Raw genomic sequence first — 56,298 nt, 5'->3', positions numbered from 1 at the left:
ACCTCCGGATCGGCGGCGGACCGGGCGGCGGCGCGATCGTCAGCATCCGCCGTTTTCGCCGCATCCTCGATTGTCGGCGATCGGGGATCGTCTTCGCGCGCGCCCTCACCTTCCGCATCGGTCCAGCCAATGGGCTGCGCCGGGGTGCCGGAATAGGGTTCCGCGCTGGTTCCGTCCGGCTCCCACTGATCGCGGGTCTGCCCGATCACCGCCTCCAACGCCTCGATCTTGGCGCTCAGGCTCTCGGCGCGGGTCGAATGAAAAGTCAGGGGCGCCTCGATCTCGGCCGCAGCGTCCGGGGCAACGTCATCGTCGAAATAATCAGCAAATTCGCCATGCTCCGGCGCGGCGCCTGCCCCCGTCTCGGGGCTGGGCGGTTCAGGAGCGGACGGCTCGGACGCGAAAAACACAGCCTCGTCCGTGGCCGCCCTGCCCCGGGGCATCGCCAGCAGGGTCGCGCCGGGGTCGGCCCAGGGGGCCGGCGCCTCGGTCTCGGGCGTCCCGGACAGCTCATCCGCGGCCGTGGTCCCGGCCGCATCCGTCTCCGGCGCAGCCTCTGGCGCGTCCTCGGCAGGGGCCGCGGCGGCCCGGTCGGGCGCATTGACCCGAAGCGCCGGCGTCAGGACCAGACGCTCGACTTTATCGGCGGCCGATTCGCCGGTCTCTGCGGGGGCTGAAACGGGCGCGTCCGGCTGCGCGTCGGACCTGTTGTCCTCGCTGACCAGACGACGGATCGAGGATAACACATCCTCGATCTGTGCATGCGTGACGGGTTCAGACATTGTTGTTATCCACTCTCACCTCGGGCAGGAGTGTAGCCTCTGCCCGGGATTCTCACAACCGAAAGCGGAGAATTCTCAACGCTTGCCCAGCGCCTTGAGCACCCTGTCCAGATCCTTGCTGCGTTTGCTGAGCCGGGACGGCGCGGTCTTCACAAGGTTGTAGTAGAGCGTGGGATCATAGATCTGCACCGCCAGCCCCAGCCGCTCGGCGGTCAGAAGCCCCTGCGCCTGCAACAGTTGGTACGAGGCGACCGCCTCTTCCGAACGGGCCGAAATCTGGTTGGTCTGCGCATCCAGCAGATCCTGTTCGGCCGACAGAACGTCCAGCGTCGTGCGCGCGCCCAGGGTCGCCTCTTCGCGGACCCCCTCGAAGGCCACGCGCGCCGCGCGCACCTGCTCGGCCGAGGAGATCAGGTTGGCGCGCGCCACCTCGAGCCGGATAAAGGCATTCGCCACGCCCTGAACCACATCCTGCTGCGCGGTCAGCAAACTGGATTTGGCCGCGTCCCGGCCAGCCAGCGCCCGGCGGTACTGCGACGACAGCGCGCCCCCCTGATAGATCGGCTGCGTCACCGTGAGCGACACCGTGGCGTTCTTGGAGCGGTCGAGGCTGTCCATATCGTCGGTCAGACCGAAACTCCCCGACAGCGAGGCCGACGGCCCCATGGTCTTGGCCTGGCTCTGCGCCACCAGTTCGGCGGCCTTCACCTGATGCTGCGCCGCCAGGATGGCGGGATGGTTGCGCACGGCGATGTCCGTTGCCGCCCCGAGCGAGGCGGCAGCCTTGGGCAGGCGGGGCTGCCCGGCCAGCGGCCCGGGCTTGCGGCCCACCGCGGCGGCGTACTCGGCCTGCGCGCTGACCAGCGAGCCGCGCGCGGCGGACAGGCCCGACCGCGCCGCGGCAAGCTGCGCCTCGGCCAGCGCCACGTCGGTGCGGGTCACCTCGCCGACGTCGAACCGGTCCTGCGCGGCGCGCAGTTCCTCGCCCAGCAGGCGCACGTTGTTCTGGCGCAGCGCAACGTTTTCGGTTTGCAGCACCACGTTGAGATAGGCCGAGGCGGCGCGGAACAGGATCTGCTGCTCGATGCTCAGAAGCTGCTGGCGGGTGGCCAGCACGGTTTCCTGCGCCCCCTGCTTGCTCAGCGCGCGCGCGCCGCCATCATAAAGAAGCTGGCTGATCGACAGGCCGGTGAAGAGGTCGGATGACGGGTTGCTGAAGGCCACGCCATTGGACGTCCCATTGAGCAGCGTCCGGGATACCTGCGTGGTCCAGGAAATTACCGGGCGCAGCTGCGCCACTGCCGTGGCCACATCCTCGTCGGCGGCCCGCAGCACCGCGCGGTTCTGTTCCAGTAGCCCGCTGGTGTTGTAGGCGCCGATCAGGGCGTCGACGATGTTTTCCGCCTGGGCGGATCTGGGGCCCAGCGCCGCCAGCGCGAGCCCCCCCACCAGTGCCGCCGTCCTGAGAATGCCTGTCATCGCTGCCTTGCCCATAACCCTGTCTCCGATGCACCCCTGCCGGGTGCTATGTCTGTTCCAGAGCCCGGGGCCGCCCGGCAGCCCCGCGCTGCCATGTCAGAGCGTGAACGCCCGTTCCCTTCCGAACCCCGGCAGCACCGGCGCCGCGGCGTTGAATTCGAACCGCCAGGTCAGCGTGCCGCCGGACTTGTAGCCGATGCGCACCTCGCCCAGCGCGCCCTGCATAAAGAGACAGGCCATGCGCCCGCCGTCCTTGAGCTGGGCGATCAGCGGCGCGGGCACCTCTTCGATACCGCCTTCGACGATGATCACGTCATAGGGGCCGTGCTCGTCCGCGCCCTCGGCCAGGGGGCCCTGATGCACCACCGCATTGTCGGCGCCGGCCTCGGACAGCAGCGCCTGCGCCTCACCGGCCATCGCCTCGTCCTCCTCGACGGCGATCACCGCCTGAGCGAGCCGTGCGATCACCGCGGCCGAATAGCCATAGCCGCAGCCCACATCCATCACCAATTCGTCCGGGCCGAGGTCGAGCGTGTCGAGCATCTTCGCGAGCGTCCGCGGCTCCAGCAGAACGCGGCCGCCGCCCAGATCCAGATCCTCGCCCGCATAGGCGATATCGCGCCGCGCATCGGGCACGAAAATCTCGCGCGGAACGGTCAGCATCGCATCGATGATCGGATATTTGGTAACATCGGCCGGTCTGATCTGAGTGTCGACCATCATCCGGCGGCGGGCGGCAAAGTCTGTCATTGCTAAACTCTATTGTTCAGTCCCTAGATTGGCTTTTGCCACATCGCCGCGGCCCCGGCAACGGGCGGCGGCGCGATTTCCCGCCGCATCCCCCGCAGCGCCCCCCGCGCCCGATCAAAACGAGGGCGACCAGCCCGCGCCAGACCGATCTCCGGCGGCCGCATCCGCGCTCCGGCGGGCGGACAGGCGCCCGCCCTCTCCCAAAAGCGACTTTCGCCTTGTCACGGCGCAGCACCTCGCATATGCGTATATGCGCATTAGCGGAGGCCCCCATGATCCTGAACATCCTGAATGCCCTGGCCGAACCGACGCGCCTCGGCGCGATGCGGATTCTCGCCGACCATGGCGAGCACTGCGTCTGCGAGCTGATGGACCGGTGCGGCGCCACGCAATCGCGGATGTCGCGGCACATGGGGGTGCTCAAGGCGGCCGGACTGGTGATCGACCGGCGCGATGCGCAATGGGTGCGCTACCGGATCAACCCCGACCTTCCACCAGATGTCGCGGCCGCGGTCGCGGCGATCCTGGCCTGCCGTAAAAACGAAGACAGGAAAGCAGCATGACAACCGATGTATCGACGCCGCACCCCGTCCGGCCGGAATGGCCGTGGCATTTCGGAGTGGCCGGGTTCGTGGTGGCCTGGTGGCTGATTTACCGCCAACTCGCCCCGGCCTCCGAATGGCTGGTGGCGCTGCTGCCGGTCGACCGGGACACTCACACGGGCGAAGCGCTGGCGTTTTTCTTCTACGACGTGCCGAAGGTGATGATGCTGTTGACGCTGATCGTCTTTGCGATGGGCGTGGTGCGCAGCTTTTTCAGCCCGGAGAAGACCCGCGCGCTGTTGTCGGGCAAACGTGAGGGCATCGGCAATGTCATGTCGGCGGGCCTCGGCATCCTGACCCCGTTCTGCTCCTGCTCGGCGGTGCCGCTGTTCATCGGCTTTGTCTCGGCGGGCGTTCCGCTGGGGGTGACCTTTTCCTTCCTGATCGCCGCGCCGATGGTGAACGAGGTGGCGCTGGTGCTGCTGTTCGGGCTGGTCGGCTGGCAGGTGGCGGTGACCTATCTGGCCTTCGGGCTCGGCATCGCGATCCTGGCCGGTTTCGTGATCGGCAAACTGCGCCTCGAAGGCTGGCTTCAGGATTGGGTGCGCGACATCCATTCCGGCGCCAATGCGCCGGTGATGCCCGAGGGCGAGCGCCTGACGATGACCGACCGCTATGGGCTGGGTATCGAGGCGGTGCGCGAGATCTTTGCCAAGGTCTGGATCTGGATCATCGCCGGCATCGGCATGGGCGCGCTGATCCATGGCTATGTGCCCGAGGATCTGATGGCGCGGATCATGGGTGCCGATGCCTGGTGGTCGGTGCCCGCCGCCGTGCTCATGGGCATCCCGATGTACACCAATGCCGCCGGCGTCATCCCCATCGTCGAGGCGCTGCTGGGCAAGGGCGCCGCGCTGGGCACGGTGCTGGCCTTCATGATGAGCGTGATCGCGCTGTCGCTGCCGGAGATGATCATCCTGCGCCAGGTGCTGACCCTGCGGCTGATCGCGGTCTTCATCGGCACCGTCGCCTCCGGCATCCTCGCCGTCGGCTTTCTGTTCAACCTGATCTTCTGAGGAGACCCCATGAAACCCGTCAAAGTCTATGGTCCCGGCTGCAAACGCTGCGAAACCACCGCGCAGATGATCCGGGAGGCGGCGGATCGCCTCGGCGTCCAGGTCACGGTCGAAAAGGTCACCGACCCGCGCGAGATCGCAATGGCCGGCGTCATGTCGACGCCCGGTATCGCGGTCGACGGCAAGCTGGTCCACACCGGCGGCCTGCCGGATGCCGCAAAGCTCGAGGGGTGGCTGACCGCATGAGACATCTTCTGTTCTCCGCCGTCATCGGCGCGGCCGCCTGGCTGCCGTCCTTCGCGCTGGCCGGAACGCTCGAGGTTCAGCCTGTCACCGAGGGCATCTGGGCCATCGTCGGCGAAAAGGTCCAGCGCAGCCCGGAAAACCTGGCCAACAACGCCACCTTCGGCCTTGTCGTCACCCCCGAGGGCGCGGTTCTGGTCGATCCGGGCGGATCGTGGAACGGGGCCCGGGCGCTGGATACGGTGATCCGCGGGATCACCGATCAGCCGGTGAAATACGTGATCGACACCGGCGGACAGGATCACCGCTGGCTTGGCAACGGCTATTGGCGGGCGCAGGGGGCGCAGATCATCGCCTCGGCCGACGCGGTCGCGGACCACCAGGCCCGCGGATCGATGCAGATGACCATGCTGGCGCAGCTGCTGGGGGCCGCGTTCGAGGGAACCGAACCGGCCTATGCCGACATCACCTTCGACGAGACCTATACGCTCGAGCTTGGTGGAACGCGGCTGGACATCGCCCATCCCGGCCCGGCCCACACGCCCGGCGACAGCTATGTCTGGATCGCCGGAAAAGGCACCGTCTTCACCGGCGATATCGTCTATGTCGAGCGGATCCTGGGGGTGGGCGAACAAAGCTCGATCACCGACTGGCCCGCCGCCTTCGAGGCCATCGCGGCGCTGGCGCCCGAGCATGTCGTCCCCGGCCACGGCCATGCCACCACCCTCGCCCGGGCGCGGGCCGATACCTTTGACTATCTGATGAACCTGCGCACCCGGATCGGCGCGCTGATCGACGAGGGCGGCGACATCCTGGAGGCACCCAAGGTCGACCAGTCGGGGTTTGCCTATCTGGAGCAGTTCGACAGCCTGGCGGGGCGCAACGCCCAGACCGCGTTTCAGCAGATGGAGTGGGAGTAGCGCCGGGCAGCCCCCGCCCCGGCGATCCGCTGACCGCGCCGCGCATCCACGCGCCGGCCTGCGCTGGCGGGGAAACTCGGAATGTGCGGCCCCGGTGCCGCAGCCCCCTTGCAGAGACTCGCGGATCTGGCTAAGAGGCCCTACCCACTACGGAACGGCGAGTTGGCGGAGTGGTGACGCAGCGGATTGCAAATCCGTGTACACCGGTTCGATTCCGGTACTCGCCTCCACTATATAGCTTAAGTTATTGTTTTTACTGACAATTTTAAGCGGAACCGCACTTAGTCCGCCCTTAAATCCCCCCACGACAATCTGTGTTTTTTCCTCAAAGAAGGGTCAGAAAACATCCCCCCGAGTTCAGAATCGCCAAACAGCTACCTGCGGCGGCTGAGGGGTTGTGGCCGTGGAAGTTTTGCCACACCCTCTTCAAAGAAGAGGCAGTGAAGCAATGCAACCCCACTACCACGTCCAGAAATTTATCGGCGATGACGTTCTGCACAGGATTGGACTGTACGCACAGACATGTGCGCATATCGAGCATGCATTGTGGCTTTACTACTTTCATGTCGATCCAGCGCACCCAAACGACAAGCCCAAAGCCAAGAAGATAATGGATCTTCGGCTGGACACCGGAGCACTGATCAAAGCACTAAAAAAGCACTCAAAAAAGGCCCATCCTGACGACAAGGCTCTGCTGGATGAGCTTATTTTGGAGGTCGAAGAAGGGCTTCCGATAAGGAACCGACTGATCCACGGCGCTTTGGGCTTCAACCATGAGACTGAAGAGTATTTCATGTTCAGCCACTGGAGGGCAGATCGTGGCAAGGCCCACGAATATGAGAGGTATGACGGCCCATTGTCAGTGTCTTTCTTGGATGACGCGCTAAGCACGGCTGACAACATCCTCATTCGAGCTAGAGAACTGCACATCAAAGCCATCAAGCGCCAAGGAATGACACTGCGTCTCAACGAGTAACCAGGGAACACGATCCCTTGCCGCCATTTATGACGGACCACAAAAAAGGGCCGGAAGCACTGCCCCGACCCTTATAGCCTCTTGGTTCCGGCGCTTCCTCGGCTCAGCGCTGAGCCACAACGGCCCGGCTGCGGTGTGCAAGTATTTCAGCCTCGGCCTTGCCCAGCGCCTCCTTGAACGGCACCCCACCAAGAGCATTTGACCGGACGCAATCCAGCAGTATCTCCTTCTCGGCTTTGTCCAGTTGGCCAAACGCATCCACCAGCGGGGCCAAGTCATCGGGAACGCGATACGCTTCACGGTAGGCTTCAAGCGCCGTGGCCGGGTCGCCTGTCACCAGCCAATTCAGGCAACACCCTTCCCGCCTGATCCAGCCCGCCAGGTCGTCAGTCATCAAGACTTCATCCGGCTCGTCATCGTCATAGCGAAGTTGCGGCGGCTCACAACCGAACAGGTCGCAAAAATGTGCGATCCGCTCCTCGAATGTTGCTCCCGAGGTCATGCCGCACCTCCTTTCGCGTTCCGTTCGATGCGGTCCAGGTCGGTGCAGAGTTGATCCAGCTTTTGCTCGATCATGTCACCCAAGGGATAGACCCCGTTCATCGCTTCGCCGCCCTCATTGAGCAGGTGGTTGAGCCCCTGCATCAACCCGTGAAGCTGCACCACGTCGAATCCGGCGTCCTTGATGGTGTCGGCCATTGTGTCATTCCTCCTTTGTGGTAGTGATACCTTTAGCATCAATAAAGGGGCTGGCATGTCAATACCAAAAGTATCAGTTGAGCAGGTTAAAGCCGCGCGGGCGTTGCTTCGATGGTCACAAGGTGATCTTGCGAACCGCTCGGGCGTTTCCCTTCCCACCATCAAACGGCTTGAAGCTGCTACCGGAGAAATCGGCGGTCGCGTTGATACTGCCAATTCAATCCGCGCCGCCCTCGAATCCGCCGGGGTGCAGTTCATCGAAGAGAACGGGGGCGGGCCGGGGGTCAGGCTCAGGAACAGGCTTGATCCCTCCGTCAATTGAAAACGGACTGCACCCAAGAAATCTCTCGGCGCGCAGCCCTTGGCAAACAAGTCAAGCCTGCTCAATGCTCGCTGACTACCACGGGCTGCGTTTAGTCCTCATGTGTCTGTCTCGGGGATTTCTTGGGTCGCCGTGAGTTCCTTGATCTTCCCCGCCTCAACCCGTTGGCTTAGGAATTTGACGACTGATGAGGATTTTTCCTCAAAGGCGACGTGATGCCCGTCGTTGAATGTCATCAAATAGCTGGCAGTCTTGCGCCGCCTACCGCCAATCGCCGCGCCAGCAAGAAACCCGACACCCCCTGTCAAAACGCCGCCGATTATCGCTCCAGCAACAGCGCGGCCTCCGGACCGATACTGTTCTTCATCAATCTCGCGGATCGATGCGATGTCATCACCGGAGTACTTTTGAACCTTCCAACCTTTCGGAAGCCGGACCTGCAATCGCCCTTTCCAATCTACAAGTAACTGACAGCCCGCAACATCTTCAATGGAACAGTCTATTAGACGCGCCATATTACCCCCCCCCGGCATGCAATCATTTAAAAGCAGCTTAGGTGATCTAACTGGGGTGAGTGAAGGAAAAACCAATTCTCTTCTGGAATTGGCACCCAAACGATTGTCAATCTTTCCAAGCGTTCACGCGCCCAGCCTTTCGAAACGTGTCACTTGATCGAGGGCATGTTTCCGCGCCTCTTTGACGGCATTCACACAAAACGCTGCCGAGAACTCTTGAACGATCCCCAAAACCTTCGCGCGGGGACAAGCGAAAGCCGTTGCCGAGGAAATGAGGGTCGCGCGCCCATACCGCCGTACAAGATCGCGATCCGCCAGCATCAGTTCCAGCGGGCGGAAAGTTTCAACGTCAAGCTCTAGCGGCCCCTCCGGTTCGACAAGGTAGATCGCCCCAGGTTTCCCGCCGGTTTGAATGGCGTAGATCCCCGCCTCATCAATCGAGGTGGTGAGATAGACAAGGCTCGCGCGGGTCGGGAAATGCTCTTTCAGGTTCTTCGGGTCGTGGCCGGTTTCGGATGCTGGCAGCAAATAGTTGCCCATTACGCGCCCGGCCAAGCCGCCATGAAAGAACGGGGTGTCAGGATCGAGTTGCGCGACGATCTCGGCGCTGCGTTTACGTTCCCCGGCAGTCAGCGGCCACCGGAGGTTTTCGCCGCAGACCATGTTGTAAAATAGGGGGCGATCCGCCAGCGGCACCCGCTTAGCCCGCTTCTGGATCGCCTTGCGCGTCCCCCGGTTCATACCGTCAACCCAACCGGTTGAGTAGAACGGCAGCACCAACATCTTGCCGATGCCGCCGGTCTGTCCCATGTCCAAGCCGCCCTAGCATTACGCCGCGCCCTTGTCCTGCGCGCCGATCTCTCCACCCCAAACCAGCTTGTTGAAAAGGTGGATGTTAATCGAGAGCGTCCGCGTGGCATCGTTGCGCGCCACCTCCAGACCGGCCACAACGAATTGATGCACAGCGCGCAATTCCTTGATCTTGCCCGCGTGCTCGGGGAAATCATGCCCGAATGCTGCTTCCCGCAGATTGTCAGCGGCTTCCGCATCAAGTCCGTGGAAAGCCTCGGGCAGTTCAAGAATCGCCGTTGCCAGCATCGCGGGCGGGTTGTGCATCATCACTCGACGGCGGCTGTCGCTCATCTCGAACCATGCCCGGCGCAAATCGCTTCGCAATATTGCCGCCGCCGCGTCGGTCGGGTCGATCTTGTAAACGCCTTGGGCGCGCAACACCTTGATCTGTTCTTCAATCCCGCGCCGTCCGTCATGGTCGGCCTGTCGGTAGGCGGGGGCAAATTCGCGCATGACAAATGCCTCCATGTGCTCGCGCAAGCCCGCGTCGGTAAGCCTGCCAGCGGCCTTTTGACTCCGGGCCTCTTTGCGCAAGGCATTTCCGGCAGTCGCAAGGCGCACCAAATACCCATGCGCCCTGTGTACGATCTGTTGTTCGCTTTCCTTCCAACCCCACCGGGCTGCAAGGAGGCTTCCAAGCGGATCGTCAAGGCTGATCGCTTGTGTCTGCATTTTCTTGGTGTCCATTTCATGTACCTCTTTGTGAGTGTTCATCGGTGTTCGTAAGTGCCGATCAGTATTTTCGGAGCACGGCGTTGCGCCGCCAGAGTTGCCACCAGCCCGGCAGCGGCGTTGCCCCTGTCATCGTGAAGGCCGGGGGGGTGGTCGATTATGTCGCGCCCGCCGCGTGTCGTGCGGCGTTCCAAGCTGACAAGTTGGCGCTCTAGTTTCTCGCAAGGCGGCAATTCCACGCGGCCCGCCTGCAAAGCCGATGCCATGCTCAGGTAAAGCTCAGACCGGACGCCGGGCGCATCCAGGTAAGCTATTCCATTCCGCCGGAATTCGGTTCGGCTCCATTCCGCTGCGTATCGGTCGCCGCGCACAGTGCCGATGCGGTACTCTTTCAGCAGGTCACAGAATTCGCCCGTGATTGCTGCCGGGTTTCCGCGCCGCCCCACAACCTGATCCACCACGATAAGCCCGGCATCCTCAGCATGGCCGATTGCCAAGGTGAATTCGTCGGCACCGCCGCCGGATGGATCAACGAATGCGAAGTATCGAAGCCCTGAGCGGGGCGGCAAGGATAGCGGTTCGGTCCGCATGGCCTCTGTGACCACCTCGACACTCAGGAATTGTTCAATGTCAGCCCGGAATTGCGCCAGCCATTCCGCCGATGCCCGCGCCGCGTCGTCCTTCATTGCGTCGTCAATGACGTGCTGCGGAATGGTCGGGTTCATTGCCGGGCTAGGTGCCTGCGCCACCAAAACGCGGGTGCTGTCGTCCTGCCCGAAATGTCGCCGGTAGCTATTCCAAAGTTCGCCCCGCTTCGAGTAAGGCGAGGAAATCGCCACCAGCTTGCCGCCAAGCGTTACCAGCGCCGGGCGCAGCGCCGCGATAACCTCGGCATCGGGCCGGGCACCATCCGAATGCCAGAACGCGATTTCATCGCAAACCACTGCGGCCAAGGTATAGCCTCGCACGGCTCGGTGCGATGCGGTGTGAACCTCGATTGCCGATCTGTTCACCAGTTCCAGCCCGGCGGCTGTCTCTCGGGCCACAAGCGGTTTCAACATCGGATGTTCAAACAGCCCCCGGACATAGCGCAAGAGCGTTCTCGCCTGCGCCCGATCCGCCGCCAGCAACATCACGGTTGCCACCTCGCCCGGTGCCAGCTTGGCCCGGTGATCTTTGAACGCCGCTTCAAACGTTGCCACCAGCGCCGCAGCATGGCTTTTTCCGCCGCGCCGCCCTATGGCAAGCCAAAGCTCATCAAACGCCCCCACAGGGGCTTTCTCGCGGCCCGTGAGCGTCTGGAACGTCTCTAGTTGGTCATCGTCCAGCGGTAGTCCATAGAACGCCCCTAGCAGCGCCCGCCACGCCGCGAAGCTGTCGCCGCCAAAGGTCGGGCCAAACAGCTGGGGGTCGGTCATGGTCTCGACAATGCTAACCATTCGCCGCGCCTTTCTTGGCAAGGTACTGGTCAAGGGTCTCGGTCACGTCGCGGGCCACGCGGTTAAGCCCTAGGTCGGCCAGTAGGCGGCGCATAGCGTTCGCAATGGTGGCGTATTCCGCCGCGTCGAATTGCTCGCCCCTTGCAAGCTCGGCTTCGCGCTCTTCGCACCAGATTGCCAGTGTTGCCGCGCGGGCGAGTAGGGCGGTTTGCGCCTCGGTCAGATCGCCGCCTAGGTCGGCTTCAACCCCGGTGACGATCTCACGAAACCGGCGGGCCATGAGGCTGCGACCATCAACACCGGCCAGCACAACGGCCCCGGTGCCCCGGCGCGTCCTGAATTCCGGCTTTGGTGGCGCTTTTGCCATGCTTTGTAGTGCCTTTCTGCTGCTATAAGGGCGGATTGATGGGCGGATAAACAAATTATACATAATTAAGTTACTGATACCATTGCTTCATTTCTTTTCATTGGCGTTCATTATCGCTGCCAATACGGGGATGAGAGAAAAAATGTGATTTTCCGCCTGAATTCTTGCGAGCCATTCGCAACTGAGCTTCGCCCCCATCTTTTTACGGCCCAGGGTGACGGGGGTGACGGTTCGTCCCTTATCCACCGTATGGAGGATTTCGGAGAAATATCCCCTTAACGGTGGATAAGAGCGAAGGTGTCACCTCCGTCACCCTAAGCCAGTTTCAACCCCACAAAGCCCCGCCCATATTTCCGCCTAGCGTCCTGCCAGCCGCGCGATTTCATCTCTTTCCGTAGTGTGTGGGCGGTCCAGGTGTGCAGCCCCTGCCGCTCGCACCATTGCGTGAACCTCATATGCAGGTCGGTGGTGGTTGTGAAACCTGCCGCGTCGGCTTCGGTTTCATCCGAGAGAAACTGCCCCAGCGTGTCCTCATCATCCATGTATTCGTCGGATGCCGCCGCCACGGTGGCGGGCACGTCCAGCCCGCGTTTCTGCCATTCCAGCGCGCCGTCGATAGCCCATCGCAGGATTGCCGGGCCTTCGGCCTTGAGTTTGTCGGGCAACGTCTTGTCGCGCCTCTCAGGGGGGATAGTGACAAGGAACGGCACTAGCACCACGCGGGCGCGGATCGCCTCGTCAATTCCCCGGAATGACGGCTGATTGTTCCCGGCGATCATGAGCGTTAGCATGGGGTCGAAGTCGAAGAAATCGCCGCGCATGAAACGGGCGGTCATCCGGTCGCCGCCGGTCAGGTCTTTGATAACGGACTCATCCCATGTCTTGCCTTTCGGCAATTCCGATCCGGCCACCAGCCGCGCGCCTTGAAGCCCAGCAAGCCCGGTGGCGTGTTTGTCGCCCTGAGTGTTCAGGAACGTTTCGGCAGCGGCCCGTCGCGCGTAGTCGCCCCAAAGCCCGGTCAGGGTATTCAGGAAAACGGATTTGCCGTTGCGGCCCGTGCCGTAAAGGAACAGGAGCTTATGCTCGGTCGTCAGGCCGGTCAGCGCATAGCCCGCCGCGCGCTGCATGAAAGACGTGATTTCTTCGTCACCGTCGAAAATCTCGTGCAGGAATGCCAGCCATCGTTCCGGGCGGGTGCCGGGCGCAGCAGGGGGGCAGGCGGTCAGCTTTGTCACCATATCCTCGCGCCGGGCTTCGCGCAGGATGCCGGTGCGCAGGTCAACCACGCCGCCGGGGGTGCCGAGTATCAGGCGGTTGTCGTCGAAGTCGTCCGCGCGGGCCACGCTTGCGGGATTGGATCGCGCCAGCGCCTCGATTGCGGCGACGGTGTTCTTGCTGCGCAGGTTTCTGGCCTGATCTTTCGCCCAGGTGCGCAGTTTGTCGCCCTTGTTCTCGCCCTCGGTCGCGTCCAGATGCGCCGCCTTGCGTTCGGCCCAATCCGTCAATTCCTCGGCGCGGGTGCGCAGAAATACACGGGCGCGGGTCAGGTGGTCCAACTTGTCGTCAACTTCCCATCGCGCGCCGGTCCAGAACAGCCATTTGCCCCAGCTTGCGACGTGCCGCGCGTCCGCATCGAAACTGCGCGATCCAAGGTCACTGGCAAGCGCATCTTGGCTCAGGTCGATCTCGTCGGGCTTGTTCGGTCGCGCTGCTCCGTCTGCGGTACTCGCCTGTTGCATCGCACCTCTTTGCCATGTGTCGTTTGTCATTCCGTTCTGGCCCGAAAACTTGTGTCGCCGGGCGATCTCGGACAGGTCGGCCCCGCCCTGCCGCGCCAAGGCTGCAATCGTGCCCAAGCCGATACCGCCGCCGGGTGTGAAGCTCTGCCATTTCGCGGCCACCTCGCCGGGGCGATACTTGGCCCCGTGACGGCTCCATTGATCGGCCAACGCCAGCCCATCAGCGCCGCCGCCGGTGTGGTCGTGCAGTGCCATCAGCACATCGCACCACTGCCCATATCCGCCCGCGTCGGGATCGATGTGGTCCAGCAGTTCGGCCACCTCGGAAAGATCGGCGGGGATAGACGGGTGCATAGGCGGCGCGGCCCGTTCGGATAGCTTCGGTTTTTGCGACTCGCGCAGCTTGTCCAGCAGCCATTCCGGCGCGTCCGCGATCTCGAACAGTCCCGGCGGATTCTTCCAGGCATATGCCCCGCCGCCCGGCTTGATGGTAGGGGGCGACAGCACCATCCCGCCCTCGCCTCTCACATCAATACCGGACGCCAGCTTGCTTTGACTGTTTCGAATTTCCAGATCGGCGGGCCATTTGAAATAGACGTGCCAACCGCCGCTCGGGGTGGTCGCCTCAATGGTGTGCGGCAAGTCGCCGTGATCTTCAATCCAGCGCCGCAGGGTGCCCACGCCCTCCGCGTCATGGCCCTCCGGCGTGTCCGCGTCGATCACGAAAAAGCCGCTCTGCGGGCCGGTAGCGATGCCCAGCAGCGCCTCGGGCCAGCGGCTCCAATAGTCGCGGATCGCGTCGGGGTCGGTGGTCGCGCCCCAGCGCGCGCCGCCATTGGCTTTGCCTTTGACGTAGCCCCTTTTACCACCATCAACGATCCGCGCCGGGAATACGTGCCAGCCGCGCGCAGCGCCTTCCAGCGCGGCACTAACAATCGCGGGAAAACGCTCATTCACACTCATGCAGCACCCCCTTTCAGGGGCACCACGTCCGCGCGGTGCAAGGCTAGCGCCGATGCCTCGGCCATGCCTTCGGCAAAGTCGATTGCCCGTTGTCGTGTCGGAAATGCACGGGCCAGATAGCCCGAGTCTCGGTGCCGGTCCCAGACCATGACCGCGAATGCGTGTTGCGCGTCCCAGCCGGAAATAATCTCGATTTCATTCACTGCTCGTTCCCCAGGGTTTGCCCCCAGCGGCAAGCGGTGCTATAATACCCCACGAAGCCGTCCAACTTCGATTGATAGTCTAGCCCCCGCCTTTGCCTCTGGCGGGGGTTTCTTATGCTACGGCCTGTTCCGCCTGCGCGGCTTCCCACGTTTCCAGGTCCGACAAGCGCCAGTAGTTCAAGCGGTTGATTTGAATGGGTTGCGGGAATCCAAGGTTCGGATCACGAACCCAGCGCCAGATTGTGACGGCGCTTTTCTGATACCGCGCCTGCACTTGCGGCCCGGTCAAGAATTCGGTGCGCTGTTTGATCGCTGTTTGCATTGTGCATCCTTTGGCTGTGCCAGCCGTTGCGATGTTTTCCTTGCATCGCCCCGCTGGCGTTAACGGGATGCCATCTAATAAAACTAGATTTCGTGTTACTTCAAAAGAAAGCGTGCCAGAGTAGGGATACCCTATTTTGGACAGCCAATGACAGCCTTTGCCTTCGCAACCTGTTCTTCTCGCTCTCTAACCAACTTGATATAATTATATAAGGTAGACCTTTTGACACCCAGACTTTTGAATACATCATGCTCCGCAGCCTTTGGAGGCCAACCCTCAGATATTCTCTTATCGTAATGGCTAACCGCCTCTACCACCTTCGGGTGCCCTGCGCCTATCTTCTTCGCCCTGACCTTCGGGTTTCTCAATTCACCCAAAACCAGTTCCGCAAGCATTAGTCGAGTACCCCGACAAATTGGCCTTTCGCTAATTAGATATTCAGCAAGTTCCACACCTGCGGAAAGGTAATCTTCGCCTTTCGGGGACATTGCTTTTCCAACTTGACGGATTGCATAAGAAATGTCTGTGTCAATAACGTTCATTTCTTCACCAATCAGATCGTGAACGGTATCCAAAAGCCTTTCGCCACGCTTTATCCGATCTTTCTCAGTCATGTCCCCGCCCTTTCCAACTGCACCACCTTCTCGACTTCACGCCCATGCAGAAAGCCGCACCATGCGGCCATCATCGCGCGCCGCTTCTCGACCATATCGCTGCGGTCATATGCCTGTTGAACCTTGTTCCCGACCTTGTGGAACAACGCGACCTCGGCCATGTCACCGTCAAACCCGGTGCGCTCGGCAACCCATGTCCTGAACGTGCTGCGCAGCCCGTGCGGCACCGCCTGTTCCCCGGTCGCGGCATCAACAAAGCCTTTTCCACCGGCCTTTGTGTCGGCTTGGTGAAGGGTGCGCATCAATTTGCCAAGCGTAGCATCCGACAACGCTCCGCCGCGCGGCGCCCAGAATACTAGGTTGCTATCCTTCAAGGTCGGCAGTTCCTTCAACAGCGCGACCATTTCATCTGTTAGTGGAATACGCTTTGCCTTGTCGTTCGGCGCGATCTTGGACGATTTCCGGCCCGGCTGGATCGTCCAAACCTTGTTTTCCAAGTCGATCTCATCCCAAGTCGCAAATCGGATTGCCCCGGAACGGGTGGCGGTCATGGCTTGGAATTCCAGCGCCCGCGCGCCCATGCCTTCCCGCGCTTGCAATGCCTTCCACCATCGCGCCACATCATCCAGTTGAAGCGCCGGATAGTTCTTCGACGCCGAAACCTTGGACGGCGCAGGCAACACCAATTTCAGATTGCCCGCCCAGCGCGCCGGGTTGTCGCCCTTCCGATACCCCTGAACGGTCGCCCAGCTTAGAACGGCCTCGATCCGCTGGCGCAGCTTCGATGCGGTTTCGGTTCGGCTATCCCAAATCGGTTGAAGAACGCGGAGCACGTCTTGCAGGTCAATATCCTGCACGGCCATCTTGCCGATCTCGGGCACGGCATACTTAACCACCGTGGCCTTCCACTGCTGACGGTATTTCTCGCTCCGAAATTCTTTCACCTTTTCCTCAGCATATCGCTCCAGCGCGTCGGCAAAGGTCAGCCCGCGCCGCGCAGAGGCTATAAGCTCCGCCTGTGCGGCCTTGCGCTCGGCTATGGGGTCAATGCCCGCCTCTAGCTTGGCCTTGATCTCTCGCGCCTTGTCACGCGCCGCACCGGGCAAAATATCTGGATACGCCCCCAGCCCGATCTCCCGTTTCTTGCGCCCGCGCTCGATCACGTTTCCCTCGGCATCGCGCCTTTCGGCCCAATCCCCATAACGGGTACGCAGAACCCATGACTTGGCCCCGCTCGGCTGTATCTGAATATGCAGACCAGAGACCCCGCCCACCGCGACCTTCACGGCTCTCTTGCCGCCAGGGTGCTTCAAACCCTTGATCTGCGTCGGGGTCAGTTCCTTAGCGCGTGGCGGCATTTTTCGGCCCTCCGGGAATCGTACCAGTTCGATCTTTCAACGGCTGGGCGGATTGATGGACGGGTTGTTGGGGGCTTCGCTCGAATCCGCCGTCATCTTCCGAAAAACCGGGAACCCTGACCGCGTGAAACGCGTCGCCCCGCCCTTCAATCTGCCCTTAGACATGTTCTGCAATGTAATACGGCGAAAGCCGGTGAACAACTATCAGATTGAATTTATTTGGATTTATGGGAATTTTGAAAATCCGTGAAATACCGTAAAAGGCGGAAACGGGTTCGGTACTCGCCTCCAAACAGATCCGGGACTCTTCTGGGCATTTGCGCATCCGTGGCGACCCGGGCCTTTGATCCAGGCCGTTCACCTGCACACTTTGATCCCGCCCCCGGTGCGCGGTGTAAAAGCCGCCAAAACCGAACGATAAGGGATCGGTCGCCGAGACGCCCGCCGCAGACCGGTCAGCCGCGAACCGGTCAGCCGCGCTGTCGCGCGCGCGACAGCAAGGGCCCATACCCGACCGCGAATCCCAGAAAGGCCGCCGTCCAAAGGCCCCCGGACAGCTGGTACAGGATCATCTCGGGCCAGATCCCCGCCGCAAACCGGGTCAGCACGGACAGGATCAGGCCGGCATAGATGGCCACCGTGACCGGTCCGGCCCGCAGCGCCTGTCCGGTGTGCCCCAGGGTGGCCCGCGTCATCACCGCCAGCGTCATCAGGCCCAGCGCGCCGGCCATCCACAGATGCTGGACGCCGGCCGGCGCGATCAGATCCGGCCAAATCACCGCCAGACCGGTCGCCAGCGCGCCCAGCGGCACAAAGGCATAGGCCAGGTGCAGCACCCAGACCAGCGGCTCGGTGGCGGTCCGCACGCCCTTCCAGCGCCCCAGCCGGATCAGATGCAACGCCCCGACCAGCAGCAGGCCCAGCCCGGTCAGGCGCGCCTGCGGCCACAGAACCCACAGCGCCAGGCCGATCCCCCCGGCCAGCAGCGAGAGTTTGTCAAAGCGCTGCATCGGCGCCGCCGGACGCTCCGCCCGCCCCGCGCGCACCAGCCAGTTGCGGGTGAACGAGGGCACGATGCGCCCGCCGATCACCGCGATCATCATCAGCGCCGAGGCCAGCCCAAGGCGCAGCCCCACCCCCTGCGCCGCAAGATCGCCCGCCGCCTCCTCGATGTGAAACAGCAGATTGGCCAGCGCGTAGACCGCCAGCAGCCCCAGCACGATCAGGTTGCGCCAGTTCCGCCCGGCGACGATCTCGCGCAGCAGAACAGCGCCCAGCACCAGCGGAAAGGCAAGGTCCGCCGCGACCGAGGCCCAGACCGGCAACAGGGCCGAGGTCAGAACCGCAACCCGCCCCAGCCCCCAGAGCGCGACCAGCCCGGCCAGATGCCAGCCGACCACCGGCAGCCGCCCGGTCCAGTTCGGCACCGCCGTCAGCAGAAATCCCGCGACCACGGCGCCCAGATAGCCAAACAGAAAGGCATGCGCATGCCAGGACACCGGGTCGAACCGGCTGGGCAGCGTCAGCGCGCCGGACAGCATCGCGATCCACAGCGGCATCGCCAGCCCCGCCCAGAGCGCCCCGAACAGGAAAAACGGGCGAAACCCGAAGGTAAAGAGCGCCGGTCCCCGCCAGCGGCGCATCTGTTCGGCTGTGGTCTGGCCCATGGTGTGTCCCTCTCTGTCTGCGGTGGGGGGCGGCGCGCGCGCTCAGGCCGCCAGGTTGCCGCCGCGTGCCGCCTTCTGCGCCCAGTCGGTCAACGCCTCGCCCGTGGCCGGCAGGCGCGCCGCCAGCCCGTCGGAAAACGCCAGAAACGCCGGCAGGTTCATCGCGTTCACCCCCACGATCACCGGCTGGCCCTCGGCCAGGCAATTGCCGATCAGCGCCCTGAAGCCGCCGCCTTCCGCCTCGCGCTTGCCGAACTTGTTGACGATCACCAGCGCAGGGGGCGGCACCAGGGTGCGTTCCACCGCGGCAACGGCGGCCTCCAGCGCCGCCGAATCCAGCCGGCAGCCGCGCGCCTCGCGGCCCAGAGATTGCGAGATGCGGAACGTCGGCCCGTCGGGCAGCACCAGCACGTCCATGTCGCAATGGTGCGGATCGGCGCTCTCGATATTGGTCTGCACCAATCCCGCGATCGCAATGCCCTGCGCCAGGCAGGTCTGCGAGAATTGGCTCAAAAGGCGATCGGTTTCGCCCGGTTCGCCGGTCATGACATAGGCCAGTTTCATGTTCTTTTCCTTTCGTGCGGGGATCAGAGCGGCAGGAATTCCAGCATGTCGCCGGCCGCCACCCCGTCCGTTTCCGTGGGGATGAGGACCAGCCCGTCCGCCGCCGCCAGCGGCCCCAGGTTGGCCGAGTTGACATGCGGCGCGCAGGCGACGATCTCGAGACCCTGACCGTCATATCCGATGATCGACGCCGGCCTGTATTCACAGCGCCCCGGCCGGTGCGTCAGCGGCGCCGAGGTGCGCACATGGCGCCGCAGAGCGGGGACACCGGCGCCGGCCAGGCGGTCGATCATCGGCCGGCCCAGCACCTGCCAGGTGACAAAGGCGGACACCGGATTGCCGGGCAGGCTGAGAACCGCGGTCGCCCCCAGGCGCGAGATGGTGACCGGTTTTCCCGGCTTGATCGCCACGCCCGAGACCGCCATTTCCGCGCCAAGCGCCCGCAGGGCCGGTTTCATGTGGTCGCGGTCGCCGACCGACACGCCGCCGGAGGTGACGATCAGATCGACCTCGCCAACCAGCGCGCCGAGCGCGGCGCAAAGATCGTCGCGGCGGTCCGGAACCTGCCGCACGGTGGTCAGCTCGGCCCCCGCCTCTTGGCACAGCGCGGTCAGCATCGGCGTGTTCACATCCCAGATCGCCCCGCCGCGCAGCGCCTGCCCGGCGGGCGTGATCTCATCCCCGGTCAGCAACAGCCCGATCCGCGCCCGTCGCCGAACGGTGATCTGCCCTGCCCCGGCTCCGGCGCAGATGGCGATATGTTTCGCCTCAAGCCGCGTACCGGGCGCCAGCACCGCATCGCCCCGTCGCTGATCGCCGCCCGCGCGACGGATGTTGTCGCCCGCCCGCACAGCTCCGGTCACGCGCGCGCGCACCATGCCGCCGCCCACCGGCTCGACCACCTCCTGCATCACCACGGCGTCGGCCCCCTCGGGGACCGGCGCGCCGGTATAGATCCGCATCATCGCGCCGGCCGGCAGCGCCGCGGGCGCGTCGCCGGCGGCGCAGGTGCCCCTGACCGGCAGAACGCCACCCGCCGGCAGGTCGGCCGCGCGCAGTGCGTATCCATCCATCGCCGCATTGTCGAACCGCGGCATGTCGGCCCCGGCCAGCACGGCAGCGGCGAGGTGACGTCCCCGCGCCCGGTGCAGCGGCAGCCCCTCGGTTTCGGCAACCGGCGCGACCAGCGCCACCGCCGCCGCCACCGCCTCGCGGACCGGCATCAGGGCCGCCGGAGATGGCGCGCCGTCACAGCCGCAGGCCGCATTCTCGATCCGTTGGAAAACCGTCATTTCACGTCCCTCGTCTCATTGCGACCGCACATCCGATTCCGGCGGCCTGTCATCGCTCCGCCTGCGCATCGGCCCGGCGGCGCTCGATCATCCGCACCCGCAGCGATTTCAGATCGCTCCGGGTCAGCCGGACCCGCGCCAGCGGCAGCACGATGGCGTTCTCCACGATCAGATGGCGCCGTTCATGCGCGGCGAATGCGGCGACGGCGGCGCCCTCCTGCGCCGTGAGCGCCGCATCCCCGGTCGCGGCGATGCGCTCCAGCGCGGCGATCACCGGGGCCCGGGCCTGCCTGCTGGAGACGTGATCCGCGGTCAGCCGGTCCAGCGTATCGCCGATGTCGTCGTCGCCCCCGGAGCGGCGGCGCAGCAGCGGGAACAGGTCGCCCTCCTCGTCCCGGACATGGCGCGGCAGAACGATCTTCAGATGCACCAGGGCCTCGGAGACCCGGGTTGGATCGCGCTGCGGCTCCGCGGCGACGAGGGCATCGAGCCACCCGCAAATCTCGCGCAGGCGCAGATGCTCCTCGGCGATATGGTCCAGCGGGTCGGGCAGAACCGCATCGCCGAGCGTGGCGGCGCGTTCCCCCCTCTGGCCGCCGCCGTCCGGATATGCCCTCTGCCCCGCCATCGCCGTCAGGCCACCGCGTCCAGATCCAGCCCGACAATCTCGGCGCGCTCCAGAAGCCCGGCGAGATAGGCATTTGCGGCGGCGGCCCAATGCGCCTTTTCGCTGGCCTCGGCCAGACGCGGGCGCACGGCGTCAAAGGGCAGGATCTCGCCCGCAGCCCGCGCATCCACGCGCAGGATGTGATAGCCATAGCGGGTTTCGGCCAGCTGCCGGTGGATGTCTCCCACCGGCGCGGCCTCCATCGCCGCCTCGAACTCCGCCACCGTGTCGCCGCTGCTGAGTTGTCCCAGCTGGCCACCCGCGTCGCGCGACGAACAGGCGCTTTCCTCCCGCGCCAGCGCCGCGAACCGGCCAGGCGCTGCCAGCAGTTTTTCCAGCACCGCCACGCCACGCTGCTGCGCCGCCGCCCGCATCTTTGCATCGTCCGGCGAGGCCGCGAAGAGGATATGCGCGGGCTGATAGAGCGACGGCGCGCGATAGGCCTCCGGGTTCCGATCGTAGACGCGGCGCAGCTCCTCCTCGGACAGCGGCGCAGGATGTACGTTTTGCGCCAGTAACTCCCTGATTTGCGCCTCCTCCTGCGTTTCCAGTCTGCCGGGTGCCAGTTCCGTCTGCGGCGGGGTCAGGCCCAGCCGGCCGGCCTCGTCCAGCAGCACCCGGCGGATCGCCAGCGCCCGCGCCGCCCGGCGCCAGGCCAGGCCCGGCTTGCCCGCAGGGGCGGGGTGGTTTTGGGCCTCTGCCGCGATCTCCGCGGCAGAAAGCACCGTTCCGTTGACGGTGATTTCGGGGAACAGGGGTCTGGTCATCGGATCACTCCGCCGGGGTCTTGCGGCGCGAGCGCACGATCTGATACCCGGGCCGCCACAGATAGCGCAGCGGCACCGACAGCATGTGCACCAGCCGGGTGAACGGGAACAGAAGGAAGATCGTCAGCCCCAGGAACAGGTGCAGCTTGAACACCAGCGCCACATCCTCGATATAGCTGGCCGCCTGTCCGTCAAAGGTGAAGATCCCCTGCGCCCAGGCCATGAACCGCGTCATCTCGTGCCCGTCGAGATGCTGCAGCGAGACAAAGATCGTCCCAACCCCGAGCACGAGTTGCGCCAGCAGCAGCGCCAGGATGCCGATGTCGGCAAAGCTCGAGGTGCGGCGGATACGCGGATCGGTCCAGCGGCGGTGGAACAGAATGCCGCCGCCCACCAGCGCCATCACCCCGGCAACGCCGCCGGCGATCACCGCCAGCAACTGCTTGGCGCCATGGCTGATGCCCAGGGCATCAAACACCCAGATCGGCGTCAGCAGCCCGATCAGGTGGCCGAAGAAGATCACCAGAACGCCCACATGGAACAGCACCGAGCCGATGATCAGCTGGCGCCGCCGCAGTAGCTGGCTGGAACTGGATTTCCAGGTGAAGGGCTCGGACTCATAGCGCGCGATCGAACCGAAGATCAGCACCGTAAGCGCGATATAGGGGTAAATTCCGAACAGAAAGTGATGCATCTGAGCCTCCATCACTCAGCCGGCTGGGCGGCACGGCCCGGCGCGGGGTTAACGGGTGTGTCCATCTGGGCCAGCATGTCGCGCACCTGCGGACAGCCGCCGTTGGGATCGGGGCCAAAGGTGACCTCGGTCTCTTCCCAGACGGCATCGAGTGCGTCGAGGTCCTCTGGATCGTCCTCGGGCCGCTCCAGCAACTCGGCCACGGCCCCGGCATCGGCCTTTGCCCCTGCGATCTGCAAAAGAGCGGCGAACACGGCACCATAAAGGCTTTCCCGCCGGTCGAGCCGGGTCTGCAAAGCCGCAAAGATATGGGCCGCGTCCGCCAAGGTTTCCTGGATGTCTGAAAAGGGACGCATCGCCAGGAATTCGAGCAGAACGGGAAGGTGATCGGGCAGTTCCGAGGTGACCGGGTCGAACCCGGCATCGCGGTACATCTCGACCAGGCTGACCATGGCGCCGCCGCGGTCGCGGCTTTCGCCATGGACATGTTCGAAGAGGTTGAGCGACAGGCTGCGCGAGCGGTCGAACAGCCCCACATAGGTTTCCTGCAGATCATAGATGTCGCCCGATTGCAGGGCCTCGACCAGCGGGCGCAGGTCGCGCCGGGCGGCCGCCGTCATCCGGCTGTCGGCGGCCAGAACGCCGCCGATCTCGGGCATCGCGCGCTGCAACTCCTCGCTGGGATAGCTCAGCAGCAGCGACATCGCTTTCAGGGAACGGTCCATCATCACATTGCCTCCGGCATTTTAAGGGCCTTGCGCTTGCCCCCGAAGAGCGAGCCTTCGGAGATACCGGTGGAACAGGCGTTGCCATCGGTAAAGCCGCAGCCGCCGCGCAGGTCATAGGCATCCTCCACCTGTTCGCGGTGGGTGGTGGGGATCACGAAACGGTCCTCGTAATCGGCCAGCGCCATGATCTTGTACATGTCCTCGATCACCCGGCCGCTGAGGCCGACGCGCTCCGCGATCGCCTCGTCGATGACGCCGTCCACGGTCTTGGCCCGCATGTAGCTGCGCATCGCCGACATCCGCTCCAGCGCCTGGACGATGGGTTCCTCGTCGCCGGCGGTCAGCATGTTGGCCAGGTAGCGCACCGGGATGCGCAGGCTGCGCACGTCGGGCATCTGGCCGTCATGGCCGATCTTGCCGGCCTCGGCGGCGTTCTGGATCGGCGACAGCGGCGGGATGTACCAAACCATCGGCAGGGTGCGGTATTCGGGATGCAGCGGGAAGGCGAGCTTCCACTCCATCGCCATTTTCCAGATCGGGCTTTGCCGCGCCGCCTTGATCCAGTCCTCCGGTACGCCGTCGGCCCGGGCGGCCTCGATCACCGCCGGGTCATGCGGGTCGAGGAACACGTCGAGCTGGGCGTCGTAGAGATCCTTATCCGCAGGCGTGTTGGCCGCGCTGTCGATCTTGTCCGCGTCATAGAGGATCACGCCGAGATAGCGGATGCGCCCCACACAGGTTTCCGAACAGACGGTCGGATTGCCGCTTTCGATGCGGGGATAGCACAGGGTGCATTTCTCCGACTTGCCGCTTTCCCAGTTGTAATAGACCTTCTTGTAGGGGCAGCCCGAGACGCACATGCGCCAGCCGCGGCATTTCTCCTGATCAATCAGGACGATGCCATCCTCTTCGCGCTTGTAGATCGCGCCAGAGGGGCAGGAGGCGGCGCAGGCGGGGTTGAGGCAATGCTCGCACAGCCGCGGCAGGTACATCATGAAGGTGTTTTCATACTCTCCATAAATGTCCTTCTGCACGCCCTCGAAGTTGTAGTCCTTGCTGCGTTTCGAGAATTCGCCGCCCAGGATCTCCTCCCAGTTCGGGCCATGCTCGATCTTCTCCATCCGCTCGCCCGAGATTTTCGAACGCGGCCGCGCGGTGGGAAACGCCTCCATCTCGGGGGCCGATTTCAGGTGGTCATAGTCGAAATCGAACGGCTCATAGTAATCGTCGATCTCGGGCAGGTCGGGGTTGCCGAAGATATTGGCCAGGATACGCCACTTGGCCCCCTGTTTCGGCTGCAACTTGCCCGAGCGGGTCCGTTCCCAGCCGCCGTTCCAGCGTTTCTGGTTCTCCCAGTCCTTGGGATAGCCCACGCCGGGCTTGGTCTCGACGTTGTTGAACCAGGCGTATTCAACGCCATCGCGGCTGGTCCAGACGTTCTTGCAGGTCACCGAACAGGTGTGGCACCCGATGCATTTGTCGAGGTTCAGCACCATGCCGATTTGCGCGCGGACTTTCATTGTGCGGCCTCCTTCCCGGTTGCCTCTTGGTCAAGCCAGTCGACCTTTTTCATTTTCCTGACGATGACGAACTCGTCGCGGTTCGCGCCAACGGTGCCGTAGTAATTGAAGCCGTAGGACTGCTGCGCGTAGCCACCAATCATGTGGGTGGGTTTAAGCACCGTACGGGTGACCGAGTTGTGGATGCCGCCGCGCAGACCGGTCTTTTCCGAGCCCGGCGTGTTCACGATCTTTTCCTGCGCGTGGTACATGAATACCGTGCCCTCGCGCATCCGCTGCGAGACCACGGCGCGCGCGGTCAGCGCCCCGTTGACGTTATAGGCCTCGATCCAGTCGTTATCCTCGATCCCGGCCTTTTTGGCGTCGACCTCGGAAATCCAGACCACCGGACCGCCCCGGTTCAACGTCAGCATCAGCAGGTTGTCGGAATAGGTGGAGTGGATGCCCCATTTCTGGTGCGGTGTGATGAAGTTCAGCACCAGGCTGTCACCGGCGTCCTGCACGTCCCGGGTGATCGTCTTGAGGTCCACCGGCGGGCGGTAGGAGACGAACCCCTCGCCAAAGGCACGCATCCACAGGTGATCCTGGTAAAGCTGCTGACGCCCTGTCAGCGTCCGCCACGGGATCAGTTCGTGCACGTTGGTGTAGCCGGCGTTATAGCAGACCTCCTCGCTTTCGATCCCGGACCATGTGGGCGAAGAGATGATCTTGCGCGGCTGGGCGGCGATGTCGCGGAAGCGGATCTTGACGTGCTCCTGCCCCTCGGCCAGATGCCTGTGTTCGCGGCCGGTCGCCTTGCTCAGTTGGTCCCAGGCCTTGACGGCAACCTCGCCGTTGGTTTCCGGCGCCAGCATCAGGATCACCTCGGTGGCGTCGATGTCGGTGTCGATCCGCGCCAGCCCCTTGGCCGGCCCGTCGCGATGCACGCCGTTCAGCTCGCGCAGGTGCTGGACCTCGACCTTGGTGTCCCAGGCGATGCCCTTGCCCCCGTTGCCGATCTCGTCCATCAGCGGCCCGAGCGCGGTGAAGCGGTCGTAGATCGCGGTATAGTCCCGTTCGACCGCGATATAGTTCGGCGCCGTCTTGCCCGGGATCAGATCGCACTCCCCCTTTTTCCAGTCGCGCACCTGGTCCTGCGCGATCTCGGCCGGGGTGTCGTGCAGGATCGGCAGGGCGACCACATCGGTCTCCTGGCCGAGATAGCCCGGCACGATCTCTTGGAACTTCTTGGCGATCGCCTTGAAGATCTCCCAGTCCGACTTGGACTCATAGGCCGGGTCAACCGCCGCCTGCAGCGGGTGGATGAACGGATGCATGTCCGAGGTGTTGAGGTCGTTCTTTTCGTACCAGCTGGCGGTCGGCAGCACGATGTCCGAATAGACCGCCGTGGTCGACATGCGGAAATCGATGGTCACCAGCAGGTCCAGCTTGCCCTCGGGCGCGGCGTCGTGCCAGCGAGCCTCTTTCGGCTTTTGCCGGCCCTCCTCGCCCAGATCCTTGCCCAGAACCCCGTTGTCGGTGCCCAGCAGGTGGCGCAGGAAATACTCGTGTCCCTTGCCGGAACTCCCCAGCAGGTTGGAGCGCCAGACGAACAGGTTGCGCGGCCAGTTCTCGGGCGCGTCCGGATCCTCGCAGGACATATCCAGCTCGCCCGATTTCAGTTTGCCCGCGATATAGTCGCGCGGCTCCTGCCCGGCCTCTTTGGCGGCCTTCGCCACCTCCAGCGGGTTCTGTTTGAGCTGCGGCGCCGAGGGCAGCCAGCCCATCCGCTCGGCCCGGATGTTGTAGTCGATCATGCTGGCGTCCCAGTCGCCGGCGGGCGCGGTCGGCGACAGGATCTCATCCGCGCTCAGCGTCTCATAGCGCCACTGGTCGGTATGGGCGTACCAGGCGCTGGTGGCGTTCATGTGCCGCGGCGGCCGGCCCCAGTCCAGCGCGAAGGCCAGCGGTTGCCAGCCGGTCTGCGGGCGCAGCTTCTCCTGGCCGACATAATGGCTCCAACCGCCGCCGGACTGGCCGATGCAGCCGCACATCACCAGCATGTTGATGATGCCGCGATAGCTCATGTCCATGTGGTACCAGTGGTTCAGACCGGCCCCGAGGATCACCATCGACTTGCCGTTGGTCTTTTCCGCGTTGAGCGCGAATTCGCGGGCCACGGTGGCGATCTTGTCCGCCGGAACGCCGGTGATCTTTTCCGCCCATTTCGGGGTATAGGGAATGTCGGCCCCGTAATCCGAGGCCACCCAGTCACCGCCCAGGCCCCGATCCAGCCCGTAGTTGGCGCAGAACAGGTCGAAGACGGTGGCGACCTGCGCCTCACCGTCGGCCAGTTTCACGGTCTTGACCGGGATGTTGCGGGTCAGCACGTCCGGGTGATCGCAGCGCACGAAGTTCTCGGTCGCGACGCCGCCGAAATAGGGGAAATCGACGCCGACCACATCGTCATGATCCTCGTCCAGGACCAGCGACATCTTCAACTCGGTCTCGGCGCCCTTCGCGCGTTCCTCCAGGTTCCACTCGCCGTCCTCGCCCCAGCGATAGCCGATCGACCCGTTGGGCGCGACATAGCTGCCCGAGGTGCCGTCGAGGGCGATCGTCTTCCATTCGGGATTGTTGTCCTCGCCCAGCTTGCCGTCGAAATCATCGGCGCGCAGGAACCGGCCCGGCACCAGGCGGCCGTCCTTTTCCTCCATCCGCACCAGCATCGGCAGGTCGGTGTATTTGCGGCAATAGTCCTCGAAATACTCGGCCTGCCGGTCGAGGTGGAACTCGCGCAGGATCACGTGACCCATAGCCATCGCCAGCGCGGCATCGGTGCCCTGCTGCGGCGCCAGCCAGACATCGCCGAATTTCGCCGCCTCGGAATAGTCGGGGCAGATCACCGCCGACTTGGTGCCGCGATAGCGGGCCTCGGTATAGAAATGCGCGTCGGGCGTGCGCGTCTGCGGCACGTTCGAGCCCCAGATCAGCAGAAAGCCCGCGTTGTACCAGTCGGCCGATTCCGGCACGTCGGTCTGCTCGCCCCAGGTCATCGGGCTTGCCGGGGGCAGATCGCAGTACCAGTCGTAGAACGACATGCAGGTGCCGCCCAGCAGGCTCAGATACCGGGTGCCGGCGGCATAGCTGACCATCGACATCGCCGGGATCGGAGAAAAGCCGAACACGCGGTCCGGTCCGTACGTCCTGGCGGTATAGGCATTGGCGGCCGCGGTGATCTCGGTCGCCTCGTCCCAGCTGGCGCGGACAAAGCCGCCCTTGCCGCGCGAGGTCACATAGCTGGCGCGAAGGATCGGATCGCCCTGCAGCTTGGTCCAGGCCGCGATCGGGTCCATGGTCTTGCGCATCTCGCGCCAGATCTTCATCAGCTTGCCGCGGATCAGCGGATTCTTCACCCGGTTGGCGCTGTAAAGATACCAGCTGTAGCTGGCGCCGCGGGCACAGCCGCGCGGTTCGTGGTTGGGCAGATCGGCGCGGGTGCGGGGGTAATCGGTCTGCTGCGTCTCCCAGGTCACGATCCCGGATTTCACATAGATCTTCCAGCTGCACGACCCGGTGCAGTTCACCCCGTGGGTCGAGCGCACGATCTTGTCGTGCCGCCAGCGGTTTCTATAGGTGTCTTCCCAGTCCCGGTTTTCGCGGGTGAGCTGGCCATGGCCATTGGCGAACCGGCCCAGTTCCTTGGACTGCAGGAAGTTCAGTCTGTCGAGGAGATGGCTCATTTGGCTGTCCTTTCGATGTCGGGGAGGGTCCGGCCGCGGATGCGCAGCCGGACCCGATATCTGTTTACTGGGCGGGGCTGGGCGCAGGCGTCTGGGCCGCTTTGCCGCGTTCGAGGTCGTGCAGCAGGCTGCCGCGCCGGGTGTAGTAGACCCAGGTGATCGCCAGGCAGACCGCGTAGAAGACCAGGAACCCCCAGAGCGCGCCCACCGGCGAGCCGGTCATGGCGATCGACGTGCCGTAGGCCTTGGGGATGAAGAAGGCGCCATAGGCGGCGATCGCGCTGGTAAAGGCGATGATCGCCGCGCTTTCGCGCTCGGCCTGCTTGCGGCGGGCTGCGGCATCAAGATCGGGCAGCAGCCGGGGCACTTCGCGGCCCATGATCGCGGGGATCATCTGGAACGTCGAGGCGTTGCCGACCCCGGTCAGGAAGAACAGCGCCATGAAGGCGGCGAAGAACCCCGCAAAGCTGCCCGCCCCGAGCGAGGCGATCACCCCGAACACCGCCAGGATCATCGCGGCGAACACCCAGAAGGTCACCCGGCCGCCGCCGAACCGGTCGCTGATCCAGCCGGTGCCGGCGCGGCTGAGTGCGCCGACCAGCGGGCCGAGGAACACGTACTGCATCGCGTTCACATCCGGGAAAGACAGCCGCGTCAGCAGCGGAAAGCCCGCCGAATAGCCGATAAAACTGCCGAAGGTGCCGGTGTAGAGGATGCACATCAGCCAGTTGTGCTTGCGGCTGAAGATGATCGCCTGCTCGCGGAAGCTCGCCCGCGCGTCGGCGATGTCGTCCATGCCGATCCAGGCCGCAGCGGTGGCCGCCAGGATGAAGGGCACCCAGACAAAGCCGGCGTTCTGCATCCACAGCTGGCCGCCATCCGACAGGGTCTGCGGCGCGCCGCCGAGGGCGCCGAACACGCCCGCCGTGATGACGATGGGCACCAGGAACTGCATCACCGAGACGCCAAGATTCCCCAGCCCCGCGTTCATCGCCAGCGCGTTGCCCTTTTCCGCCTTGGGAAAGAAAAAGGCGATGTTGGCCATCGACGAGGCGAAGTTACCGCCGCCAAAGCCGCACAGCAGCGCCAGCGTCAGAAAGATCAGATAGGGGGTGCCGGCGTCCTGCACCGCATAGCCGATCCCGATCGCCGGAAGCAGCAGAGAGGCCGTCGACAGGGTGGTCCAGAGCCGGCCGCCGAAGATCGGCACCATGAAGCTGTAGAAGATGCGCAGGGTGGCGCCCGAAAGCCCGGGCAGCGCCGCCAGCCAGAACAGCTGGCTGGTGGTGAAGTCGAAGCCGATCGCCGGCAACCGCGCCACCACCATCGACCAGACCATCCAGACCGAGAACGCCAGCAGCAGCGCCGGGATCGAGATCCACAGGTTGCGGCGCGCGATGCGGCGGCCCTTGTCCTGCCAGAACCCGGGTTCCTCGGGGCGCCAATCCTCCAGTACGCGGGGCATCACGGTGCGCTCGGGGTCGTGGATCTCCTGCATCTCGGGCAATGCCGGCAGGCTGTCCAGCGCCTCGCCGTGGGCCTTGCGCTCCATCGCGCGGACCGACATGTGCATCCACAGCAGGGCAACGCCGACCAGCGCGAACAGCAGCGCGAAACACGAGGTGTAGATGCCGCTGAGGTCCAGAAGCGTCCCGAACAGGATCGGAAGGACAAAGCCGCCGAGACCGCCGATCATCCCAACAAGGCCGCCGACCGCGCCGACATGGCCCGGATAGTAGACCGGGATGTGCTTGAACACCGCCGCCTTGCCCAGGCTCATGAAAAAGCCCAGCGCGAACAGCGTCGCCACGAACGGCCAGAGCCCCATCTGCGTCGAAAAGGCGATCACGCCGTCCTTGCCCTGGATCACGTAGTTGGTGGGCGGGTAGGACAGCATGAACAGCAGGACCATCGAAAACCCGAAGGTCCAGTACATGACCGACCGGGCGCCGAACTTGTCCGACAGGTGGCCGCCATAGGCGCGAAACAGGCTGGCCGACAGGCTGAACGAGGCCGCGGCCATGCCGGCGGTCTTGACGTCCAGACCGTAGACATCGATCAGATAATGCGGCAGCCACAGCGCCAGCGCCACGAAGGCGCCAAATACCAGGAAATAATAAAGCGAAAAGCGCCAGACCTGCAGATTGCGCAGCGGCGCGAATTGCTCGGCCATCGAGGGCGCGCGCACACCCCGCTTGCGCCGTTCGATCAGTTCGGGGTCTTCCTTGGCGAACAGGAAAAAGAGGACACCGATGACCGCCAGCGCCGCGGCCCAGGCATAGGCGACCCCATGCCAGCCATAGGCGACCATGACAAAGGGGGCGACGAACTTGGTCACCGCCGCGCCGACGTTGCCGGCACCGAATATGCCCAGCGCGGTGCCCTGATGGCCGGCGTCGTACCAGCGCGAAACATAGGCGACACCGATGATGAACGAGCCGCCGGCCAGTCCGATGCCAAGCGCCGCGACCAGGTACATGAAATAGCTGTCGGCCAGCGTCAGCGCCCACGTCGCCAGGGCGGTCAGGATCATCTGAGCCGAAAACACCAGCCGGCCGCCATACTTCTCGGTCCAGACGCCGAGAAACAGGCGAGTGACCGACCCGGTCAGGATCGGGGTGGCGACAAGAATGCCGAACTGAGACTCGCTCAGCCCCAGTTCCGCCTTGATGGCCACGCCGATGATGGAAAAGATCGTCCAGACCGCGAAACAGGCGGTAAAGGCGAAAGTACTTAGACCAAGGGCGCGGGTCTGGTCCGTGCGAGTTACGCCGTCAAGCGCTGTCATGGGTTTCCCTCCAGATACTGGCCACGCTGCGAACAGCGCGTTTCCGGGTCACCCAAGGGAAAAACCGCCCATCCCCGGTTGATTCAGATCAAGAACCGGGTCATGCCTGAAGGAAATAAACCGCCGGATGAATTGCTTGGGCAGCGACTGAAAAACATGTGGTCCCGGCGCCGCACGGTATCCCGCCGACCGCTTGACAATTGTCAATCGGGGAACATAACAAATACACATTGTTTCTATCGGAGACACCGTGCGAGCTGATGATATTCCAGAGATTCGAACGCTGGATCTGTTCCGCCACATGTCGGAGGACAGGTTCAACGATCTGATCCGAGGCGCCTATGTCCAGACCTTTCCGCCCCAGGTGGAACTGATCACCGAGGGCGATACCGCCGATTTTCTGCATGTGGTTCTGTCCGGCACGGTAGAGCTGTATTCGTCATGGAACGGGCGCGAGACCTCGATGGCGACAGTGCGGCCGATCTCGACCTTTATCCTGGCCGCGACGATCAAGGACGCCCCTTACCTCATGTCCGCGCGAACCGCCGAAAAGGCGCGCATCATCCTTCTGCCGTCGCTGGATGTGCGCAATGTGTTCGAAGCCGACAGCGATTTCGCCCGCGCCGTGGTGACCGAGCTCGCCCAGTGTTACCGGGCGGTCGTCAAGACCACCAAGAACCTCAAACTGCGGACCTCTCAGGAAAGGCTGGCCAACTACCTTTTGCGCAATCACCGGCGTGCCGGCGGCGCGCTGGAGTTCGATCTGCAGGTTGAAAAGCGCCGCCTCGCCTCGTTCCTCGGGATGACGCCGGAAAACCTCTCGCGCGCGATCAAGGCGCTGCGCCCCTATGGGGTCGAGATCGACGGCGCGACGGTGCGGATCACCAACCTCGCCGATCTGGAACAATTCGCAAGACCAAGTCCGCTGATCGACGATTACACTACCTGAAACGCAGCCCCCCGCGGCGCAGACGTCCCTACCCGGCACCTACGCCCGCAGGCGGCGCGCCTGGTCGGCCAGGACGCGGACCGCCGGCCAGTCGCCGGCAGCGACCAGCGTTTTCGGCGCCACCCAGCTGCCGCCGACGCAGGGAACCGTGGGCAAGGCCAGATAGTCCCGCGCATTGGCCAGGCTGACGCCGCCGGTGGGGCAAAAGGCGATCTGCGGCAGCGGCGCCCCAAACGCCGCCAGCACCGCCGCCCCGCCCGCGGCCTCGGCGGGAAAGAATTTCAGCATGTCATAGCCGCGCGCCAGCAGCGCCATCGCCTCGCTCGCCGTGGCCGCACCGGGCAACAGCGGCAGATCGGCCGCCTCGCAGGCCTCCAGCAGCGCATCGGTGGCGCCGGGCGAGACCGCGAATTGCGCCCCCGCCGCGCACGCGGTCTGAACATCGGCGGCTGTAATCACTGTGCCCGCGCCAACCACCGCGCCAGGCACCCGGGCCATCTCGCGGATCGCCTCCGGCGCGGCGGATGTGCGCAGCGTCACCTCCAGCACAGGCAACCCGCCCGCCACCAGCGCCTCGGCCAGCGGGCGGGCCTGGGCGGCGTCCTCGATGACCAGCACGGGGATCACTGGGGCCAGGGCGGCAAGCGCGCGCATGCGACGGCTGGCTGCGGCCGGATCAATCGCCATCGAAGACCCCGAACACCGTCGCCCCCGCCGTGGCCGGCGACACCGCGTTGCGGAACACCGCGAACAGCTCGCGCCCCATCCCCGCGCCGTGAGCGCAGGGACCGGCAGGCGCCGGCGCCCGCTCCATCACCCCGTCGGTCAGGATCTCCAGCCGTCCCGCCACCGCGTCCACCCGCAGCAGATCGCCATCGCGCAGCCGGGCGATCGGGCCGCCCTCCAGCGCCTCGGGGCAGACATGGATCGCCGCCGGCACCTTGCCCGAGGCGCCCGACATGCGCCCGTCGGTCACCAGCGCGACCTTCTGGCCGCGGCCCTGAAGAATGGACAAAATCGGCGTCAGGCTGTGCAATTCCGGCATCCCGTTGGCGCGCGGCCCCTGAAAGCGGACGACGACCACTAGATCGCCGGTCAGCTCGCCGGCGTGAAACGCGGATTTCACCCCCTCCTGATCGTCGAAGATGCGGGCCGGGGCCTCGACCACATGATGCTCGGGGGCCACGGCGGAAACCTTCATCACCGCGGTGCCCAGAGATCCGGTCAACCGCTTCAGCCCGCCGCTGGGCTGGAACGGGTCCGAGGCGGGGCGCAGGATCCGGTCGTTGAGGCTCTCTCCCGCGCCCGGCTGCCAAGTCAGATCGCCGCCGATCAGCTTCGGCTCCTCGGTGTAGCGGTGCAGGCCGGGGCCGGCGACGGTTTCGGTATCGGGGTGCAGCAGGCCCGCCTCCAGCAGCGTGCCGATGGTATAGCCGAGCCCGCCTGCGGCATGGAAATGGTTCACATCGGCCAGCCCGTTTGGATAGACCCGCGCGACCAGCGGCGTGACCGCCGAGAGATCGGAAAAATCCTGCCAGTCCAGCACGATACCGCCGGCGCGGGCCATCGCCACCAAATGGATCAGGTGGTTGGTGGAGCCGCCCGTCGCGTTCAGCCCGACGATGCCGTTCACAAAGGCGCGCTCGTCGAGGATGCGGCAGACCGGGGTGTACTCGTTGCCGAGCGCGGAGAGCATCAATGCCCGCTGGGCGCCGGCGCGGGTCAACGCCTCGCGCAGCGGCGTGCCGGGGTTGACGAAGCTGGCGCCGGGCAGGTGCAACCCCATGAACTCCATCAGCATCTGGTTGGAATTGGCGGTGCCGTAGAAGGTGCAGGTGCCGGGACCGTGATACGAGGCCATCTCGGCGGCCATCAACTCGTCCCGCCCGACCTCTCCGGCAGCGAACTGCTGGCGCACCTTCGCCTTTTCGTCGTTGGGCAGGCCGCTGGTCATCGGGCCTGCGGGCAGGAAGACCACGGGCAGATGGCCGAAGCTTTGCGCCGCGATCACCAGCCCCGGCACGATCTTGTCGCAGACGCCCAGGAACACGGCGGCATCGAACACGTTATGGCTCAGCGCGATGCCGGCCGCCATGGCGATCACGTCGCGGGAAAACAGGCTCAGCTCCATGCCGGGCGCGCCCTGCGTGACGCCGTCGCACATCGCCGGCACGCCGCCCGCGACCTGCGCGGTGCCGCCGGCGTCGCGCGCGGCCTTGCGGATCATCTCGGGGAACTGTTCGAACGGCTGATGCGCCGAGAGCATGTCGTTATAGGCGGTGACGATGCCCAGATTGCCCGCATGGCCCGTCGCCAGCGCCGCCTGATCCGCACCGGCGCCGGCATAGGCATGGGCCTGCCCCGAGCAGGACAAATGCGCCCGGGCCGGCCCCTGATCGCGCGCCGCCCGCATCCGCGCCAGATAGGCAGAGCGGCTGGTCCTGCTGCGCGCCACAATCCGCTCGGTCACGTCGACAATGGTGGGGTGCACGGTCATTGCTCTCCTGCTCTTGCGGCTGCCCGCCACCCTCGAAGCAAAGCGGCGCGGGATCAATCCCGCCGCGCGCCCGGCGCAGGCGCTGTCCCGGTGCTGGCTTTGACAATCCGAAGCGATGGCCGAATTTGCAACCGGAAACCGCCGAACCGGCCCCTGCGCGGCAAGGTTTCGCGCCCCGACGCCGCCCAATCGCGCCCTGTTCATGCCCGTCTGCCAGCGCGAACACGACGAGAGATTGCTGAAATCGCGCTTTCTTACATTAGTACCGTCGCTTATTTTCATGTTTTTTCTTGAAAATATGAAAATTCCGACCAGATGCATGGCAGACAAAATCAACAGAGCGATAGCAGTACTTTCGCCCCTCACCGACGATGGCGCGTGGGATTTCGCCGCATTCCGGCCGTTTCTGGACTGCATTTCGGGCGGGCCCGCATCAGCGGTCCGGGATTTTATCAACAGCAGGCAGAAGATCTGTAGATACTTCAGATCAATGTTTTATTTAGACAAAAAATCTTAATTTTAACGTGGATAAATCGACGAAACCTGTTCGTTTAAATCAAGATAACTCTAATCCCCTGGCATTGAATCCGGCCCGTTTGGCTCAGTTTCCGGCCCCTTCTGCCCGGGCGCAGACCCATCGGCGCATCTCAGCCCTGATCGCGCAGATAGTCCATGACAGCCGGCCGCACGCTCTGATCGCCGCGATGGCGGGCATCGCTGATGATCTTGCGCACCTCGCCCAGATCGGCGCGACGCAACAGGCTTTTGACCGGGCCGATCGAAGCCGGGCGCATCGACAGGCTGCGCAACCCGATAGCGGCAAGGCACAGCGCCTCGATGGGGCGGCCGGCATCCTCGCCACAGAAACTCAGCGGCGTGCCCGAGCGGTCGCAGCGCTCCACAATCTGCTCGATCAGGCTCAGAAAGCTGACATTCAGCGTATCGTAGCGGCGCCGCACCCGCTCGTTCTCGCGGTCGGCGGCAAAAAAGAACTGTTTCAGGTCATTACCGCCGATCGACAGGAACCCGACCTCGTCAAAGAACTTCTGCGGCGCGAAGGCAAGCGACGGGGTCTCCAGCATCGCGCCGATCTCGATATTCTCAGGCAGGCGGTGGCCCAGCCGCTTTTCCCGCGCGATGGTCTTGTCCACCTCGGCGCGGGCGGCGCGGTATTCCTCGAACTGCGCGACAAAGGGGAACATGACCGTCAGCGGCCGGCCATCGGCCGCGCGGATCAGCGCCTGAAGCTGCATCCGCATCACCCCCGGCTTGTCGAGCCCCACCCGGATCGCGCGCCAGCCCAGCGCCGGGTTCGGCTCGTCATTGGGCTTCATATAGGGCAGCACCTTGTCCGAGCCGATATCCAGCGTGCGGAAAATCACCCGCTTGCCATGCGCGGCATCCAGCACCCGCGCATAGAGCGCCACCAGTTCCGACCGCTTCGGCATCTTGTTGCGCACAAGAAATTGCAGCTCCGTGCGGAACAGGCCGACGCCCTCGGCGCCGGAACTTTCGAGCGACGGCAGATCGGCCATCAGCCCCGCGTTCATGTGCAACGCGACGGTCTGACCATCCAGCGTTTCGGCCGGCTTGTCGCGGATCGAGGCATAGCGCTGCTGCGCCTCGGCGCGCATCGCGATCTTGTCGCGAAAGGCGCTGACAACGGTGTCATCGGGGCGCAGATGGACCAGCCCCTGATCGCCGGCGACGATGATGTGATCGCCGTTCAGCGCCTCGGTGGTGATCCGCTTGGCGCGCACCACCAGCGGGATCGCCAGCGCCCGGGCGACGATCGCGGCATGGCTGCCGACCGAGCCCTCCTCCAGGACGATACCGCGCAGGGTGCGTCCGTATTCCAGCAGATCGCCGGGACCGATATTGCGCGCGATCAGGATCGGGTCGGGCGGCAGTTCGGCGCCGGTGTTGTTGCCCTGCCCGGTCAGAATGCGCAGCAGCCGGTTCGACAGGTCGTCCAGATCCGAGAGCCGTTCGCGCAGATAGGAATCCTGCGCCTGGGAAATCCGCGAGCGCGCCAGGCTTTGTTCTTTTTCCACCGCCGCCTCGGCCGAGAGGCCGCGCGCGATGTCTTCCTCCATCCGGCGCATCCAGCCCTTGGAATTGGCGAACATCCGATAGGCCTCGAGGACCTGAAGCTGTTCCTTGTCGGCGCCGCGCGACAATTCCAGCATCTTGTCGACGCCGACGCGCAGCTCTTCGACCGCCTCGCTCAACCGCTCCAGCTCGCGCTGGGGGTCGTCGGCGATCGGGTTGGTCACCACCACCCGCGGCTCGTGCAGCCAGACGTGGCCCTCGGCGGTCCCCTCCTGCGCACTGGTGCCGCGGATCACCACCGAGCGTTGATGCAGGGGCGACAGCGCCGCGCCTTCGCCGACGAAGGCGCCCAGTTCGGTCATCTCGGCGATGACCATCGCCACCACCTCGAGCGCATAAACCTCGTCAGCAGAGAATTGCCGCGCCTCGCGCGACTGCACCACCAAGACGCCCAGCGACTCGCCCAGCCGCTGAATCGGGATCCCGAGGAAAGAGGAATACCGCTCCTCGCCGGTTTCGGGCATGTAGCGAAAGCCCGGCTCGGCCGGCGCGTTCGGGGTATTGACCACCCGCCCGGCCCTGGCGACGCGGCCCACCAGCCCCTCGCCCAGGCGCATCCGGGTGTGGTGCACCGCCTCGGCGTCCAGCCCCTCGGTCGCGCAGAGTTCCAGCGTCTCGGGATCGCGGAACAGGTAGACCGAACACACCTCGGTCCCCATGCTGTCGGCAATCAGATGGGTGATCTTGTCCAGCCGGGTCTGTCCGGCATCGCTGCCGGCCATAACCTCGCGCAGCCGTTTCAGCAGCTTGCGACTCTCGCTTTCCGTGCCGTCGGGCATGGGCCTCGTTCACATTTCGGCTTCAGACCGTGCGAGCAGATTGCACTCAGGCGGCCTTGTCCAGTTCGAACGCATCATGCAGCGACTGAACCGCAAGTTCCATGTATTTCCGGTCGATCAGGACAGAAATCTTTATCTCTGAGGTTGTAATGACCTTGATGTTGATCCCCTCATCCGAAAGCACCTTGAACATCTTGGCGGCCACGCCCGACTGGCTGCGCATGCCGATGCCGACCACAGAAACCTTGGCCACGTCGGTATCGGCCACCAGTTCGGCATAGTTCAGATGCCCGTCCTGCTTGATCCGGTCCAGCGCCGCCTCGGCACGGGCGACCTCATTGGTGGGGCAGGAAAAGGTCATGTCCGTGCGCCCCTCTTCCGAGATGTTCTGCACGATCATGTCCACATTCACCCCCGCCTCGCTCAGCGCGGTAAAGATCGTGGCGGCGATCCCGGGCCGGTCGGCCACCGACAGCAGCGTCAGCTTGGCCTCATCGCGGGAATAGGCGACACCGTTCACAACGTTGGATTCCATGATATCCTCCTCGGCACAGACAAGCGTGCCCGCTTTGTCGGACTGTTCCTCGAAACTCGACAACACCCGCAGTTTCACACCATAGCGCATCGCCAGCTCGACCGAGCGGGTCTGCAACACCTTGGCTCCGAGGCTGGCCAGCTCCAGCATCTCCTCGAAGGCGATCTTGTCCAGCTTGCGCGCCTTGTCGCAGATCCGCGGATCGGTGGTATAGACGCCGTCCACATCGGTGTAGATGTCGCAGCGTTCGGCCCCGAAGGCGGCGGCAAAAGCCACCGCCGTGGTGTCCGATCCGCCCCGGCCCAGCGTGGTGATGCGGCCCTCGGGGCTGATGCCCTGAAAGCCCGCGACCACGGCCACGCGCATGCCTTCCGCGAATTTCTGGGAAATATTCTCGGTCGGGATCTCTACGATCCGGGCCGCGGAATGGGCGCTTGTGGTTTTAAGCGGCACCTGCCAGCCCTGCCAGCTGCGCGCCGGCACGTCCATTTCCTGCAAGGTCAGCGCCATCAGCCCGGCGGTCACATTCTCGCCCGAGGAGACGACGGCATCGTATTCGCGCGCGTCGAACAGCGGCGAGGTTTCCTCGACCCAGCCGACCAGTTCGTTGGTCTTGCCGGACATGGCCGAGACGATGACGATCACGTCATAGCCCTTGGCCACCTCCACGCCGACGCGCTTGGCAGCGCGTCGGATGCGGTCGAGATTGGCGACAGAGGTGCCGCCGAATTTCATCACGAGGACGGGCATGCGCTTTTCCCCTGGATCCCGAAGTCCGGCGCGGTTTACGCGTAGCGCGCGCAGCGCGCAAGAGTAAGGCGGGGGTGCTTTGCTATTTGAGTCGCCCGCCTCCGGGCGCGGGGCGTCACGCGGGCAGTGGTGAGCGAGAACATCACCTGCCTTTTCGCTCCTTTACCCAAATGCGCGACAGAGGGCGGCGCCCGACCGCGGGTTGGCGCCGCCAAGCCGTGAAAGCGTCACTTTATGGCAGCCAATACATCGGGCGTGAATTCTGAGCGCCGCCGGAAAGGTCAGAGCAGGTTCCAACCGTCTGGGTGAATGGGGTCAATAGGCGTGTTCGCGCCCGTCCCAGGTGCGGAAACAGCCGGTATCGGCAAGGTCCAGCGCCGCAAAGCGCTCCACCAGCCCGGCGGCGGCCTCGTCGACGGAAATCTCCGCCGCACCGCCGCCCATGTCGGTCCGCACCCAGCCGGGATGATAGATGCCCACCGCGATCCCCTCGCCGCGCAGATCGGCGGCCAGGTTGCGGCCGAGGTTCAGCGCCGCGGCCTTGGAGGCGCGGTAGATATAGCTGCCCCCCGGCGCACGGGTATGCGAGGCCATCTGCGACGAGATGATCGCCACCTTTGCGCCCGGCGACGACGCCCGCAGGTTCGGCAGCAGCGCCTGGATGGAAAGAAACACGCCGGTGACGTTCACGGCAAAGGTCTGGGCCCACATTTCAGCCGGATAGCCGGTGTCGAGCCTCTGGCCCTTGTCCGGATAGACACCGGCGTTGCACACCAGAAGATCCACCGGCCGGCCGGCCAGAGCCTCGGCCATGGCCCGGTGGCCGTCGGGGTCGGTCACGTCGAGCGCGATCTCGGCGCTGCCGTCGCGGGCGGTGCCGCTGACCTGGTGGCCGGCGGCGCGGTAACGGTCCGCAAGCACCTGTCCGATGCCGCGACCCGCGCCGGTAATTACAACATGCATTGGCTCAGTTCGTCTTTCTGTTCGGGGTGAAGGGCAAGGGCGCGACCGGCACCCCCTCCTCGATCAGGGCGCGGGCCTCTTCGGGCCTGGCCTCGCCATAGATCGACCGTTCCGGCGCATCGCCCTGATGGATGGCGCGGGCCTCGGCGGCGAAATTCATACCAACATAGTCCGAGCTTTCCTCGACCTTGCGGCGCAGCCTGGCCAGGGCCAGCTCTGCGGCGCTGGCAGGCTGGCTCAGCGGGCGCTCGGGCAGGGTTTCGCCCGGCGCGGCGGCGTTGCGGCCCGGGCGCACGCGCGGGGTCATCATCGCCTTTTCCACCTTGCCGCTGCCGCAGACGGCGCATTGAACCATGCCGGCGGCGGCCAGTTTGTCAAAGGCCGCGGCGGACTGGAACCAGCTGTCAAAATCGTGCCCGTCGGCACATTTCAGGGCGTATTGGATCATCTTCGGATCGCCAATTGGGGTCTGTGATTAGATATCCACAGCGCGGCAGAGATCAAGGGCGCCGGCGTGCCGGGCCGGCCGTTCGCGCCGGATTGTACGAAATCTGCACCGTTTCGGGGAATTCACCGCCATCGCCGGCGCCTCCCCGGCGCTCAGCGCAGCGCGGTCCCCATGCGGGCGGCCAGTCCGGCCACCAGTTCGGCATGGGGAATATCGGCATCGATCGCCAGCCGGCGCAGTCCGAAATGCACCTGCGCCATCTGCTGGTAGTAGCGGGTATAGAGGTAATTGGTCCCCGCCCCCGCCACCGCACCCAGAAGCGGCACGCTCTGGGCGGCCAGTTTCCGGCCCAGGGAGGCGGCCAGGCGCGGCGAGACACTGGCGATCAGTTTCTGCATCGCGCCGCCGGTCAGCGTCAGGCGCAGGGTGAGAAAGCCCAGATCGGCGCCGTCGTCCCCCGCCAGCGGTCCGGCGGCGGCAAATACGCGGATGCAATCGAACTGCACATTCCCGGCGGCGGGGTCGAACCCCTCCTGCGCCGCCACCCCCTGGATCGAGCGCAGCAGCATCGTGGTGGTGGCGGGCAGCTCGACCAGCGCGCCGGGCAGACCGCCAAAGCCGCCGGCCGCCCCCAACGCGGTGGTCACCGCGGTGTCCACCCAGGCGGGCTGATCGGGGATCGCCCCACGACTGCCCTGGGCGGCGCGCATGGACAGCGCCAGCGCCCGTTCGGTCGCCGCCCCCAGCCCGCCGCGCAGCTCGGGCGGCAGCCGGTCGAGCAGCCCCTCGGCGCGCCCGCCCAGCATGGTCAGAACGCGCATCCCCGGCCCGCCCGCCGCCCGGTAGAGCGCGGCGAGGCGATCAAGCTCGGCGGCGGGGTCGACCGGGGCCGCCCGGGTCAGGTCACCGGACATGGGGATGATCCACGATTCGCATAAGGCAGAAGATCGGAGCCCGCGGGGCGCAATTCAATCCCGTGCCGGCACATCCGCGCTCCAGCGGGTCACCGGCCCCCGCACATCGCGCCAGGCGTCCGGCTCCAGATCGCGGCCAAGGACGCGATCGGGGTTGGTGGGCGGCGGCATCTCGACCCCGTCGAGCCGGGTAAACCCGAATCGGCCGTAATAGGGCGCATCGCCCACCAGCATCACCCGCGCCCAACCGGCGGTGCGGGCGGCGGTGAGCCCTTCGTTGATCAGCAGCGCCCCCAGCCCCTCGCCCTGATGGGTGGGATGCACGGCGACCGGCCCCAGCAGCAGCGCCGGCGCGCCGCCGACGTGCACCGGCCAGAACCGGATCGCGCCCACCACCGTGCCGTCGCTGTCGCGCGCCACCTGGCACAGGCCCGGCACCGGATCGACGCCATCGCGCAGCCTATAGGATGACAGCGCCTCGCGCCCCGGCGCAAAGCACAGGTCGTAGAGCGCCTCGACCTCCCACCAATCGGCGGGGCGTTCCGGTTGCAGCCCGATCACCTTTACCCATGCCTCGCATTCCAAGCTGGAAATCGCCCTAGCACGACGTTACCCCTTGGGCAAACAACTGGAGACGCGCATGTTCTATCGCCCCGAGGATGGCCACGGCCTGCCGCACAACCCGTTCAACGCGATCATCACACCGCGCCCGATCGGCTGGATCTCGACAAGGGATTCCGAGGGGGTGAACAATCTTGCGCCCTATTCGTTCTTCAACGGGGTGGCCTATACCCCGCCGCAGGTGATGTTCGCCAGCACCGGACAAAAGCCCGACCAGGACAATACAAAGGACAGCGTCGCCAATATCCGCGCCACCGGCGTGTTCTGCGTGAACGTGGCCGAATATGCCGCGCGCGAGGCGCTCAACGCCACATCCGCCACACTGCCCAAGGGGGTGGACGAATTTGCCCATGCGGGGCTGACAGCGGCGGAATGTTCGCAAATCGACTGCGCCCGCATCGCCGATGCGCCCGCCGCGCTGGAATGCCGGATGACGCAGATTGTGCCGCTGGAGGGGCAGAACAACGTGCTGGTGCTGGGCGAGGTCGTCGGCGTGCACATGCGCGACGACTGTATCCGCGACGGACGGTTCGACGTGCTGGCCTATCAGCCGCTGGCCCGGCTGGGGTATCGCGACTACGCCCGCGTGACCGATCTGTTCGAGATGATTCGACCAGACGACTGAGGGACGTTTCGCCTCGCCCGGCCGCAGGCCGGGCAGCGCCCGCCGGGGCGGGGACCGCCCTTCTTGCCTACACGCGAACGCTCAGAACAGCACCTCCGCCACGGTGATCCAGACCGGAAGCGTCGCGGCGCTGAGCAGGGTGGACTGGGCGATCAGGGTGGCCACCAGTTCGCGGTTGGCGCCGAAACCAGCCGCCAGCACATGCGCCGCCGAGGCGGTGGGCAGCGCCGCGAACAGCACCAGCACCGCCACCAGCGGACCCGAGGCGCCGACAGCCAGCGCCGCGGCGCAGACCAGCGCCGGCAGCACGATCAGCTTGGTGCCCGTCAGCATCGCGCTGAACCGGTCGAGCCGGGCCAGCGCGCCCCAGTTCATCGTCGCCCCGATCGAGATCAGCGCCACCGGGATCGCCGCCTGCGCCAGCATTCCGAGCGGCGCCAGCACCGGCGCCGGCACGGTCCAGCCCGACAGGCCGACGATCACCCCCGCGACGCTGGCCAACAGGAACGGGTTCAGCGCCACCTTGACCACCGTCGCCCGCAGCCCCAGCGCATTGCCGCGCGACAGCGCCGAGACGGCAAACAGGTTGGCCACCGGCACCGCCATGCCCACCGTGACCGCCAGCAGCCCCACATCGGCGCGCGAGAGCGTGTGCACGGCGACAAAGCCAAGCGCCGTGTTGAACCGCCAGGCGGTCTGCCAGCAGCCGGCAAAGTCGAGAAACCGCTGCGGCCCGAAGCGACGCGCCAGCGCGCCCGTCAGCAACCCGGCCAGCAGGATACCCCAGACCAGCGGCGCGATGGTGACCACCTGCGCCGGTGCGATCGGCCGGCTTGAGGCCGCGACGAAGAGCAGCGCGGGAAACAGAATCTCGAAATTCAGCCGGTCGAGCCCCTGCCAGGCATTGGCTGACAGGCGGTTGCGCAGCAGCCCGCCCAGACCGACCAGGAAAAAAGAGGGCATCAGCCCCAGCAGGATGGTGAGAAAGACCAAGACCGCGCTCCGCCCGTGACGGGGCAAGTAGTGCAGCGGAGTGTGCGCAGAGGCAAGGCCGCCGGGCGCAGTTCGCCCGGTTGGGCCTGACGCAGGCGTGTTTCCGGCCCCGGCGGCCCGGCCAGTTCGGGCAGTCCGGACTCCGGCGCGACTCTGACCCGCCCCCCGGCGGAGGGGTCTCAGGCCATCAGCCGCAACCGCGCATCAGCTCTGGTTGGGGCCGCGCAGGGCGCGGATCGCGGCGCGGACCGCCTGCCATTGCCGGGCTTCGTCCGGCTTTGCGGCCAACTCGCAATCGCGGGCCTTTTTCGCGGCCTCGGCCTCGGCCTTGTCGCCGTGCGCCCCATAAAGGGCCCGGGCGTATTGTGCGGTCTGTATTGCATCCATGATCGGTCCTCCCCGTCCGGGTCGGGTTCCGCCGGCGGTGCCGGCTCCTTTGGAAGCCGCCATTTTACACCAGATCGGCCCGGATCGCAGCCTTCCCGCCGCGACCGGGGCGCAACCGGCGGCAGATCGCCGGTTGCGCCCCGCCCTGCGGTGGCTAATCTCACCGCCGACAGACAGATGGGGCAAGCAGCATGACCAGAACCAGAATCGGTATTATCGGCGGATCGGGGATTTACGAGATCGAGGGGCTGGAAGACGCCCGCTGGGTCAAGGTCGAGAGTCCCTGGGGCGAGCCCTCGGACGAGATTCTGACGGGGCGTCTGGACGGGGTCGACCTGGCCTTTCTGCCCCGCCACGGGCGCGGGCATTACCTGAGCCCCACGGATGTGCCCTATCGCGCCAATATCGACGCGCTGAAGCGGCTGGGGGTGACGGATGTGATCAGCATCAGCGCCTGCGGCTCGTTCCGCGACGAGCTGGCGCCGGGGGATTTCGTCATCGTCGATCAGTTCATCGACCGCACATTCGCCCGCGACAAGAGCTTTTTCGGCACCGGCTGCGTGGCGCATGTCAGCATGGCGCATCCCACCTGTGCGCGGCTGGGCGACGCCTGCGAGACGGCGGCGCGGGGGGCCGGCATCACCGTGCATCGCGGCGGCACCTACCTGGCGATGGAGGGGCCGCAATTCTCGTCGCTGGCAGAATCGAAGATGTACCGCGAACAGTGGGGCGCCGATGTGATCGGCATGACCAACATGCCCGAGGCAAAGCTCGCCCGCGAGGCCGAGCTTTGCTATGCCTCCGTCGCGATGATCACCGATTACGACAGCTGGCACCCCGATCACGGCGCGGTGGAAATCACCCAGATCATCGCCACGCTGACCGGCAACGCCCACAAGGGGCGCGACAAGGTGCGCCGGCTGCCCAGCCTGCTGGGGGCAGAGCGTTCGCCCTGTCCCTGCGGCTGCGACCGGGCACTGGAGTTTGCCATCATGACCGCGCCGGAGAAACGCGATCCGGCGCTGGTGGCCAAGCTCGACGCGGTGGCGGGCCGGGTGCTGAATGGCTGAGGCCCGCAGCCGGCTTGATTTCTGCGACGTCCGGCGCAAAGCTGCACCGTTTTGTTCAGGAGTGATCCCATGTCTCTCGATCTCTGGCTGGCCTTTGTCGCCGCCTCCACCGTGCTGCTGCTGATCCCGGGGCCGACCATCCTGCTGGTTCTGAGCTATGCGCTGAGCAAGGGGCGCAGCGTCGCGCTGGCCAGTGCCGCAGGCGTGGCGCTGGGGGATTTCGTGGCGATGACCGCCTCGCTGGCCGGGCTGGGGGCGCTGGTGATGACCTCGGCCATGTTGTTTACGGTGCTGAAATGGGTCGGGGCTGCCTATCTGCTGTGGATGGGCTGGAAGCTGTTGCGCAGCGCGCCCGCCACCGGCATGCAGGAGATGGCGCGCAAGACCGATATCACCGCGCGCGGGGTGTTCGGCCATGCGGCGGCGGTGACCGCCCTGAACCCGAAATCCATCGCCTTTTTCATCGCCTTCGTGCCGCAGTTCCTGCGCCCCGCCGAGCCGCTGGTGCCGCAGTTCGCGATCCTGATCGCCACCTTCGTGGGGCTGGCGGCGCTGAATGCGCTGGCCTATGCGCTGCTGGCCGACCGGCTGCGGGCCTGGATCGGACGGCCGCGGGTGATCACCGGGCTGACCCGGACCGGCGGCCTGACGCTGATGGGGATGGGGGTTGCCACGGCGGTGCTGAGGCGGCCGGCGTAAGGCGGGAAGGGCGCGGCGCAAGCGGCGCCCTGGCAATCCTCCATCCTATCTCCGAGGCTCGCCCTATCGAGCGAGCCGCTCAAGCGCCGGACCGGGGGGCTGGCGCAGCGTCGTCTGATCGGCACGCTTTATCCCTGCCAAATCCGGACGACATCCGATCGGCGCGCCCACGTCGGCCAAGCGCCAGACCGCAGGGACGGTCCGGCGCTTGCGCGGCGGCCTGCGGCCTTGTTCCGCGCAAGGGGGCTTGGGTTGGCTCAGAGGGCGCGCGATGCTCTGAGCTGAGAGCCGACAGCGCATCGGCGCCCACCGGCAGTCGGGCGCTCATCTCTGCCGGGAGAGGACCGGGGGTTATTCCGCCGCGTTCTCCTTCATGAACTCGCGGATAAAGCGGCGGATTTCCCGGGCCGCGCTGGTATCCATCTGCTTGCACAGCTCGACAAAGGCGTCACGCTCGTCCTTGTCGAGGCGCAGCACCAATTGGCTGTTCTTCTTGCTGGAAGGCTTGTTCTCTTTTTTCGCCACGCGCGTTCTGTCCCATCGCCCCTTGAGCTTGGTACATCCCTTGTATATACGTTGTATAGGGATTGTCGATATGCAATCGACGTAACATCAAAACGAAAGGAAAGGCAAATGAACCTTCACACAGCACAGGCATTCCTGACGCGCGACCGCCGGGACTGGAACAAACCGCATCTGAGCTGGCTGCCCGCCGCGCTTTACCGCCGCTATCGCGACACGCCGCACTGAGCGGCCCTTCCTGCGCCCCCCCGGGCGGTGGGACGAAAGGCTCCGGCACGCGCCCCTTGCATGCGCGAGCCGCATCGGCCAAACCCGGCGCGTTGATTTCAGCCGGAGCCGTGCCATGACCAAACCCGCATCCGTCAAAGACTATATCCGCACCATCGTGGATTTCCCGCATGAGGGGATCATGTTCCGCGATGTCACCACGCTGTTCGCCGACCCGCGCGGGTTCCGCATGGCGATCGACCAGATGCTGCACCCCTATGCGGGCGAGCGCATCGACAAGGTGGTGGGGCTGGAGGCGCGCGGCTTCATCCTGGGCGGGGCGATCGCGCACCAGCTCAGCGTCGGTTTCGTGCCGATCCGCAAGAAGGGCAAGCTGCCCGGCACCACGATCAGCCAAGACTACAAGCTGGAATACGGCGAAGCGATCGTCGAGATCCATGACGACGCCATTTCGCCGGGCGAAAAGATCCTGGTGGTGGACGATCTGCTGGCCACCGGCGGCACCTGTGCGGCGGGCATCAAGCTGATCGAGCGGCTGGGCGGCGATATCGTCAGCTGCGCCTTTGTCGTCGACCTGCCCGATCTGGGCGGACGCAAGGTGCTGGAGGGGCTGGGCATGGACGTGCACGCCCTGTGTTCCTTCGAGGGGGAGTGAGCGGGGCCGCTCCGAGCGCTGAACGACCTGCCCCCCTTGGCGCAACGCGCGCCGGGCGGGCGCCTGCCCGGGGGATGACGCGCGCAACAGGCGAGCGGCGCGCTTTGTCCCAGCCAAACCCCTCCATGATATGAAAGGGGCACACCGTCGCCAAAGCGTCAGCCCGCCGGACCGGGCAGGCGCCCGCCCGGCGCCTGCGGCGCTATTCGGGCGAAACTGCGCTCCGCTCCGCCCCCCATTCATTCCGATCAGTGCGTTTGGAACGCTCTACACGGCATCCGCCGCCAGCCGCACCCCGGTTTCCGCATCGAACAGATGCAGGTTCTCCGCCGAACAGGCGAGCGACAGCACCGCCCCCGCCTCATACCGTTGCACGCCCGCCAGCCGCACCGCCAGCGGCCCGGCGGCGCCGGGCACGGCGCCATGCACCACCGTGTCGGCGCCCAGCTGTTCGATGAACTGCACCGCAAGATCGATCCCCCCTGCCCCGCCCGGCGCGAGGTGCAGATGCTCGGGCCGCACGCCCAGCGCGATGGGATGGCCCGCCGGCCCCGGCAGATCGAAGCCAAGCGACAGCGCCGATGCCTGCCCGAAGGTCACGCTGGCGCGATCGGCGCCGATGCGCCCCTCCAGCATGTTCATCGAGGGGCTGCCGATGAATTCGGCGACAAAACGGCTCGCCGGACGCAGGTAGAGGTCCATCGGTGTGCCGATCTGCTCGACCCGGCCGGCATTCATGATCACGATCCGGTCCGCCAGGCTCATCGCCTCCACCTGGTCATGGGTGACATAGACGAAGGTGGCGCCGAGCCGCCGGTGCAGCGCCTTGAGTTCGGCCCGCAGCTGGGTGCGCAGCTTGGCATCGAGGTTCGACAGCGGCTCGTCGAACAGGAACACCTTGGGCTGACGCACGATGGCGCGGCCCATGGCGACGCGCTGGCGTTGCCCCCCCGAGAGCTGCCGCGGCTTGCGGTCGAGATACTCTTCCAGCCGCAGGGTGCGGGCGGCCTCGGCGATGCGCGCGGCGATCTGAGCCTTTGGCAGGCCCTCGTTCTTCAGCCCGTATTCCATGTTCTTGCGCACGCTCATATGCGGGTAAAGCGCGTAGTTCTGGAACACCATGGCGATATCGCGCTCGCCCGGCTCGCGGTCGTTGACGCGGGCGCCGTCGATGGAAAGCTCGCCCTCGGTGATCGTCTCAAGCCCGGCGATCATCCGCAGGATGGTGGATTTGCCGCAGCCGGAGGGGCCGACGAGGACGACGAATTCGCCGTCGGATATCTCGACCGAGACCTCCGATGCGGCGGTCACGCCGCCGGGATAGGTTTTGCCAAGCGCGTTCAGATGAAGGGTCGCCATGTTGTTATTTCTCGCTTTCGACCAGGCCTTTGACGAAGAGTTTCTGCATCGCCACGACGACCACCACCGGCGGGATCATACCCAGAATGGCGGTGCCCATGACGAAGTGCCACACCGGCAGCGCCTCGCCCGAGTTCACCATCCGCTGGATCCCCATGACCACGGTGTAAAGACCCTCTTCCGTGGTCACCAGCAGCGGCCAGAGGTACTGGTTCCAGCCATAGATGAAGAGGATGATGAAGAGCGCCGCGATATTGGTGCGGCTCATCGGCAGCAGGATATCGATGAAGAAGCGGACCGGACCGGCGCGGTCGATACGGGCCGCCTCGACCAGCTCGTCCGGGATGGTGAGAAAGAATTGCCGGAACAGGAAGGTCGCCGTCGCCGAGGCGATCAGCGGGATGGTGAGCCCGGCATAGGTGTTGAGCATCCCCAGTCTGGTGACCACGTCGAAGGTGGGCAGGATCCGCACCTCGACCGGCAGCATCAGCGTGAGAAAGATCATCCAGAAGAACCCCATGCGGAAGGGAAACCGGAAATAGACGATCGCATAGGCCGAGATGATCGAGATCGCGATCTTTCCAAAGGTGATGACCAGCGCCATGATCAGGCTGTTCATCATCATCATCCCGATCGGCACGCCGCCGGCCGCGGGCAGGCCGGCGGACAGAAGCTGGGTATAGTTGTCCCAGCCCTGGCCGCCAAACCACAGCGGGATCGGCGCCCTGGACAGCGCCTCGGCGCCATGGGTGGAAGCGACCAGCGCCATCCAGACCGGAAAGCACAGGAACAGTACGCCCAGGATCAGGACTGCATGGGTCAGGATGTTCAGGATGGGGCGGTTTTCGACCATCAGTACGTCACCTTGCGCTCGACATAACGGAACTGGATGAAGGTCATGCCGATCACCAGCGCCATCAGCACCACCGACTGCGCCGCGCTGGAGCCATAGTCCTGGCCGATAAAGCCGGTGTTGTAGACCCGGAACACCAGAACCGAGGTGGCATCGGCCGGCCCGCCATTGGTGGTGGCGTGGATCAGCGCGAAGGTGTCAAAAAAGGCATAGACGAGATTGACCACCAGCAAGAAGAAGGTCGTCGGCGACAGCAGCGGCATTGTGATCGTCCAGAACCGGCGGATCGGGCCGGCGCGATCGATGGCGGCAGCCTCGATCAGGGATTTCGGGATGCTTTGCAGACCGGCGAGGAAGAACAGGAAATTATAGCTGATCTGTTTCCACGCGGCGGCAACCACCACAAGGATCAGCGCCTGGTTCCCGTTGACGTAGTGGTTCCACTCCACCCCCAGCCCCTTGAGCCAGTAGGCGACGATACCCATCGACGGGTTCATCAGGAAGTACCAGATCACGCCGGCCAGCGCCGGCGCCACCGCATAGGGCCATATCAGCAGCGTGCGATAGCTTTGCGCGGCGCGCAGCACCCGGTTGGCCGCGACCGCCAGCCCCAGGGACGTCCCCAGCGCCAGCGCCGTCACCGACAGCCCGAAGACCAGCGTGGTGCGGAAGGATCTGAGATAACCGGGATCCGCGAACAGGTCGCGGTAATTGCGCAGGCCGACCCATTCGCGCGAAAACCCGAAGGCGTCCTCGATGAAGAACGAGCTTTCCAGCGCCTGGTAGGACGGCCAGAAAAAGAACACCAGGGTGACCGCGATCTGCGGCAGCACCAGCAGATAGGGCAGCGACCTGGACCGAAAGATGACACGTTTCTGCATGGGACCGCCAGCAAAGGCAGGGGCGGCCCCAAAGGAGGCCGCCCGCGCCGATTTCGAACTCAGGAGTTTGCGTCTTCGAACTTGCGCAGCAGCGCGTTGCCGCGCTCGACCGCGGCGTCCATCGCCTCGCGCGCGGTCTTGTCGCCGGCCCAGACGGCCTCCAGCTCTTCGTTGATGATGTCGCGCGCCTGCACGAAGTTGCCAAAACGGATGCCCTTGGAATTCGGCGTCGGCGTGTTCAGGCTGAGTTCCTTGATCGCGGTGTCGGTGCCGGGATCGGTTTTGTAAAAGCCCTGCTCTTTCGACAGCTCATAGGCGGCGGTGGTGATCGGAACATAGCCGGTGTTCTGATGCCAGAACGCCTGCTGCTCGGGCTGCGACAGGTACTGGAAGAATTCGGCGACGCATTTGTATTCGTCGCTCTTGTGGCCGTTGAGCACCCACAGGGTGGCGCCGCCGATGATCGAGTTCTGCGGCGCGTCGGCCACGGCGGTGTCGAGCGGCAGCATGGTCTGGCCGAATTCGAAATCCTTGATGTCGCTCTTGAAGCCGCCGTAATAGGCCGAGGAGTTGATCCACAGCGCGGTTTCGCCGTTGACGAACATCCCGCGCGAGTCGCCGCGACGGCCGCCGTAACCGAACAGCCCCTCTTTACCCATATCCGCGATGCGCTGGATATGGTTGACCACCGCGTCGTTGTTGAAGGTGAACTCGGTCTTCAGCGAGGCGAACCCGTTTTCCTCGGACGCCATCGGGATGTTGTGCCAGGCCGAGTAGTTCTCGATCTGGGTCCAGGACTGCCAGCCCATCGAGAACGGCTTTTCGACGCCATTGGCCTTCAGCGCGCGGGCGGCTTCCTCGACCTCGTCCCAGGTGGTGGGCACGGCAACGCCGGCGGCGTCCAGTGCGGTCTTGTTGTACCACATGACCGGGGTCGAGCTGTTGAAGGGCAGCGACAGCAGGTTGTTGTCGGTGTCGGTGTAATAGGAGACCACGGCAGGCAGATAGGCGGACTGGTCGAAATCGACGCCGGCGTCCTGCATCAGCTTGTAGACGGGATAGACCGCGCCCTTGTCCTCGGCGGCCATCATGGTGGCGGTCCCGACCTCGAAGACCTGCACCACATGCGGCTGCTCGCCGGCGCGGAAGGCGGCGATCGCGGCGGTCATGTTCTCGGTATAGTTGCCCTTGTAGACGGCGTTGATCTGGCAGGTTTCCGAACCGGCGCTGTAATCGGCGGCGAATGTATCGACGATGGTGCCCAGCTCGCCGCCCATGGCGTGCCAGAACTGCACCTGGGCCTTGTCGGCGGCAAAGGCCGGGGCGGCGATGGCGAGGGCCGTCGTGGCCGTCAGAATGGTCTTGATGGTCATCTCGTTCTCCTTCGGCGGGACCGATGAGGCGAAGCCGCCGGCCCGTCATTGAAACTGCCAAGGCGGGATCGGCGCCCGCCGGGCGGTCTTAGGAGCGGTAGATGACACTCGAATGAAACTATGTGACGTTCATATGAACATTGGCGGGGTTTCGGCGGCGAAAGCCGGGCAAGAAAAAAGGCGGCCCCGGGGGGCCGCCTGATCATGCTGTCCGGCGGCGATGCCGCTCAGACTTTTTCCTGTGTGTATTTCCTCAGCTCGGTCCGGGCGACCTGACGGCGGTGCACCGCGTCGGGGCCGTCGGCCAGGCGCAGGGTGCGCACATGGGTCCAGGCGATCGCCAGCGGGGTGTCCTGCGACACGCCGGCGCCGCCGAACATCTGCACCGCCTCGTCGATGACCTTCAGCGCAGTGCGCGGCGCCACCACCTTGATCTGGCTGATCCAGGGCGCCGCGGCGCGGGCGTCGCCCTGATCCATGTACCAGGCCGCCTTGAGGCACAGCAGCCGGGCGGTTTCGATATCCATCCGGCATTCGGCAATGATGTCGTAGTTGGCGCCAAGCTGCGCCAGTTTCTTGCCGAAGGCCTCGCGCTGCAGCGAGCGTTTGCACATCCGCTCCAGCGCGATCTCGGCCTGACCGATGGCGCGCATGCAGTGGTGGATGCGGCCCGGCCCGAGGCGGCCTTGCGAGATCTCGAAGCCCTTGCCCTCGCCCACCAGCAGGTTTTCCGCCGGCACACGGACATTGGTGAAACGGATATGCATATGGCCGTGCGGCGCGTCGTCGTGGCCATAGACCTCCATCGCGCGCAGCACCTCGATGCCGGGGGCGTCGGCTGGGACCACGATCATCGAATGACGCTGGTGCTTCGGGGCATCCTCGCCACCGGTCTTGACCATGGTGATATAGACCTTGCAGCGCGGATCGCCGGCGCCGGAGGACCACCACTTTTCGCCATTCAGCACATAGTCGTCACCGTCGCGCACGCAGGACATCGACACATTGGTCGCGTCCGAGCTGGCGACGTCCGGCTCGGTCATCAGATAGGCCGAGCGGATCTCGCCCTCCAGCAGCGGTTTGAGCCATTGGTCCTTCATCGCCTCGGTGCCGTAGCGCTCCAGCACCTCCATGTTGCCGGTGTCGGGGGCAGAGCAGTTGAAGACCTCGGCACCCAGCGGGGTCTTGCCCATCTCTTCGGCGAAATAGGCGTATTCGACGGTGGTCAGGCCAAAGCCCTTGTCGCTGTCGGTCAGCCAGAAGTTCCACAGCCCCTGCGCCTTTGCGCTCGCCTTGAGGCCTTCGAGAATTTCGGACTGGCGGTCGGTGTATTCCCAGCGGCTGCCCTTGGCGATTTCCTGCTGATACTCCTCCTCCAGCGGCATGACCTCGTCGCGGATCACGTCGCGGACCCGCTGCAACAGCTTTTCGTTCTCTTCTCGAATGGTGAATGACATGTTCATTTCGGCTCTCCCTCCCGTCTGGCCGGCCAAATCCCGGCCCTGCGCTTGGGTCAGAGACTGCGCGGGGTCGCGGCAAATGTCCAGCGTGTTGACGGCACGTCACACCTTGCATCCCCTGAAATTTAAAGCGTTTTTCAGATGCGCCGAAAAATTTCAGGCCCAGGGCATGTGCGAAAGACGGTTTCGCCAAGCAAAACAGAGGATCCGGTCGGTTCCGCCGCAGGAACTTGATTCGCGCCGCGCTCCGGCCCCCGCCCAATGGCGTTTCGCGCCGCAGAGAGGCCCGGGAAGAAGCCCGCAGGAGACCCGTCCAGAGGCGGGGTCCATAAAGAAATGGCGGGCCAAAGGCCCGCCCGTTGCGTTTTACTCCGCCGCCTCGACGTAATCCTCGAGCGGCGGGCAGGTGCAGACCAAATGGCGGTCGCCATAAACGTTGTCGACCCGGCCCACCGGCGGCCAGTACTTGTCGACCCGGAAGGCGCCCGGCGGGAAACACCCCTGTTCGCGCGAATAGGGGCGCTCCCAGTCCTTGACCAGATCCTCCATCGTGTGGGGGGCGTGTTTCAGCGGGTTGTTCTCGGGGTCCATCCGGCCCTCCTCGATCGCGCGGATCTCTTCGCGGATCGCCAGCATCGCATCGCAGAACCGGTCAAGCTCGGCCTTGGTCTCGCTCTCGGTGGGTTCGATCATCAGCGTGCCGGCGACCGGCCAGCTCATCGTCGGCGCGTGGAACCCGCAGTCCATCAGCCGCTTGGCGATGTCATCCACGGTGACCCCGGCGCTGTCGGCGAAGGGCCGCGTGTCGATGATGCATTCATGCGCGACCCGACCCTTGCCGCCCTTGTACAGAACGTCATAGGCCCCCTCGAGGCGCTTGGCGATGTAGTTGCCGTTCAGGATCGCCACCCGGGTCGCCTGGGTCAGCCCCTCGCCGCCCATCAACAGGCAATAGGCCCAGCTGATCGCCAGGATCGAGGCCGAACCGAACGGCGCCCCCGAGACCGGCCCCTCGGCGCCGCCGGTGTGGGGATGGCCGGGAAGGAAGGGCACCAGATGCTCCTGCACGCCGATCGGGCCCATGCCGGGGCCGCCACCGCCATGCGGGATGGCAAAGGTCTTGTGCAGGTTCAGGTGGCTCACATCGCCGCCGACGTCGCCGGGTCGGGCAAGGCCCACCATCGCGTTCAGGTTGGCGCCGTCGATATAGACCTGGCCGCCGTGGGCATGGGTGATCTCGCAGACCTCGCGCACGGTCTCCTCGAACACCCCGTGGGTCGAGGGATAGGTGATCATGCAGCCGGCAAGGTTACCGGCGTGCTTTTCGGCCTTGGCACGGAAATCGTCGAGGTCGATGTCGCCGTTCTCGGCCGATTTCACTACCACCACGTCCCAGCCGACCATATGGGCGCTGGCGGGGTTGGTGCCATGGGCGCTGACCGGGATCAGGCAGACCTTGCGATGACCCTCGCCGCGCGACCGGTGCCAGGCCGAGATGGTCAGCAGGCCCGCGTATTCCCCCTGTGCGCCGGAATTGGGCTGCATCGAAAAGGCGGCGTACCCTGTGATCTGGCAGAGTTTGGCAGAGAGATCGGCAATCATCTCGGCATAGCCCTGGGCCTGATCGGCGGGGACGAAGGGATGCAGATCGGCGAATTCAGGCCAGGAGATCGGCATCATCTCGGCCGCCGCGTTCAGCTTCATCGTGCAGGAGCCCAGCGGGATCATCGCCCGGTCCAGCGCCAGATCGCGGTCGGCCAGACGGCGCATGTAGCGCATCATCTCGGTCTCGGCCCGGTTCATGTGAAAGATCGGGTGATCGAGATAGGAGCTTTCGCGCAGGAGCGCGTCGGGCAGGCGGTATTCGCTTGTCACCTCCTCCGCGTCCATGATGATGCCAAAGGCGCGCCAGACCGCCTCGATGGTGGCCGGGCGGGTCTGTTCATCCAGCGTGATGCCCACCTTCGAGCTGCCGACCCGGCGCAGGTTCACCCCCTCGCGCACGGCGGCCTGCAACACGCCGCGCTGCAACAGGCCGACATCGACGGTCAGAGTGTCGAAGAATTGCTTCGGCTCGACCTTGAAGCCTGCCGCCTCCAGCCCTTTGGCCAGCCGTGCGGTCTTGCGGTGGATGCGCTGCGCGATGGCGCGCAGCCCCTCGGGCCCGTGGAACACCGCGTAGAACGAGGCCATGACCGCCAGCAGCGCCTGCGCCGTGCAGACGTTTGAGGTCGCCTTTTCGCGGCGGATATGCTGTTCGCGGGTCTGCAGCGACAGCCGATAGGCGCGGTTGCCGTGGCTGTCGACGCTGACGCCGACGATCCGGCCCGGCATGTTGCGTTTATAGGCGTCGCGGCAGGCCATATAGGCGGCGTGCGGGCCACCATAGCCCATCGGAACGCCGAACCGCTGAACGCTGCCCACGGCGATGTCGGCGCCCATCGCTCCCGGCTCTTTCAGCAGGGTCAGCGCCATCGGGTCGGCGGTCATGATCGCCACCGCCTTGTTGTCGTGCAGGGCGGCGATGGAGGCGCTGAAATCGGTCAGATGGCCAAAGGTGCCCGGATACTGGAAAATGGCGCCGAACACCTTGTCGGCCTCCAGGCTCTCCGGCGCGCCGATGATCACCTCGATGCCCAGCGGCGCGGCGCGGGTTTGCATCACCGCGATGTTCTGGGGGTGGCAGTTCTCATCAACAAAGAACGCCATGGCCTTCGATTTCGCCACCCGCTGCGCCATGGTCATCGCCTCGGCGCAGGCGGTGGCCTCGTCCAGCAGCGAGGCATTGGCCACCTCCAGCCCGGTCAGGTCGCTGATCATGGTCTGGAAATTCAACAGCGCCTCGAGCCGGCCCTGGCTGATCTCCGGCTGATAGGGGGTATAGGCGGTGTACCAGGCCGGGTTTTCCAGGATGTTGCGCTGGATCGCCGGCGGCGTCACCGTGCCGTGATAGCCCTGCCCGATCAGCGAGGTCAGCACCTTGTTCTTCTCGGCCACCCGGCGCAAGTGCCAGAGCAGCTCGCGCTCGGATTTGGGTTTGCCGAAATCCAGCTTGGACGCCTGCCGGATCGCCTTGGGTACGGTCTGGTCGATCAGCGCCTCCAGGCTGTCGGCACCGACCACGCCCAGCATCTCGTCCATTTCCCTGGGCGAGGGGCCGATATGGCGGCGGTTGGCGAAATCATAGGGCAGGTAATCGGTGGGCGTGTAGGTCATTGCGATGTCTCTCTGGCATGGCAGCGCCCGGACCGGACACCGCCCCTGATCTTCTTGCGTTAGATTATATCCCGCCGGAGGCGCCGAGCCCCCGGCGGCGGGCTATCCCGGGCCGGGCCCGGTCGTTGCCGAAACCGCCCGCCGGACGGTTTCGGCCCGCCGTTCAC

At 65.1% G+C, this 56,298-nt stretch carries 54 protein-coding genes and 1 tRNA gene (1 of these 55 only partly in view); 13 read left to right on the top strand and 42 right to left on the bottom strand.

Features of this window, described 5'->3' with window-relative positions:
* From E1832_RS22495 to E1832_RS08670, 3 genes are all read right to left on the bottom strand, one after another.
* Positions 1-782, bottom strand: partial view of a hypothetical protein gene (locus E1832_RS22495; protein ID WP_165978837.1) — the 5' portion only. It extends 175 nt beyond the left edge of the window; 782 of the gene's 957 nt are visible here — the first part of the coding sequence; it begins with the start codon at positions 780-782; its stop codon lies off the left edge, out of view.
* 75 nt (positions 783-857) lie between these two features.
* Positions 858-2,276, bottom strand: coding sequence for a TolC family outer membrane protein (locus tag E1832_RS08675; RefSeq protein WP_206021024.1), 1,419 nt, complete (start codon positions 2,274-2,276; stop codon positions 858-860).
* 81 nt (positions 2,277-2,357) lie between these two features.
* The gene (locus tag E1832_RS08670; protein ID WP_133359345.1) at positions 2,358-3,011 is read right to left on the bottom strand and encodes a protein-L-isoaspartate O-methyltransferase family protein; all 654 of its coding nucleotides are present in this window, start codon (positions 3,009-3,011) and stop codon (positions 2,358-2,360) included.
* Between the two features lie 272 nt (positions 3,012-3,283).
* Here E1832_RS08670 and E1832_RS08665 point away from each other — a divergent pair, with 272 nt between their 5' ends.
* The 6 genes from E1832_RS08665 (at position 3,284) to E1832_RS08640 (ending at position 6,768) form a co-directional block, all read left to right on the top strand.
* Positions 3,284-3,574 (top strand): ArsR/SmtB family transcription factor, encoded by a 291-nt coding sequence (locus E1832_RS08665; protein ID WP_133359344.1) that lies wholly within the window; start codon positions 3,284-3,286, stop codon positions 3,572-3,574.
* A complete protein-coding gene (locus tag E1832_RS08660) occupies positions 3,571-4,629 on the top strand; it encodes a permease (RefSeq protein ID WP_133359343.1) in 1,059 nt (352 codons plus the stop codon). The genes E1832_RS08665 and E1832_RS08660 overlap by 4 nt, the downstream gene beginning before the upstream one ends.
* Before the next feature lie 9 nt (positions 4,630-4,638).
* The gene (locus tag E1832_RS08655) at positions 4,639-4,875 is read left to right on the top strand and encodes a thioredoxin family protein (RefSeq protein ID WP_133359342.1); all 237 of its coding nucleotides are present in this window, start codon (positions 4,639-4,641) and stop codon (positions 4,873-4,875) included.
* Positions 4,872-5,792, top strand: coding sequence for an MBL fold metallo-hydrolase (locus E1832_RS08650; RefSeq protein ID WP_133359341.1), 921 nt, complete (start codon positions 4,872-4,874; stop codon positions 5,790-5,792). Before E1832_RS08655 ends, E1832_RS08650 begins: the two co-directional genes overlap by 4 nt.
* A gap of 156 nt (positions 5,793-5,948) precedes the next feature.
* A tRNA-Cys gene (locus E1832_RS08645) sits at positions 5,949-6,022 on the top strand.
* 218 nt (positions 6,023-6,240) lie between these two features.
* Entirely contained in the window at positions 6,241-6,768 is a 528-nt protein-coding gene (locus E1832_RS08640) for a hypothetical protein (protein ID WP_133359340.1), read from the top strand.
* A gap of 103 nt (positions 6,769-6,871) precedes the next feature.
* Here E1832_RS08640 and E1832_RS08635 read toward each other — a convergent pair whose 3' ends face one another.
* Positions 6,872-7,270: a hypothetical protein gene (locus tag E1832_RS08635; RefSeq protein WP_133359339.1), complete on the bottom strand. Its 399-nt coding sequence runs from the start codon at positions 7,268-7,270 to the stop codon at positions 6,872-6,874.
* A complete protein-coding gene (locus E1832_RS08630) occupies positions 7,267-7,467 on the bottom strand; it encodes a hypothetical protein (protein WP_133359338.1) in 201 nt (66 codons plus the stop codon). The genes E1832_RS08635 and E1832_RS08630 overlap by 4 nt, the downstream gene beginning before the upstream one ends.
* Positions 7,468-7,522: 55 nt before the next feature.
* Between E1832_RS08630 and E1832_RS08625 the strand changes: the two genes are divergently transcribed.
* Positions 7,523-7,789: a helix-turn-helix domain-containing protein gene (locus tag E1832_RS08625; RefSeq protein ID WP_133359398.1), complete on the top strand. Its 267-nt coding sequence runs from the start codon at positions 7,523-7,525 to the stop codon at positions 7,787-7,789.
* A gap of 98 nt (positions 7,790-7,887) precedes the next feature.
* On the opposite strand, the gene E1832_RS08620 is transcribed toward E1832_RS08625, so the two are convergent.
* From E1832_RS08620 to E1832_RS08525, 20 genes are all read right to left on the bottom strand, one after another.
* Positions 7,888-8,304, bottom strand: a complete 417-nt coding sequence (locus E1832_RS08620) for a hypothetical protein (protein WP_133359337.1) — start codon at positions 8,302-8,304, stop codon at positions 7,888-7,890.
* Positions 8,305-8,427: 123 nt separating this feature from the next.
* Positions 8,428-9,114, bottom strand: a complete 687-nt coding sequence (locus E1832_RS08615; protein ID WP_133359336.1) for an NAD(+)--rifampin ADP-ribosyltransferase — start codon at positions 9,112-9,114, stop codon at positions 8,428-8,430.
* A gap of 18 nt (positions 9,115-9,132) precedes the next feature.
* Entirely contained in the window at positions 9,133-9,843 is a 711-nt protein-coding gene (locus E1832_RS08610; protein WP_133359335.1) for a hypothetical protein, read from the bottom strand.
* A 23-nt stretch (positions 9,844-9,866) separates the two neighbouring features.
* The gene (locus E1832_RS08605) at positions 9,867-11,246 is read right to left on the bottom strand and encodes a hypothetical protein (RefSeq protein WP_206021023.1); all 1,380 of its coding nucleotides are present in this window, start codon (positions 11,244-11,246) and stop codon (positions 9,867-9,869) included.
* Between the two features lie 13 nt (positions 11,247-11,259).
* Entirely contained in the window at positions 11,260-11,697 is a 438-nt protein-coding gene (locus E1832_RS08600) for a hypothetical protein (protein ID WP_245513913.1), read from the bottom strand.
* A 251-nt stretch (positions 11,698-11,948) separates the two neighbouring features.
* Entirely contained in the window at positions 11,949-14,336 is a 2,388-nt protein-coding gene (locus tag E1832_RS08595) for a phage/plasmid primase, P4 family (RefSeq protein ID WP_133359333.1), read from the bottom strand.
* Complete coding sequence (locus tag E1832_RS08590) at positions 14,333-14,539, bottom strand: hypothetical protein (protein ID WP_133359332.1); 207 nt, start codon at positions 14,537-14,539, stop codon at positions 14,333-14,335. The genes E1832_RS08595 and E1832_RS08590 overlap by 4 nt, the downstream gene beginning before the upstream one ends.
* A gap of 112 nt (positions 14,540-14,651) precedes the next feature.
* Entirely contained in the window at positions 14,652-14,861 is a 210-nt protein-coding gene (locus E1832_RS08585) for a helix-turn-helix transcriptional regulator (RefSeq protein WP_133359331.1), read from the bottom strand.
* A 131-nt stretch (positions 14,862-14,992) separates the two neighbouring features.
* On the bottom strand, positions 14,993-15,475 hold the full coding sequence (locus E1832_RS08580; RefSeq protein WP_133359330.1) for a hypothetical protein: 483 nt from the start codon (positions 15,473-15,475) through the stop codon (positions 14,993-14,995).
* A complete protein-coding gene (locus E1832_RS08575; RefSeq protein WP_133359329.1) occupies positions 15,472-16,833 on the bottom strand; it encodes a tyrosine-type recombinase/integrase in 1,362 nt (453 codons plus the stop codon). The genes E1832_RS08580 and E1832_RS08575 overlap by 4 nt, the downstream gene beginning before the upstream one ends.
* A gap of 470 nt (positions 16,834-17,303) precedes the next feature.
* Positions 17,304-18,500: an NnrS family protein gene (locus E1832_RS08570; RefSeq protein ID WP_133359328.1), complete on the bottom strand. Its 1,197-nt coding sequence runs from the start codon at positions 18,498-18,500 to the stop codon at positions 17,304-17,306.
* A gap of 42 nt (positions 18,501-18,542) precedes the next feature.
* On the bottom strand, positions 18,543-19,064 hold the full coding sequence (locus E1832_RS08565; RefSeq protein WP_133359327.1) for a DUF2478 domain-containing protein: 522 nt from the start codon (positions 19,062-19,064) through the stop codon (positions 18,543-18,545).
* 23 nt (positions 19,065-19,087) lie between these two features.
* A complete protein-coding gene (locus E1832_RS08560) occupies positions 19,088-20,356 on the bottom strand; it encodes a molybdopterin molybdotransferase MoeA (protein ID WP_133359326.1) in 1,269 nt (422 codons plus the stop codon).
* Between the two features lie 49 nt (positions 20,357-20,405).
* Positions 20,406-20,984, bottom strand: coding sequence for a hemerythrin domain-containing protein (locus tag E1832_RS08555; protein WP_133359325.1), 579 nt, complete (start codon positions 20,982-20,984; stop codon positions 20,406-20,408).
* Positions 20,985-20,989: 5 nt separating this feature from the next.
* Positions 20,990-21,790, bottom strand: a complete 801-nt coding sequence (locus E1832_RS08550) for a peptidylprolyl isomerase (protein WP_133359324.1) — start codon at positions 21,788-21,790, stop codon at positions 20,990-20,992.
* Between the two features lie 4 nt (positions 21,791-21,794).
* Positions 21,795-22,484, bottom strand: coding sequence for a respiratory nitrate reductase subunit gamma (gene narI, locus E1832_RS08545; protein ID WP_133359323.1), 690 nt, complete (start codon positions 22,482-22,484; stop codon positions 21,795-21,797).
* 11 nt (positions 22,485-22,495) lie between these two features.
* Entirely contained in the window at positions 22,496-23,209 is a 714-nt protein-coding gene (gene narJ, locus E1832_RS08540; RefSeq protein ID WP_133359396.1) for a nitrate reductase molybdenum cofactor assembly chaperone, read from the bottom strand.
* A 2-nt stretch (positions 23,210-23,211) separates the two neighbouring features.
* On the bottom strand, positions 23,212-24,732 hold the full coding sequence (gene narH, locus E1832_RS08535; RefSeq protein ID WP_133359322.1) for a nitrate reductase subunit beta: 1,521 nt from the start codon (positions 24,730-24,732) through the stop codon (positions 23,212-23,214).
* The gene (locus E1832_RS08530) at positions 24,729-28,454 is read right to left on the bottom strand and encodes a nitrate reductase subunit alpha (RefSeq protein ID WP_133359321.1); all 3,726 of its coding nucleotides are present in this window, start codon (positions 28,452-28,454) and stop codon (positions 24,729-24,731) included. Before E1832_RS08530 ends, narH begins: the two co-directional genes overlap by 4 nt.
* A 64-nt stretch (positions 28,455-28,518) precedes the next feature.
* Complete coding sequence (locus E1832_RS08525; protein ID WP_133359320.1) at positions 28,519-31,242, bottom strand: nitrate/nitrite transporter; 2,724 nt, start codon at positions 31,240-31,242, stop codon at positions 28,519-28,521.
* A gap of 250 nt (positions 31,243-31,492) precedes the next feature.
* Here E1832_RS08525 and E1832_RS08520 point away from each other — a divergent pair, with 250 nt between their 5' ends.
* Positions 31,493-32,191, top strand: coding sequence for a helix-turn-helix domain-containing protein (locus tag E1832_RS08520; RefSeq protein WP_133359319.1), 699 nt, complete (start codon positions 31,493-31,495; stop codon positions 32,189-32,191).
* Positions 32,192-32,230: 39 nt separating this feature from the next.
* On the opposite strand, the gene eda is transcribed toward E1832_RS08520, so the two are convergent.
* Both eda and edd read right to left on the bottom strand, forming a co-directional pair.
* Positions 32,231-32,878 (bottom strand): bifunctional 4-hydroxy-2-oxoglutarate aldolase/2-dehydro-3-deoxy-phosphogluconate aldolase, encoded by a 648-nt coding sequence (gene eda / locus E1832_RS08515; protein WP_133359318.1) that lies wholly within the window; start codon positions 32,876-32,878, stop codon positions 32,231-32,233.
* A complete protein-coding gene (gene edd, locus E1832_RS08510) occupies positions 32,868-34,688 on the bottom strand; it encodes a phosphogluconate dehydratase (protein ID WP_133359317.1) in 1,821 nt (606 codons plus the stop codon). The genes eda and edd overlap by 11 nt, the downstream gene beginning before the upstream one ends.
* Positions 34,689-34,803: 115 nt before the next feature.
* On the opposite strand from edd, the gene E1832_RS08505 reads away from it, so the two are divergent.
* Complete coding sequence (locus tag E1832_RS08505) at positions 34,804-35,205, top strand: hypothetical protein (RefSeq protein WP_133359316.1); 402 nt, start codon at positions 34,804-34,806, stop codon at positions 35,203-35,205.
* A gap of 130 nt (positions 35,206-35,335) precedes the next feature.
* Here the strand turns inward: E1832_RS08505 and ptsP are convergent, their stop codons facing one another.
* The 6 genes from ptsP to E1832_RS08475 form a co-directional block, all read right to left on the bottom strand.
* Positions 35,336-37,579 carry a phosphoenolpyruvate--protein phosphotransferase gene (ptsP, locus tag E1832_RS08500; RefSeq protein ID WP_133359315.1) on the bottom strand — a complete coding sequence of 748 codons (2,244 nt, stop codon included), beginning with the start codon at positions 37,577-37,579 and terminating at the stop codon, positions 35,336-35,338.
* Positions 37,580-37,625: 46 nt separating this feature from the next.
* The gene (locus E1832_RS08495) at positions 37,626-38,864 is read right to left on the bottom strand and encodes an aspartate kinase (RefSeq protein WP_133359314.1); all 1,239 of its coding nucleotides are present in this window, start codon (positions 38,862-38,864) and stop codon (positions 37,626-37,628) included.
* A gap of 315 nt (positions 38,865-39,179) precedes the next feature.
* The gene (locus E1832_RS08490) at positions 39,180-39,827 is read right to left on the bottom strand and encodes an SDR family NAD(P)-dependent oxidoreductase (RefSeq protein ID WP_133359313.1); all 648 of its coding nucleotides are present in this window, start codon (positions 39,825-39,827) and stop codon (positions 39,180-39,182) included.
* 4 nt (positions 39,828-39,831) lie between these two features.
* Entirely contained in the window at positions 39,832-40,275 is a 444-nt protein-coding gene (locus E1832_RS08485; protein ID WP_133359312.1) for a DUF1178 family protein, read from the bottom strand.
* A gap of 152 nt (positions 40,276-40,427) precedes the next feature.
* The gene (locus tag E1832_RS08480; RefSeq protein ID WP_133359311.1) at positions 40,428-41,189 is read right to left on the bottom strand and encodes an EcsC family protein; all 762 of its coding nucleotides are present in this window, start codon (positions 41,187-41,189) and stop codon (positions 40,428-40,430) included.
* A 54-nt stretch (positions 41,190-41,243) separates the two neighbouring features.
* The gene (locus E1832_RS08475) at positions 41,244-41,750 is read right to left on the bottom strand and encodes a GNAT family N-acetyltransferase (protein ID WP_133359395.1); all 507 of its coding nucleotides are present in this window, start codon (positions 41,748-41,750) and stop codon (positions 41,244-41,246) included.
* Positions 41,751-41,829: 79 nt separating this feature from the next.
* Here E1832_RS08475 and E1832_RS08470 point away from each other — a divergent pair, with 79 nt between their 5' ends.
* Positions 41,830-42,435 carry a flavin reductase family protein gene (locus E1832_RS08470; protein ID WP_133359310.1) on the top strand — a complete coding sequence of 202 codons (606 nt, stop codon included), beginning with the start codon at positions 41,830-41,832 and terminating at the stop codon, positions 42,433-42,435.
* A gap of 81 nt (positions 42,436-42,516) precedes the next feature.
* Here E1832_RS08470 and E1832_RS08465 read toward each other — a convergent pair whose 3' ends face one another.
* Complete coding sequence (locus tag E1832_RS08465; protein WP_245513911.1) at positions 42,517-43,428, bottom strand: AEC family transporter; 912 nt, start codon at positions 43,426-43,428, stop codon at positions 42,517-42,519.
* A gap of 204 nt (positions 43,429-43,632) precedes the next feature.
* Entirely contained in the window at positions 43,633-43,815 is a 183-nt protein-coding gene (locus E1832_RS08460; RefSeq protein WP_133359309.1) for a hypothetical protein, read from the bottom strand.
* 191 nt (positions 43,816-44,006) lie between these two features.
* Between E1832_RS08460 and E1832_RS08455 the strand changes: the two genes are divergently transcribed.
* A complete protein-coding gene (locus E1832_RS08455; protein ID WP_133359308.1) occupies positions 44,007-44,885 on the top strand; it encodes an S-methyl-5'-thioadenosine phosphorylase in 879 nt (292 codons plus the stop codon).
* 69 nt (positions 44,886-44,954) lie between these two features.
* Positions 44,955-45,584: a LysE family translocator gene (locus E1832_RS08450; protein WP_133359307.1), complete on the top strand. Its 630-nt coding sequence runs from the start codon at positions 44,955-44,957 to the stop codon at positions 45,582-45,584.
* A gap of 351 nt (positions 45,585-45,935) precedes the next feature.
* Here the strand turns inward: E1832_RS08450 and E1832_RS22490 are convergent, their stop codons facing one another.
* Entirely contained in the window at positions 45,936-46,109 is a 174-nt protein-coding gene (locus tag E1832_RS22490) for a hypothetical protein (protein ID WP_165978836.1), read from the bottom strand.
* Between the two features lie 340 nt (positions 46,110-46,449).
* On the opposite strand from E1832_RS22490, the gene E1832_RS08445 reads away from it, so the two are divergent.
* On the top strand, positions 46,450-46,989 hold the full coding sequence (locus tag E1832_RS08445) for an adenine phosphoribosyltransferase (RefSeq protein ID WP_133359306.1): 540 nt from the start codon (positions 46,450-46,452) through the stop codon (positions 46,987-46,989).
* A 267-nt stretch (positions 46,990-47,256) separates the two neighbouring features.
* Here the strand turns inward: E1832_RS08445 and ugpC are convergent, their stop codons facing one another.
* The 6 genes from ugpC to gcvP all read right to left on the bottom strand — a co-directional run bounded on the left by ugpC (position 47,257) and on the right by gcvP (position 56,131).
* The gene (ugpC, locus tag E1832_RS08440) at positions 47,257-48,348 is read right to left on the bottom strand and encodes a sn-glycerol-3-phosphate ABC transporter ATP-binding protein UgpC (RefSeq protein ID WP_133359305.1); all 1,092 of its coding nucleotides are present in this window, start codon (positions 48,346-48,348) and stop codon (positions 47,257-47,259) included.
* A 4-nt stretch (positions 48,349-48,352) separates the two neighbouring features.
* A complete protein-coding gene (ugpE, locus tag E1832_RS08435; protein ID WP_133359304.1) occupies positions 48,353-49,201 on the bottom strand; it encodes a sn-glycerol-3-phosphate ABC transporter permease UgpE in 849 nt (282 codons plus the stop codon).
* Complete coding sequence (gene ugpA / locus E1832_RS08430) at positions 49,201-50,082, bottom strand: sn-glycerol-3-phosphate ABC transporter permease UgpA (RefSeq protein WP_133359303.1); 882 nt, start codon at positions 50,080-50,082, stop codon at positions 49,201-49,203. Before ugpA ends, ugpE begins: the two co-directional genes overlap by 1 nt.
* Positions 50,083-50,141: 59 nt before the next feature.
* On the bottom strand, positions 50,142-51,455 hold the full coding sequence (gene ugpB, locus E1832_RS08425) for a sn-glycerol-3-phosphate ABC transporter substrate-binding protein UgpB (RefSeq protein ID WP_133359302.1): 1,314 nt from the start codon (positions 51,453-51,455) through the stop codon (positions 50,142-50,144).
* Between the two features lie 227 nt (positions 51,456-51,682).
* On the bottom strand, positions 51,683-52,918 hold the full coding sequence (locus E1832_RS08420) for an acyl-CoA dehydrogenase family protein (protein ID WP_133359301.1): 1,236 nt from the start codon (positions 52,916-52,918) through the stop codon (positions 51,683-51,685).
* Positions 52,919-53,281: 363 nt separating this feature from the next.
* The gene (gene gcvP, locus E1832_RS08415) at positions 53,282-56,131 is read right to left on the bottom strand and encodes an aminomethyl-transferring glycine dehydrogenase (protein WP_133359300.1); all 2,850 of its coding nucleotides are present in this window, start codon (positions 56,129-56,131) and stop codon (positions 53,282-53,284) included.
* Between the last annotated feature and the right edge of the window lie 167 nt (positions 56,132-56,298).

The organism is Antarcticimicrobium luteum (assembly GCF_004358185.1).
Classification (GTDB): domain Bacteria; phylum Pseudomonadota; class Alphaproteobacteria; order Rhodobacterales; family Rhodobacteraceae; genus Antarcticimicrobium; species Antarcticimicrobium luteum.
This window is presented reverse-complemented; position numbering and strand designations above follow the sequence as displayed.

Coding starts and splice junctions, on each gene's coding strand:
- E1832_RS08580 (WP_133359330.1), bottom strand. CDS start 15,475: ATGACTGAGAAAGATCGGATAAAGCGTGGCGAAAGGCTTTTGGATACC.
- E1832_RS08560 (WP_133359326.1), bottom strand. CDS start 20,356: ATGACGGTTTTCCAACGGATCGAGAATGCGGCCTGCGGCTGTGACGGC.
- ugpA (WP_133359303.1), bottom strand. CDS start 50,082: ATGCAGAAACGTGTCATCTTTCGGTCCAGGTCGCTGCCCTATCTGCTG.
- E1832_RS08600 (WP_245513913.1), bottom strand. CDS start 11,697: ATGTATAATTTGTTTATCCGCCCATCAATCCGCCCTTATAGCAGCAGA.
- E1832_RS08615 (WP_133359336.1), bottom strand. CDS start 9,114: ATGGGACAGACCGGCGGCATCGGCAAGATGTTGGTGCTGCCGTTCTAC.
- E1832_RS08620 (WP_133359337.1), bottom strand. CDS start 8,304: ATGGCGCGTCTAATAGACTGTTCCATTGAAGATGTTGCGGGCTGTCAG.
- E1832_RS08585 (WP_133359331.1), bottom strand. CDS start 14,861: ATGCAAACAGCGATCAAACAGCGCACCGAATTCTTGACCGGGCCGCAA.
- E1832_RS08445 (WP_133359306.1), top strand. CDS start 46,450: ATGACCAAACCCGCATCCGTCAAAGACTATATCCGCACCATCGTGGAT.
- E1832_RS08550 (WP_133359324.1), bottom strand. CDS start 21,790: ATGACCAGACCCCTGTTCCCCGAAATCACCGTCAACGGAACGGTGCTT.
- narI (WP_133359323.1), bottom strand. CDS start 22,484: ATGCATCACTTTCTGTTCGGAATTTACCCCTATATCGCGCTTACGGTG.
- E1832_RS08605 (WP_206021023.1), bottom strand. CDS start 11,246: ATGACCGACCCCCAGCTGTTTGGCCCGACCTTTGGCGGCGACAGCTTC.
- E1832_RS08530 (WP_133359321.1), bottom strand. CDS start 28,454: ATGAGCCATCTCCTCGACAGACTGAACTTCCTGCAGTCCAAGGAACTG.
- E1832_RS08485 (WP_133359312.1), bottom strand. CDS start 40,275: ATGATCCAATACGCCCTGAAATGTGCCGACGGGCACGATTTTGACAGC.
- E1832_RS08655 (WP_133359342.1), top strand. CDS start 4,639: ATGAAACCCGTCAAAGTCTATGGTCCCGGCTGCAAACGCTGCGAAACC.
- gcvP (WP_133359300.1), bottom strand. CDS start 56,131: ATGACCTACACGCCCACCGATTACCTGCCCTATGATTTCGCCAACCGC.
- ugpB (WP_133359302.1), bottom strand. CDS start 51,455: ATGACCATCAAGACCATTCTGACGGCCACGACGGCCCTCGCCATCGCC.
- E1832_RS08635 (WP_133359339.1), bottom strand. CDS start 7,270: ATGACCTCGGGAGCAACATTCGAGGAGCGGATCGCACATTTTTGCGAC.
- ugpC (WP_133359305.1), bottom strand. CDS start 48,348: ATGGCGACCCTTCATCTGAACGCGCTTGGCAAAACCTATCCCGGCGGC.
- E1832_RS08570 (WP_133359328.1), bottom strand. CDS start 18,500: ATGGGCCAGACCACAGCCGAACAGATGCGCCGCTGGCGGGGACCGGCG.
- E1832_RS08450 (WP_133359307.1), top strand. CDS start 44,955: ATGTCTCTCGATCTCTGGCTGGCCTTTGTCGCCGCCTCCACCGTGCTG.
- E1832_RS08640 (WP_133359340.1), top strand. CDS start 6,241: ATGCAACCCCACTACCACGTCCAGAAATTTATCGGCGATGACGTTCTG.
- edd (WP_133359317.1), bottom strand. CDS start 34,688: ATGACCGTGCACCCCACCATTGTCGACGTGACCGAGCGGATTGTGGCG.
- ptsP (WP_133359315.1), bottom strand. CDS start 37,579: ATGCCCGACGGCACGGAAAGCGAGAGTCGCAAGCTGCTGAAACGGCTG.
- E1832_RS08650 (WP_133359341.1), top strand. CDS start 4,872: ATGAGACATCTTCTGTTCTCCGCCGTCATCGGCGCGGCCGCCTGGCTG.
- ugpE (WP_133359304.1), bottom strand. CDS start 49,201: ATGGTCGAAAACCGCCCCATCCTGAACATCCTGACCCATGCAGTCCTG.
- E1832_RS08490 (WP_133359313.1), bottom strand. CDS start 39,827: ATGCATGTTGTAATTACCGGCGCGGGTCGCGGCATCGGACAGGTGCTT.
- E1832_RS08660 (WP_133359343.1), top strand. CDS start 3,571: ATGACAACCGATGTATCGACGCCGCACCCCGTCCGGCCGGAATGGCCG.
- E1832_RS08595 (WP_133359333.1), bottom strand. CDS start 14,336: ATGAGTGTGAATGAGCGTTTTCCCGCGATTGTTAGTGCCGCGCTGGAA.
- E1832_RS08610 (WP_133359335.1), bottom strand. CDS start 9,843: ATGGACACCAAGAAAATGCAGACACAAGCGATCAGCCTTGACGATCCG.
- narJ (WP_133359396.1), bottom strand. CDS start 23,209: ATGGACCGTTCCCTGAAAGCGATGTCGCTGCTGCTGAGCTATCCCAGC.
- eda (WP_133359318.1), bottom strand. CDS start 32,878: ATGGCGATTGATCCGGCCGCAGCCAGCCGTCGCATGCGCGCGCTTGCC.
- E1832_RS08665 (WP_133359344.1), top strand. CDS start 3,284: ATGATCCTGAACATCCTGAATGCCCTGGCCGAACCGACGCGCCTCGGC.
- E1832_RS08630 (WP_133359338.1), bottom strand. CDS start 7,467: ATGGCCGACACCATCAAGGACGCCGGATTCGACGTGGTGCAGCTTCAC.
- E1832_RS08670 (WP_133359345.1), bottom strand. CDS start 3,011: ATGACAGACTTTGCCGCCCGCCGCCGGATGATGGTCGACACTCAGATC.
- E1832_RS08455 (WP_133359308.1), top strand. CDS start 44,007: ATGACCAGAACCAGAATCGGTATTATCGGCGGATCGGGGATTTACGAG.
- E1832_RS08470 (WP_133359310.1), top strand. CDS start 41,830: ATGTTCTATCGCCCCGAGGATGGCCACGGCCTGCCGCACAACCCGTTC.
- E1832_RS08625 (WP_133359398.1), top strand. CDS start 7,523: ATGTCAATACCAAAAGTATCAGTTGAGCAGGTTAAAGCCGCGCGGGCG.
- E1832_RS08480 (WP_133359311.1), bottom strand. CDS start 41,189: ATGTCCGGTGACCTGACCCGGGCGGCCCCGGTCGACCCCGCCGCCGAG.
- E1832_RS08505 (WP_133359316.1), top strand. CDS start 34,804: ATGGCCGAATTTGCAACCGGAAACCGCCGAACCGGCCCCTGCGCGGCA.
- E1832_RS08525 (WP_133359320.1), bottom strand. CDS start 31,242: ATGACAGCGCTTGACGGCGTAACTCGCACGGACCAGACCCGCGCCCTT.
- E1832_RS08555 (WP_133359325.1), bottom strand. CDS start 20,984: ATGGCGGGGCAGAGGGCATATCCGGACGGCGGCGGCCAGAGGGGGGAA.
- E1832_RS08495 (WP_133359314.1), bottom strand. CDS start 38,864: ATGCCCGTCCTCGTGATGAAATTCGGCGGCACCTCTGTCGCCAATCTC.
- E1832_RS08675 (WP_206021024.1), bottom strand. CDS start 2,276: ATGGGCAAGGCAGCGATGACAGGCATTCTCAGGACGGCGGCACTGGTG.
- E1832_RS08575 (WP_133359329.1), bottom strand. CDS start 16,833: ATGCCGCCACGCGCTAAGGAACTGACCCCGACGCAGATCAAGGGTTTG.
- E1832_RS08420 (WP_133359301.1), bottom strand. CDS start 52,918: ATGAACATGTCATTCACCATTCGAGAAGAGAACGAAAAGCTGTTGCAG.
- narH (WP_133359322.1), bottom strand. CDS start 24,732: ATGAAAGTCCGCGCGCAAATCGGCATGGTGCTGAACCTCGACAAATGC.
- E1832_RS08565 (WP_133359327.1), bottom strand. CDS start 19,064: ATGAAACTGGCCTATGTCATGACCGGCGAACCGGGCGAAACCGATCGC.
- E1832_RS08460 (WP_133359309.1), bottom strand. CDS start 43,815: ATGGATGCAATACAGACCGCACAATACGCCCGGGCCCTTTATGGGGCG.